We start from the raw sequence: 55,564 nt of genomic DNA on the forward strand, positions 1-55,564 counted from the left end.
GCCCCCAACGCCCGCCGCCGGACCCAGGGGCGGCCCCCCCCCCCCTACCCGCGGCGGCCCCCCTCCCGTGTCGCGGAGGCCTCGGGTCAGGCGCTCTTCTCCCGGCGCTCGCGCTTGATCATGTCGCGCGGCACCAGGGTGGGGATGGCGTGCTTGGAGACCACGTCGCCGGTGACCACCACGCGGGCGACGTCCTGGCGCGAGGGAACCTCGTACATCACGGACATCAGCACCTCCTCCATGATGGCCCGCAGCCCGCGCGCGCCGGTGCCGCGCAGGATCGCCTGGTCGGCGATCGCCTCCAGCGCGTCCCGGGAGAACTCCAGCTCCACGCCGTCCAGTTCGAACAGCTTGCGGTACTGCTTGACCAGCGCGTTGCGCGGCTCGGTGAGGATCTGGAGCAGCGCCTCGCGGTCCAGGTTGTGCACGCTGGTGATCACCGGGAGACGGCCGATGAACTCGGGGATCATGCCGAACTTCACCAGGTCCTCGGGCATCACCTGGCGGAAGTGGTCGCTGGCGTCCGACTCCCGCTTGGAGCGGATGTTGGCGCCGAAGCCGATGCCCTTGGCACCCGCGCGGCCCTCGATGATCCGCTCCAGGCCGGCGAACGCGCCGCCGACGATGAACAGCACGTTGGTGGTGTCGATCTGGATGAACTCCTGGTGCGGGTGCTTGCGCCCGCCCTGCGGCGGCACCGAGGCCGTGGTGCCCTCCAGGATCTTCAGCAGGGCCTGCTGCACGCCCTCGCCGGAGACGTCCCGGGTGATCGACGGGTTCTCGCTCTTGCGCGCGACCTTGTCGATCTCGTCGATGTAGATGATCCCGGTCTCGGCCTTCTTGACGTCGTAGTCGGCCGCCTGGATCAGCTTGAGCAGGATGTTCTCGACGTCCTCGCCGACGTAGCCGGCCTCGGTCAGCGCGGTGGCGTCCGCGATGGCGAACGGCACGTTGAGCATCCGGGCCAGGGTCTGCGCCAGCAGCGTCTTGCCGGAGCCGGTGGGGCCCAGCAGCAGGATGTTGGACTTGGCCAGCTCGATGGCGTCCTCGCGGCCGTTGCCGCCGCTGCGGCCCGCCTCACCGGCCTGGACCCGCTTGTAGTGGTTGTAGACGGCGACCGACAGCGCCTTCTTGGCGAGGTCCTGGCCGACCACGTACTGGTCCAGGAACTCGTAGATCTCGCGCGGCTTCGGGAGCTCCTCGAAGCGCACCTCGGAGGTCTCGGCGAGTTCCTCCTCGATGATCTCGTTGCACAGGTCGATGCACTCGTCGCAGATGTACACGCCTGGGCCGGCGATCAGCTTCTTCACCTGCTTCTGCGACTTGCCGCAGAACGAGCACTTGAGCAGGTCGCCACCGTCTCCGATGCGTGCCACGAGGTGCTTCCCCTTCGCCAGGGGCCCCGCAGGGTTCCGGGGCCTGGTGCTGTGGACCGTCAACGCCGACGGCGCTCGGTCTCGCTATCCGACGGTACTCTGCCGGGCCCGTGATTCCGGCCTCTTCGCCAGGTCTGCCCTACGCCCTGGGCGAATTGATACCGAACAGATGCCGTCGCGCGGGCCCGCCGATGGGCCGGGGCGGGGTGCGCACCCGGGTGCTCACCCCGCCCCGACGGCCCTCCGACCCGGGGGCGGGCCGGGAGGGAGCCGACCTCAGGAGGTCAGCGAGGTCTTGCGGGTGGAGATGATCTGGTCGATCAGGCCGTACTCGGCGGCCTCCTCGGCGGTCAGGATCTTGTCGCGCTCGATGTCGTCGCGCACCTGCTCCGCCGTCCGGTTGGAGTGCTTGGAGAGCATCTCCTCCAGCTGCTCGCGCATCCGGAAGATCTCCTTGGCCTGGATCTCCAGGTCGGACACCTGGCCGCGGCCGGTCTCGGTGTACGGCTGGTGGATCAGGATGCGGGCGTTCGGCAGCGCCATCCGCTTGCCGGGGGTGCCGGCGGCGAGCAGCACGGCCGCGGCGGAGGCCGCCTGGCCCATGCAGACCGTGGTGATGTCCGGCTTCACGTACTGCATGGTGTCGTAGATGGCCGTCAGGGCCGTGAACGAGCCGCCGGGCGAGTTGATGTACATCTGGATCTCGCGGTCCGGGTCCATCGACTCCAGGCACAGCAGCTGCGCCATGATGTCGTTCGCCGAGACGTCGTCGACCTGCGAGCCGAGGAAGATGATGCGCTCCTCGAACAGCTTGGCGTACGGGTCGTACTCGCGGATGCCCTGCGTGGTGCGCTCGACGAAGCGCGGGACGATGTAGCGGCCCTCGGCGCGCATGTCCTCGACGCGGGCCTGGGCGGCCGACAGGCTGGGGATGTTCATGGGGTCCTTGTCCTCCGGGGCGTTGGGGCTGTGGTCTCGCGGGCCGGGCCGAGGCTCAGGCAGCGCCCGTGCCGCCGCCGCCGGGGACGTCCGCGGCGCTGTGCATGATCGCGTCGATGAGGCCGTACTCCAGGGCCTCCTCCGGGGTGAACCAGCGGTCGCGGTCGGAGTCGGCGGTGATCTGCTCGAAGGACTGGCCGCTGTGGTGGGCGATCAGCTCGGACATCCGCTTCTTGGTGCGGAGCAGCTGCTCGGCCTGGATGCGGATGTCGGTGGCGGAACCGCCGAGGCCCGCGGAGGGCTGGTGCATCAGGATGGTCGAGTTCGGCAGCGAGAAGCGCTTGCCCGGGGCACCCGCGGTGAGCAGGAACTGGCCCATCGAGGCCGCCATGCCCATCGCGATGGTGACGACGTCGTTCTTGATGTACTGCATGGTGTCGTAGATCGCCATGCCGGCCGAGATCGAGCCGCCCGGGGAGTTGATGTAGAGGAAGATGTCCTTGTCCGGGTCCGCGGCCAGCAGCAGCAGCTGCGCGGTGATCTTGTTGGCGATGTCGTCGTCGACCGCCTGGCCGAGGAAGATGATCCGCTCGTTGAGCAGCCGGTTGTAGACCTGGTCGCCAAGGCCGCCGAGCACGTCACCAGCGGCGGCGTGCGGCGCCATCGGGCCAGGCATCTGCATCTGCGGGAACGTCACTTAGCCACCTGCTCAGTCGGTTTGGACGGTCGCTCCACGGCCGTCACGATGTCGCACAGCTTCCGGGTATCACGTCGTGATTGGTGCTGTCCAAGGACCCTAACGCGCAGGCCGGGCCGCAGAATCCCTCACGCAGAACTGTTCGCTGTGAGCGCAGGGTCGCGGTGGTCGCGGGCGGGGACGACAGCGGGCCCGGACACCGTACGGCGTCCGGGCCCGCTGCAGCCTGGAGGGGCTACCGGGGCGCTCAGGCCTCGGTCTTCTCCTCGGCGGAGGTCTCCTCGGCGGCGGCCTCGACGGTCTCGGCCGTCTCGTCCTCGTCGTCGAAGTCGATCTCGTTGCCCTCGGTGTCGACGACCTTGGCGGCCTCGACCACGGTGGCCAGCGCCTTGCCGCGGGCGACCTCGCCGACCAGCAGCGGAACCTGGCCGCCCTGGACGACCTGCTGGGCGAACTGGTCCGGGGTGAGGCCGGAGCCGGCGGCGCGGCGGATGAGGTGCTCGGTCAGCTCCTCCTGGTTAACACCCAGCTCCTCGTCGGCGACGATCTGGTCCAGGACGAACTGGGTCTTGATGCCCTTCTTCGCCTGCTCCTCGATCTCCGCGTCCCACTCCTCGGCGGTCTTGCCCTGGGTCTCCAGGTAGGCGTCGAGGGTGAGGCCCATCGGCTGGAGCTGGTGGTGCTCCACGTTGTGCTTGCGGGTCTCGACCTCGTCCTTGAGGAGCTTCTCGGGGTACTCGATCTCAACCAGGGCGAGCAGCGCGTCCAGGACCTTCTCCTGGGCCTGGGTGGCCTGGTCGTACTCCTTCATGCGCTCCAGGCGCTTGCGGGAGTCGGCGCGCAGGTCCTCCAGGGTGTCGAACTCGCTGGCCAGCTGGGCGAACTCGTCGTCCAGCTCGGGCAGCTCCTTCTCCTGGACGGCGGTGACGGTGACGGTGACCTCGGAGGTCTTGCCCGCCTGGGTGCCACCCTTGAGCTCGGTCTCGAAGGTCTTCTCCTCGCCGGCCGACAGGCCGACGACGGCCTCGTCGATGCCGTCGATGAGGCGGCCCGAGCCGATCTCGTAGCTGACGCCGTTGGCGGTGCCGTCGTCCGGCACCTCGCCGTCGACCTTGGCGACCAGGTCCACGACCACGATGTCGCCCTCGGCGGCGGCGCGCTCGACGTCCTTGACCGAGGAGAAGCGCTCGCGCAGCTGCTCCAGCGACTTCTCGATGTCCTCGTCGGAGACGACGATCGGGTCGACGGTCACCTCGATGGACGAGAACTCCGGCAGGGTGACCTCCGGACGGACGTCGACCTCGGCGGTGAACTTCAGGTCGCCGCCATCGGCGATCTTCTCGACACCCTCGATGTTGGTGATGTCGGGCTGTCCGAGGACCTCGATCTTGCCCTCGTCGACGGCCTGCGTGTAGAAGCGCGGCAGGGCGTCGTTGACGGCCTCTTCCAGCACGGCACCACGGCCGAAGCGCTGGTCGATGACCCGGTTCGGGATCTTGCCCTTGCGGAAGCCCGGGACCGAGACCTGCTGGTTGATCTTCTTGTACGCCGCGTCGAGGCTGGGCTTGAGCTCCTCGAAGGGCACCTCGACGGTGAGTCGAACCCGGGTCGGGTTCAGAGTCTCGACGGCGCTCTTCACGGTTAGGTCTCCTAGGGGCTTGCGGTCAGGTTGTCTCCGCCCGTCCCCATCACCCGGCCGGAGCCGGAAAGGGGGTCGGACGAGACGGGCGATGGGCGGTTGGAGCTGCATCTCCCGTGGGGTGGACGGTGAGCTTGACTCCTCGCCCTCGTGCGGTTGACCTGGGTGGACGCCACAGGGACTACCGCCAGCGCCCCATCCTACCGGTACCACGAAAGGCGGACGCCAGGCGCCACCGTACCGCCGCCGGAGAGCTCCCACACAGAACAGGGCCCCGCCCCCGTCGGGCGAGACCCTGCCGCACTGTCGGGGTGACCGGATTCGAACCGACGGCCTTCCGCTCCCAAAGCGGACGCGCTACCAAACTGCGCCACACCCCGTGGTGCCGAGAGGAAGCGTACACGCCGGGCCTGCACGGCTCGCCGGGTTGTTCCGCGCGGGCGCGACCGCGACATATACCGCGCGGGCGCGAGGGGGTGCGCGCAGGGCGCCGGGCGAGGGGGCGTGCGCTCGGGCGGCCGGACCAGGTACGCTGTCCCCCGGACTTCCGGCCGGTGACGGCTGGGAGCGTCGTGCGGGCGTAGCTCAATGGTAGAGCCCTAGTCTTCCAAACTAGTCACGCGAGTTCGATTCTCGTCGCCCGCTCTCCGGTCCGGCCCCGGTGTGCCCAGCGCACCGGGGCCGTCGGCATTCCCGGGGCCGTCGCGGCCCCTTCCGCCTCAGAGTCCGAGCCGTGCGGCCCGGGCGGCGGCCCGGTCCAGCAGCTGGTGGACGTCGCCCTCCCGGGTGGTCGGGCGGTCGTTGTACTCGTCCGGGGAGCGCGCGGGGCGGCCGGTGGCGTGCAGCACCTCCATCAGCTGGACCCGGGCGGTGCGCACGGTGTCCGGGGTGCCGTAGCCGTGCGCCAGGACGGCGGCCTGCGCGCCGAGCAGGCAGACCCGGCCGGCCGCGTCCCACATCGCGCCCTGGAGCCAGCCGTGCGCCCCGATGTAGCGGGAGGCGAGCCGGAGGTGGTCGGCCGCGCCGACCGGCACGGGGCGGGCGGGCCGGCCCAGCGCCCGGTCGAGCAGGGTGGCCCGGGGCTCGGGGTGGCCGGCCTGCCAGGGCCGCAGGACGCTGCCGTGGGGGCAGACGTACGGCACCGGGGTACGCGCGGGGGCGGGCAGCGAGGCGAGGTAGGCCTCGATCTCGGCGACCAGCCCCGGGCCGGCCGGGCCGAACGGCGGCGACCCGGGGGCGAGGAGGACGGGCGGGGGCGGGGCGGTGGTGCGGGGCATGCGGGTCCTCCGGGCGGACGGCCTTCAGGTTCCGCTGCCCAAAGTGGGGCATCCAGGACATTTCCGCGACCGGAGGACCGCGGGATCCGCATGGTTTCCCGGCGGGCTGTCGGGCCGATAGCCTCGGCGGCGTTCGAGCGCAGTTCGAGCGCGAGCTCAGCCGCCGCGCTCCCGAGGTGGAGGAGTCCCGGTGCATCCGCAGGAGCGACTGGCCGTCATTCAGCGCTGTGTGGTCCGGGAGATGGCGCGACTGGGCCAGGTGTTCCGCCCGGACGGCGAGGTGGTCCGCGGCCCCGGCACCACCGCGGTGGCGGTGCGCGAGCACCCCGGGGACGACGGCGCCGGGCACGTGGACCTCGGCTTCGCGCTCCACCTGGGCCGGGCGGACGCCCCGGTGGTGTGGGACTGCGCGGCAGGCCTCGGCAAGACCGAGGAGGAGAAGCTCGCCAACGCGGTGAAGATGTGGGCGACCACCACCGCCCCGGTGCTGGTCGAGGTCGCGGGGGGCCGCGGGATCCGCGCCGACCGCCCGGCCCTGCCCGGACTCCCGGGCTGGCACGCGGTGCAGGGGCCGGCCGCGGTGTTCGGCTTCGGCAACGAGCACCTGGCGGGCTGGCTCGCCGAGCACCGGGTGCTGCCGGCGCTGACGCCCGCGCTGCGCGCCGGGTTGACCGGGCCCGGGCCGGTGGGCGTCAAGCTCTTCCTGGGCGGGAAGGCGGGGGACGACGTCGCCGAGGTCCGGGTGGGCGGCGAGGTGTCGGAGGCGGCGTCGGCGGCGCTGCGCGCGCTGGACTGGCCGCGGGGCGAACGGCTGTGCTGGGCACGGCTGTTCGTGCTGCTGACGGCCGAACCGACGGCATCGGGGCAGCACACGCCGGCGGGTGCGGTGGCACCCGCGCCGATGCGTGCCCCGGCCCCGGCGGCGCGCCCCCGGGGACTGTTCGCTCGCTGGCGGGAGGCCAGACGGGCCGACCGGTGACCCCTGGGCGAGGGTGCGGACGGCCCGGCCGGGTCAGCCGCCGGTGATGCCGGAGATGCTGTGCGCGAGGTTGGCCAGCAGGGAGTTGATGGAGCCGGCGACCGTGGTCTCGTGGAGCATGAAGCCGAACAGGGCGGCGACGATCGCGTGCGGGATCTTCATCTGCTTGTTGCGGATGAAGATGATGCACAGGATCGCGAACAGGACCAGTGCGGAGACGGAGAGTGCCACCCGGACTCACTTCCTCGTTTTCATAGCGGGGTGCCGCCGCCCGGCGGCACCTGCGAAAGCCGGACCCCGGCCTGTCCGACGGTCCCGAGGCGGAATCGCGGACCGTCCGGCGCAGCGCCGGCGAGGGAGCCCACAGTCGACCGCTGTCTGTCGTGCCGCACGTGACGCCCCCAATCCCCCGAATCCTGAACAGTCCCGCCCGGACTCAGTGTGGTCGACCGTGCCGATTGCGTAAAGGTCTGAAAGTCAGCCCAACGCCGATATCCTGCGATGCGAGACGAGTTTCCGCCGACCGGGACGATAGCGGAGCCGTCCTGACGAATCGTCGGCGGGGCCGTGCTGAGCGGCCGGAAAACGGCCGGGGGCGGGGAACGGAAGCCGCTGGTCCGCTCCGTCGACGGGGCCTGCGAATTGGCCGAAGATCAGCTGCCGGGCTTGACAGCGGCGGCTGCCCTTGGCATGTGCCCCGACGGCACCGTCAGTCTCGCCAGAGCAGCAGCACGGCGCGGTCGTCGTTGATGTCCCGGGCGACCGTCTCGATCAGCGCGGCCGCGGTGCCCGTGCCCGTCCCGGGTCCGCCGCCGGGCACCAGCCGGTCCGCCTCCCCCATCAGCCGGTCCATGCCCTCCCCGAGGTCCCGGCCCGGGGCCTCGACCATGCCGTCGGTGCACAGCATCAGCACGTCGCCCCGGTTCAGCCGGCCGCGCACGCCCTCGAACTTGGCGCCGTCGTAGATCCCGAGCAGCGGACCCTCGGCCTGCTTGACCTCCCAGCGCCCCTCCCCGGCCAGCCGCTGCATGCCCGGCAGGTGCCCGGCCGAGAGCAGCTCGTACTCCCCGGTGTCCAGGTCCAGCACCAGGTGGACGGCGGTGGCGAAGCCCTCCTCCCAGGACTGGCGCAGCAGGTAGCCGTTGGCGGCGGGCAGGAAGTCGTGCGCGGGCAGCGAGCCGACCAGGCCGCCGAAGGCGCCGGAGAGCAGCAGCGCGCGGGAGCCGGCGTCCATGCCCTTGCCGGAGACGTCCGCGAGGACCACCTCCAGCAGCCGCTGGCCGGGGCCGGTGCGGGCGGCGACCACGAAGTCCCCGGAGAAGGACTGGCCGCCGGCCGGGCGCAGCGCCATGTCCGCGTGCCAGCCCTCCGGCAGCTCGGGCACCCGGCTCTGCACCCGCAGCCGCTCGCGCAGGTCGAACAGCATGGTGGAGCCGCCCCACCAGGGCACGCCGACCCGGGCCCGGAACTGGGCGAGCAGCAGGCCGCCCACCCCGGCGGCGCCGACCACCAGGGCCGCGCCCGGGGTCACGCCGTAGATGTACGCCTCGGGGTTGTCGCTGGCGACCCGCTGGCCGGTGTGGATCACGGACTCGGAGGAGAGGCCGAGCGCGGCCAGCGCGTAGAGCACCACCAGGCTGCCGGGGCGCAGCAGCAGGGCGCCGGCCAGGATCGGCAGGACCAGGGAGGTGGGCGGGGCCCAGTCGGGCATCCAGATGTTGAGCAGGATCAGCAGCGGGACGAGCAGGGCGAGCGCGCAGAGCACCGGCCAGTCGGCGGCGCCGCCGCGGAAGTAGTCCACACCGGCTGTGCGCAGCCTTCGGCGGACCCGGCGGACCCTCTTGCGCAACCGGGCCGTCACGGACTCGGACGCCGTGGCGGCGCCGGGCCTCGTCGCAGTCGTCTGGGGCGGTGTGCCCGGCGCTCTGCCAGCCATGGGGTCCGACCCTATCCACGGGCACGGCCCGGCGTCGACGGGCCGGGGGCGGGCGCGGGTGCCGGAACGCGGGGCGCCCGGCGGGTTTCGGCCGATCGGCGGGGTTGCGGGCGTGCCGTCAGGAGGCGTACGCCGGTTGGGCGTACGGAGCCGTGCGGGCGGCGTGCGCGCCCCGCGTACGGGGGTGTCCGAGCGCCGGGGCCTGTGGCCGATCCCACAGGCGGAGCGGGCCGCCGCGGGCCCGTCGGGCGAGGTCCGGGGGCGTCCAGGGCCGTCCGGGGTGTCCGGACACGGCGGCGGCCGGTCGCACGGGAGCGTGCGGCCGGCCGTCGGGGAGGGTGGGTGGCGGGATCAGCCCTGCGGGTGGTGGGCCGGGATCGGCGGGAGCTCGCCGGTGGTCTCGTACTCGCTCAGCATCTCGATCCGGCGGGTGTGCCGGGGCTCGCCGCTGTACGGGGTCTTGAGGAAGACCTCGACGAACTCGGTGGCCTCCTCCTGGGTGTGCATGCGGCCGCCGATGGAGATCACGTTGGCGTTGTTGTGCTGACGGCCGAGCTCGGCGGTCTGCACGCTCCAGGCCAGCGCGGCCCGGACGCCCTTGACCTTGTTGGCGGCGATCGCCTCGCCGTTGCCCGAGCCGCCGATCACGATGCCCAGGGCGTCCTCGTCGGCGGCGGTGCGCTCGGCGGCACGCAGGCAGAACGGCGGGTAGTCGTCCTCGGCGTCGTAGATGTGCGGCCCGCAGTCGACCGGCTCGTGGCCGGCCCCCTTGAGCCACTCCACGAGGTGGTTCTTCAGTTCGTATCCGGCATGGTCTGAGCCCAGGTACACGCGCATGCCATGAGTGTGGCATGCGCGTGCGCCCGGGCCCGACAACGGGGGCGCCGACCGGGTGGGACGGCGGCGCGGGGCGGCCGGGCGACGCGGGCCGGCCGGGCGGATCAGCGCCGGCCGAGCAGCTTCCAGGCCAGCGGCAGGGCGCCGGCGGCGAAGGCGGCCTTGACGGCGTCGCCGACCAGGTACGGGTAGAGGCCGAGCTCGGCGGCGCGGGCGAGCGACACATGCAGCGACAGGGCGAGGTACGGGACGCCGACCGCGTAGATGGCGAGGCTGCCGAGGACCATGGTGACGGCGGTGTTGACCGGGGTGCGGTCGGCGCCGCGGCGGGCCAGCGCACCGGTCACGGCGGCGGCGAGGACGAAGCCGATCACGTAGCCGAAGGAGGCCGTCGCCCAGCCCGAGGTGCCCTCGGCGAACCAGGGCAGGCCCGCCATGCCGGCCAGCAGGTAGAGCACCATCGAGGCGACGCCCCGGCGGGCGCCGAGCGCGGTGCCGACCAGCAGGGCGGCGAAGGTCTGGCCGGTGACGGGCACCGGCGAGCCGGGGACGTTCACCGACAGCTGGGCGGCCAGGCCGGTCAGCGCGGCGCCGCCGGCCACCAGGGCCAGGTCGCGGGCCTGGGCGCCGAGGCGGGTGGAGGCGGCGGGCAGCAGGTCGGCGAGGACGGTGCGGCGCGGTATCGGGGTGGTGGCAGTGGCCATCGGGGCTCCTCCGTGAGAGTCCAGGTGAGTGAACACCTGTGAACCTACGCGGTGATCCACTGGGCGAACGGCACGGTTTCGGACAAACCCCCGCCCTCGGGCATTGTCGGAACCGGACCGGAACAACTCCTGGTCACAGCATGATCACAGTAGGTTTCGGCAGGGTCCGCATGGTGGGCCCGAATCGAACATTCTTGGCATGGACAGGGGTGCCGCCGGATATTGGACAGCTCATGTCGCATACCGCACAGTCTGGAACCACCCCTATGGCCCCCACTTCCGCCCCGACGGCGACCGGGACCCCCAACGGCACCCAGCCGGCCGCAGGCCCGGCGTCGGGTGGTCAGCAGCTCTCGCACGGCCTGAAGCAGCGCCACCTGTCCATGATCGCCCTCGGCGGCGTGATCGGCGCCGGCCTCTTCGTCGGCTCCGGCGCCGGCATCGCGGCCGCCGGCCCGGCGATCATCCTGGCGTTCGTGCTCTCCGGCCTCCTGGTCATGCTGATCATGAGAATGCTCGGCGAGATGTCCGCCGCCCGCCCCGCCTCCGGCTCGTTCTCGGTGCACGCCGAGAAGGAGATCGGCCCCTGGGCCGGGATCACGGCCGGCTGGATGTACTGGGTGATGCTCTGCTGCGGCGTCGCCGCCGAGGCCACCGCCGCCGGGAAGATCGTCAACGGCTGGATCCCCGGCGTCTCCGCCTGGGTCTGGGTCGGCCTGTTCATGGCCTTCTTCTGCGCCAGCAACCTCACCGCGGTGAAGAACTTCGGCGAGTTCGAGTTCTGGTTCGCCGCGATCAAGGTCGCCGCGATCATCGCCTTCCTGGTCCTCGGCGGGCTCGGCATCGCCGGAGTGATCGGCCCTGGCGCCCCCGGCACGGCGAACCTCACCGGCCAGGGCGGTTTCCTGCCCAACGGCGTCGACGGACTGATCATCGGCCTGCTCGCCTCGGTCTTCGCGTACGGCGGCCTGGAGACCGTCACCATCGCCGCCGCCGAGTCCGACGACCCCAAGAAGAACGTCGCCAACGCCGTGCGCACCGCGGTGTGGCGGATCGCGATCTTCTACATCGGCTCGATGGCCCTGGTGGTCACCCTGGTCTCCTGGAAGGACCCGAAGGTCGTCGCCGACGGCCCGTACGTCACCGTGCTGAGCCACCTCGGGGTGCCCGCCGCCGGAACGATCATGCAGGTGGTGGTGCTGGTCGCGCTGCTGTCCGCGATGAACGCCAACATCTACGGCGCCTCCCGGATGGCGTACTCGCTGGTCGGCCGCGGCCAGGGCCCCAAGGCGCTGGCCAAGGTCAGCGGCGGGGTGCCGCGCAGAGCCGTGCTGATCTCCTGCCTGTTCGGCTTCGGCGCCGTGCTGGCGGCCAAGTTCTGGCCGGACACCGTGTTCACCTGGCTGATGAACACCACCGGCGTGGCGATCCTGGTGGTCTGGCTGTTCATCTGCGTCGTCCAGCTGCGGATGCGCCGCCGGCTGGAGCGCGAGGCGCCCGAGCTGCTCACCGTGAAGATGTGGGGCTACCCGTACCTCACCTGGGTCGCGATGGCCGCCGTGGCCGCCATCCTCGCCCTGATGACCACCACCGAGGGCAACCGCGACCAGCTGTACGCGGCCGGCGTGCTGGTCGCGCTGCTCACCGTCGCCGGGCTGCTCAAGCAGCGCCGGGACGCCGCCCTGCGCTGACCTTCCCGTCCACGCACGGCGAGGGCCCGGTACCGATCGGTACCGGGCCCTGCCGCGTCTGCGGGGAACTACGTACGGCTCACTCGAAGGACGGGCCGGCCGTGCGGGTGCGCTTGATCTCGTAGAAGCCCGGGGTGGAGGCCACCAGCAGGGTGCCGTCCCACAGCCGGGCCGCGGCCTCGCCCTTCGGGGCGGGGGTGACCACCGGGCCGAAGAAGGCCACCCGCTCGCCGTCCGCGCCCTCGACCGCGATCACCGGGGTGCCGACGTCCTCGCCGACCAGGGTGATGCCCTCCTTGTGCGAGGCGCGCAGGGCGTCGTCGTAGGCGTCCGTGCCGCCCGCGTCGGCCAGCTCCGCCGGCAGGCCCGCGGCCACCAGGGCGGCCTCGATGGTCTCCCGGTTCTGCGGCAGGCCCTGGTTGTGGAAGCGCACGCCCAGCTCGGTGTAGAGCCGGCCGAGCACCTGCGGCCCGTGCTGCTCCGCGGCGGCGATGCAGACCCGCACCGCGCTCCAGGCGTTGTCCAGCAGCTCCCGGTAGCTCTCCGGGAGGTCCCGGTGCTCGTTGAGCACCGACAGGCTCATCACGTGCCAGCGCACGTCGACCGGACGCAGCCGCTCGACCTCGACCATCCAGCGGGACGTCATCCACGCCCACGGGCAGGCCGGGTCGAACCAGAAGTCGGCGGTCTTGCGCTCAGTGGCAGTCGTCACTGGTGGTGTCCTTCGTGAGGCGATCCTGGGCAGGGAGGAGTTCCACCCCCGGAACGCCAACACCCGCCCGGGGCCGCTGATTCCGGCGCGAACGCGGCGGCCTGTGCAATGGTACTGACGGCGAGCGGCGTGAAAGGATGACCCCGCGCGCGGGGCACACCCCGCGCGAGACCGCACCACCCACAGGCGCACCACCGTGCGAGCCGGACAAAGGAGTACCGCCGTGCCGGGCAAGAACCTCAGCCGCGACGAGGCGCAGCAGCGGGCCAGCATCCTGACCGTGGACGGCTACCGGGTCCGGCTGGACGTGACCTCGGCCCCTGACCGGGCGGCCGGCACCTTCCGCTCCACCACCACCGTCACCTTCCGCTGCTCCCAGCCCGGTGCCGGCACCTTCCTCGACCTTCTCGCCCCCGCCGTCCGCTCGGTCACCCTGAACGGCCGAGCCCTCGACCCGGCCACCGCCTACGACGGCGCCCGGGTGCACGTCGACGGCCTGGCCGCCGAGAACGTGCTGACCGTCGAGGCGGACTGCGCCTACAGCCGCACCGGCGAGGGCCTGCACCGCTTCGTCGACCCGGTGGACGGCGAGACCTACCTCTACACCCACTACGAGCCGGCCGACGCCCGCCGGGTTTTCGCGAACTTCGAGCAGCCCGACCTGAAGGCCCCGTTCACCTTCACCGTGACCGCCCCGGCCGGCTGGAACGTGTGGTCCAACGCCCCCCACGAGAAGGTCACCGAGCAGGACGGCACCGGGCAGGACGCCGCCGAGCAGGACGGCGGCCGCACCTGGGAGTTCGCGCCGACCAAGCCGATCTCCACCTACCTCACCGCCGTCGTCGCCGGCCCGTACCACGTCGCCCGCGACCACTACCGCCGCGAGCTGGCCGACGGCACCGCGCTGGAGATCCCGCTCTCCGCGATGTGCCGCCAGTCGCTGGCCCCGTACTTCGACGCGGACGAGATCCTCGGCGTCACCAAGCTCGGACTCGACTTCTTCCACGAGGAGTTCGACTACCCGTACCCGTTCGGCAAGTACGACCAGGCCTTCGTTCCCGAGTACAACATCGGCGCGATGGAGAACCCCGGCTGCGTCACCTTCCGCGAGGAGTTCGTCTTCCGCTCGAAGGTCACCGACGCCGCGTACGAGGGCCGGGCCAACGTCATCCTGCACGAGATGGCGCACATGTGGTTCGGCGACCTGGTCACCATGCGCTGGTGGGACGACCTGTGGCTGAAGGAGTCCTTCGCCGACTTCATGGGCTCCTACGGCCTGATCGGCGCCCGCACCCGCTACTCCTCCGCCTGGGTCACCTTCGCCAACCAGCGCAAGGCCTGGGCCTACCGGCAGGACCAGTTCCCCACCACCCACCCGATCACCGCGGACATCCGGGACCTGGAGGACGCCAAGCTCAACTTCGACGGCATCACCTACGCCAAGGGCGCCTCCGTCCTCAAGCAGCTGGTGGCGTACGTCGGGTCCGAGGCCTTCTTCGAGGGCGCCCGCCGCTACTTCAAGCGCCACGCCTTCGGCAACACCGAGCTGGGCGACCTGCTGGAGGTACTGGAGGAGACCAGCGGCCGCGACCTCAAGGCCTGGGCCGCCGCCTGGCTCCAGACCTCCGGGGTCAACTCGCTCACCCCGCAGGTCACCACCGACGCCGAGGGCCGGATCACCGAGCTGGCGGTGCTCCAGGACGGCGAGGTGCTGCGCCCCCACCGGATCGCGGTCGGCCTGTACGACCGGGACGCCGACGGCGCCCTGGTCCGCACCGGGCGGATCGAACTGGACGTCACCGGCGCCCGGACCGTCGTCGCCGAGGCCGCCGGCCTGCCCCGCCCGGCGCTGGTGCTGCTCAACGACGACGACCTGACCTACTGCAAGATCCGCTTCGACGAGGAGTCGCTGGAGAACCTGCGCGCCGGCCTCGGCGACATCCGCGACGAGCTGGCCCGGGCGCTGACCTGGTCCGCGGTCTGGAACCTCACCCGGGACGGCCTGATGCCCGCCCGCGACTACGTCGCCCTGGTGCTGCGGTTCGCCGGCCAGGAGGGCAACATCGGCGTGCTCCAGTCGCTGCACGCCCAGGCCAAGACCGCCGTCGACCTGTACGCGGACCCGGCCTGGCGCGGCGAGGGCGGCCGGCTGCTCGCCGACGGCGCCCTGCGCGAGTTGCGCGAAGCCGTCCCCGGCAGCGACCACCAGCTGGCCTGGGCCCGCTTCCTCGCCCAGACCGCGGGCGGCGCCGAGCACCTCGGCCTGGTCCGCGGCCTGCTGTCCGGCAGCGCCCGGATCGACGGACTGGAGGTCGACCAGGACCTGCGCTGGTCGCTGTGGCTGGCGCTGGCCGCCTCCGGCCAGGCCGCCGACGAGGAGCTGGCCGCCGAACTGGCCGCCGACAACACCGCGAGCGGCAAGCGGCACCACACCCAGTGCCTGGCCGCCCGGCCCACCGCGGAGGCCAAGGCCGCCGCCTGGTCGGCCGTGATCGACTCGGACGAGCTGCCGAGCGCCCTGGTCGAGGCCAACACCGCGGGCTTCTCGATCCCCTCCCAGCGCGACCTGAGCGCCCTCTACGCGGCGCCGTACTTCAAGCTGCTGGAGCGGATCTGGGCCGACCGGACCATCGAGATCGCGATGCGGATCGTCGGCGGCTTCTTCCCGATCGCCCAGACCGACGAGCAGACCCTGGCCGAGGCCGACGCCTGGCTGGCCGGGCACCCGCAGGCCGCGCCGGCGCTGCGCCGTCTGGTACTGGAGCGCCGCGACGACCTGGCCCGCGCGCTGCGGGCGCAGGCCTGCGACCGGGCCTGACGGACCGCCCCCGGGCCTGACCGGCCGTACGCCGCAACGGCCGTACGCCGAAAGGGCCTTCACCGCCACGGCCGGCTCGCCGGGACGGTACACGTCCGCGCGCGCAGCCGACGGCGTAGCGGGGGCCCGCCGCGGGTGCGTCCGCGGCGGGCCCTGGATGCGGGGCGGTCAGTCGCGGCGCAGACCGCGGTCCAGCGCGGCGATCGCGCTGCCCTGGGCGTCGTCGCCGTCCAGCGACCAGACCATCACCCCGGCCAGGTCGTTCCAGCGCGTGTACCGCGCCTTCTGGGTGAGCACCTCGGCGGTGTCGTAGCTGTAGAAGGTGGTGCCGTCGTACTTCCAGGACGCGCCGTGGTCACGGTCCAGGTAGACCTTGCCCGGCAGCGCGTTGATCTCCTGGTACGAGTGGTCGGGCGCGGCCGCGGTGGCGCTCTGGAAGAGGCCGCCGCGCTTGCCGGGGGCGACGCCGGTCCAGCCGTGGCCGTACAGCGGGGCGCCGAGGACGAGCTGCTCGGAGGGCATCCCACGCTCCTGGTAGTGCGTCACGGCGGTGTCGGCGCTGCGCCGGCGCGGGTCCGGGTCGGTCGGGTCGGAGTACAGGTTGGCCTGGTGGTTGGCCGGGCCCTTGCCCTCCCACGGACCGTGCAGGTCGTAGGTCATCACGTTCAGCCAGTCCATCGACTCGCTGAGCCGGGGCAGTTCGAGCCGGTCGGCGACGGTCTCGTTGGCGGCCACGGCGGCGGTCAGCAGGTAGTGCTTGCCCTTCCTGCCGCTCAGGGCGTCCAGCTGGTCGCGGAACTCCTGCATCAGCAGGGTGAAGTTGCGGCCGTCCTCGGGCCGGACCACGTTGCCCGCGTCCCCGCCGCCGCCCGGGTACTCCCAGTCGACGTCGATGCCGTCGAAGACGCCCGCGGCCGCGCCCTTGCCGCCCTCCGGGGAGCCGGCCAGGACCGGCACGTCGCCCTTGAGGTAGAGGTCGATGCAGGAGGAGACGAACTTCTTGCGGGCCTCGGGGGTGGCGGCCGCGTCGGAGAAGTACTTGGACCAGCTCCAGCCGCCCAGCGAGACGACCGTGCGCAGCTGGGGGTTCTTCGCCTTGAGCTTGCGCAGCTGGTTGAAGTGGCCCTTCAGCTTCTGGCCCGGGGCGTCGGCCACGCCGTCCACCGACTCGGCCGCGGAGAAGGAGCGCTGGTAGTCGTTGTGGGCGTCACCCTGGCCGGCCTCGTTGCTCTCGAAGCAGGTGCCCTCGGCGGAGACGTTGCCGAAGGCGTAGTTGATGACGGTGAGCCTGGCCGCCTGGCCGGACTCCTGGACCCGCTTGGCGGAGCTGTCGGCGCCCCACTGGGTGAAGTAGCCGACCCGCTGGCCCTTCAGCTTCGGGCCGTGCCGTCCGTCGGCGGCGTTGGCGGTGGCGGGGGCGGCGAGCAGCGCGGCGACGGTGGCGGCGGCGAGCAGGGCTGAGGCGCGAGTGGGCATACCGGACCTGTTCTCTGAAGCGACGTCAAATGGTCTGGACCAGATGAGAGAGAGGTTTAGTCCATCTGCCGTTCACCGCACAAGGGGGCGGGCCCGGTCGGTGCAGCATGCAAAAGAGGGGCCGGACCGCGATGTGCGGTCCGGCCCCTCCTCGGGCCCGTGCGGGACTCGGCCGCCGTGCCCGGTCAGCCGATGAGCCCGGTCAGCCGATGAGCGAGCGCAGCACGTACTGCAGGATGCCGCCGTTGCGGTAGTAGTCCGCCTCACCGGGGGTGTCGATGCGCACGACCGCGTCGAACTCGACGTCACCGGCCTTGACCTTGACGGTCTTCGGGGTGCGGCCCTCGTTGAGCTCGGTCACGCCGGTGAAGGAGAAGGTCTCCTCGCCGGTCAGGCCGAGGGACTCGGCGTTCTCGCCCTCCGGGAACTGCAGCGGCAGGACGCCCATGCCGATCAGGTTCGAGCGGTGGATGCGCTCGTACGACTCGGCGATGACGGCCTTGACGCCCAGCAGCGCGGTGCCCTTGGCGGCCCAGTCGCGGGACGAACCGGAGCCGTACTCCTTGCCGGCCAGGACGACCAGCGGGATGCCGGCGGCCTGGTAGTTCTGCGAGGCGTCGTAGATGAACGACACCGGCGCGTCGGCCTGGGTGAAGTCGCGGGTGTAGCCGCCCTCGGTGCCCGGCGCGATCTGGTTGCGCAGGCGGATGTTGGCGAAGGTGCCGCGGATCATCACCTCGTGGTTGCCACGACGGGAACCGTAGGAGTTGAAGTCGCGCTTCTCGACACCGTTGGCGGTCAGGTACTGCGCCGCCGGGGTGCCCGGCTTGATGTTGCCGGCCGGGGAGATGTGGTCGGTGGTGACCGAGTCGCCCAGCTTGGCCAGGACGCGGGCGCCGGCGATGTCGGTCACCGGGCTCGGGGTCTTGGCCATGCCCTCGAAGTACGGGGGCTTGCGGACGTAGGTGGACTCGGCGTCCCACTCGAAGGTGTTGCCGGTCGGGACCGGGAGCGACTGCCAGCGGTGGTCACCGGCGAAGACGTCCTGGTAGCCCTTGTCGAACATGGCCTCGTCGATGGAGCCGGCGACGGTGTCGGCGACCTCCTGCTCGGACGGCCAGATGTCGGCGAGGAACACGTCGTTGCCGTCGGCGTCCTGGCCCAGGGCGTCCTTGGTGATGTCGATGTTCATGTTGCCGGCGAGGGCGTAGGCGACCACCAGCGGCGGGGAGGCCAGGTAGTTCATCTTGACGTCCGGGTTGATCCGGCCCTCGAAGTTGCGGTTGCCGGAGAGCACCGAGACGACCGCGAGGTCGGCCTCGTTGACGGCGGCCGAGACCTCCTCGGGCAGCGGGCCCGAGTTGCCGATGCAGGTGACGCAGCCGTAGCCGACCAGGTTGAAGCCCAGCTTCTCCATGTACGGGAGCAGGCCGGCCTTCTCGTAGTAGTCCATGACGACCTTGGAGCCGGGCGCCAGGGTGGTCTTGACCCAGGGCTTGACGCGCAGGCCCTTCTCCACGGCCTTCTTCGCCAGCAGGGCGGCGCCCAGCATGACGGAGGGGTTGGAGGTGTTGGTGCAGGAGGTGATCGAGGCGATCACGACCGCGCCGTTGTCGATCTCGTAGGACGAGCCGTCGGGGGCGGTGACGGCGGTCGGCTTCGAGGCCTCGGCGGAGTAGGTCGGCAGCGCCTCGGCGAACCGCTCGGCGGCCTCGGCCAGGATCACGCGGTCCTGCGGGCGCTTCGGGCCGGAGATCGACGGGACGACGGTCGAGACGTCCAGCTCCAGGTACTCGGAGTAGACCGGCTCGTGCGACGGGTTGTGCCAGAGACCCTGCTCCTTGGCGTACGCCTCGACCAGGGCGAGCTGCTGCTCGTCGCGGCCGGTGAGCTTCAGGTAGTTGATGGTCTCGGCGTCGATCGGGAAGATCGCGCAGGTCGAGCCGAACTCCGGCGACATGTTGCCGATGGTGGCGCGGTTGGCCAGCGGGATGGAGCCGATGCCGTCGCCGTAGAACTCGACGAACTTGCCGACCACACCGTGCTTGCGCAGCATCTCGGTGATGGTGAGCACCAGGTCGGTGGCGGTGGTGCCGGCCGGCAGCTCGCCGGTCAGCTTGAAGCCGACGACGCGCGGGATCAGCATGGAGACCGGCTGGCCGAGCATGGCGGCCTCGGCCTCGATGCCGCCGACGCCCCAGCCCAGCACGCCCAGGCCGTTGACCATGGTGGTGTGCGAGTCGGTGCCGACACAGGTGTCCGGGTAGGCCTGGCCGCCGCGGACCATGACGGTGCGGGCCAGGTGCTCGATGTTCACCTGGTGGACGATGCCGGTGCCCGGCGGGACGACCTTGAACTCGTCGAAGGCGGTCTGGCCCCAGCGCAGGAACTGGTAGCGCTCCTTGTTGCGGCCGTACTCGATCTCGACGTTCTGGGTGAACGCGTCCTTGGTGCCGAACTTGTCGGCGATGACCGAGTGGTCGATGACCAGCTCGGCCGGGGCCAGCGGGTTGATCTTGGCCGGGTCGCCGCCCAGCTCCTTGACGGCCTCGCGCATGGTGGCGAGGTCGACCACGCACGGCACGCCGGTGAAGTCCTGCATGATCACGCGGGCCGGCGTGAACTGGATCTCCTGGCTCGGCTGGGCGTTCTCGTCCCAGGCGCCGAGGGCGCGGATGTGGTCGGCGGTGATGTTCGCGCCGTCCTCCGTGCGGAGCAGGTTCTCCAGCAGCACCTTGAGGCTGTACGGCAGCCGCTCGGAACCCTCGACGGCGGAGAGCTTGAAGATCTCGTACGACTCGTCGCCCACCTGCAGCGAGCTGCGGGCGTCGAAGCTGTTCGCGGACACGACTGACTCCTTCTGGGTGCTTCGTGCGATATCCGGCCGTCACGCGGTGGTAAGGTCACCCTTACTTAGGCTGACCTTGCCCGCATCGCCGGCGAGCGCCTCTCGGCAAGTATCTTGATGTCGAGATATATCGTAAGGGGCAGTTATCTCGATGTCGAGATAAACCATAGTGCATGCCGTGGCTCACCGGTCGTCCGGGCCGCGCCGCTTGCGCTCCAGCCTGATCAGCCACACCGCACCCGCCACGACAGCCGCCGCCACCAGCAGCACCACCACAAGCTCACCACCGGAACCGCCGGTCGGCGAGGGGGCGATGTCGGCCAGCCGGATCGTCGTCACTCTTCCTCCTCCGTTCGCGCCCGGTTCGCTCCCGGGCCCAGAACCAGCATCAGCAGCACCGGGAACTCCAGATAGGCGTGGTAGCTCGCCAACGCGGCGTACACCGACCGGCCCCGGGCGTAATCCACCGCGAACAACAGGGCCAGCAGCAGCCCCAGGACCGCGCCCAGCCCCCAGGCCCGCACCCCGCGCAGCCCCGGCACCCGGGCGTCGAAGCGCTCCGCCGCCTCCGGCGCGTACCGCGGCAGGAACCACACCCAGACCACGTAGTGCATCGACTGGAGGAAGGCGAACACCGCCAGGAAGCGCAGCCCCGCCTGCGGCGTCAGCAGGGCCGGCGGGGTGTACGCCGCCGCCAGCCGGTCCGTCCAGCCACCGGGGCGCTCGGACAGCAGCCCGTCCAGCAGACCGCTCAACAACAGGGCCGGCACCAGCAGCACCCAGGCCGACTGCAACGCCAGGAACGCCGCACGGCCCCGCGCCAGCCGGCGCGACCACTCGGCCAGGAACAGCAGCGGCACCACGTTGTGCAGATGGGCCAGCACCACGAAGTGGTACGCGGGAAACGCCAGCGAGGCCGCGCCGGCCACCCCCAGCAGCACCACGCCCGCGAGCAGCAGCCGGGGACGGCCGCGCAGCCCGTACCGGCAGGCCGCCGCCAGCAGGCCGTACGCGAGCAGGACCTCCGCCGACTGGGCGGCCCGCGAGGGCGGCAGCAGGCGGCACAGCACGATGCCGGTCACCAGCGCCAGCAGCAGCCGCAGCAGCGGGCCGGTCAGCACGGCGGCGAAGCGGCCGGCCACGTAACGCAGCTCCAGCACGTTGTGCAGCAGGCCGAAGACGGCCAGGCCCAGCACCGCCAGGCCGGTCGGCGCCCGCAGCGCCAGTGCCAGGGCGAGGACGGCCGACAGGGCGAAGCCCGCGAACGGCGCGACGCCGGGCCGGGCGGCCGGGCCGGGCGCGGGCCAGGCGGTTCCCTCGGCGCCTGCGGCGCCGGGGGCGCTGGTGGCGCCGGGGGTGCCGGGGGTGCCGGTGGTCGCGCCCGCGCTCGTGGTCGCCATGCTCCCCCTCTCCGTGGCACGATCCCCGCCGTGCGCTATCCGGTGGCCCTCGCCCTCACCCTGCTGACCGAGACGCCCGTCTACACCGCCGCCCTCGTCCGCGTGGGGCGGGTCCGACCCGGGCGGGCGGCCGCGGCCGCCGTCCTGGTCAACCTGGTGACGCACCCGCTGCTCTGGTGGACCCTCCGGCACTGGACCGACGGGCCGGCGGCAGCGTACTGGACGAGCTTCACGCTCGGCGAGGCCGCGGTCTGCGCCGTCGAGGCGCTGCTGCTGGGCCCGCTCGCCGGGCTCCGCCCGCGCGACCCGCTGCCCTGGCTCGCCGCCGGCACCGCCAACGCCGCCTCGCTGCTGGCCGGACTGCTGATCCTGCCCTGACCGCCGCCCCGCCCCCGCCCCGCCCCGCCCCGCCCGTGACGCGGCTTCCGGGCCCCGGCGTCCGGCCGTGCGGGGCGGGCGCGGCAGGCACGGCAGGCACGGCAGGCGGGGCGCCCACCTCGTCACGGGGCGCGAGGGGGCGGCAGGGATCCGCGGGACGCGCCCCCGGGCCGCCCCGGTACCGTGGCCGGTGACTCGACGTGCGGAAACGGGCAGGGGCCGACAGATGATCGTGGTGGACGCATCCGCGCTGGTACTGGCGCTAGCCGACCAGGGCCCGCGCGGGATCCGGGCCCGCGCGGAACTCGCCTCCGGCGGCGAATGGGTGGCGCCCGAGCACATCGTCATCGAGGTGATGCAGTCGCTGCGCGGGCTCTACCTGGCCAAGGAACTGACCGCCGAGCGGGTCGCCGAACTCACCGGAGAACTCGCGGCGGTGACGATCCGCAAGGTCGAGGTGGCGCCGCTGCTCGGCCGGATCTGGGAGCTCAAGGACAACCTCACCCCGGACGACGCCGCGTACGTCGCGGTCGCCGAGCGGTACGGGGTGCCGCTGGTCACCGCCGACCTGCGGCTGATGCGGGCCAGCGGGCCGCGCTGCGAGATCCGGGGGATCCGGCGCGACTGAGCCGCCACGGGCCGGGTGTCCTCGGAGCCCCGGCCGCGTTAGCAGGGCGACCCCCGCCCCGCCCGTGGAAGGCCCCGTCCCGATGACCGCTCCGCTCGCCGCCGCCCTGCTGCCACTGGCCCTGCTCGTCCCCGCCACCTCGCCGGTCTCCGTCGTCGAGGCCGACTTCGACCCGGCCACCGCCTTCGTCCCGCCGGCCGCCATCAGCTACGCGAGCGACCTGGTGCCGTACGGCTCGCACGTTCGGATCGTCACCGACCGCTCGATGCCCGGACGCACGGTGCTCACCCTGACGGCCTCCGGGCTCGCCCCCGACCACGAGTTCCCGGTGCACCTGCACACCGGCGGCTGCGGGGCCGACCCGGCCTCCTCCGGGCCGCACTACCAGGACGAGGTCGACCCGGTGCAGCCGTCCAGCGACCCGGTGTACGCCAACGAGCGCAACGAACTGCGGTTGGTGCTGCGCACCGACGGGCGGGGCGGGGGCAGTGCCACCACCGCGGTGGCCTGGCAGCCACGGCCGGGCGAGGCCCGCTCGCTGGTGCTGCACGCGGGCACCCCGGCCGGCCCGCACGCGGCGGGCGACCGGGTGGCCTGCGTCAAGCTGGACGACTGAGGCCGGGCGCCGAGCCGGCCCCGGCCCGGCGGCTTCCGCGACCTCCGCGGCCTCCGGGCCGGTCAGGGCCGGGTCGGGGCCGGGTCGGGGCCGGTCAGGAGCCGAGAGTGGCGACCAGCACCGCCTTGATGGTGTGCAGCCGGTTCTCGGCCTGGTCGAACACGATGGAGTGCGCCGACTCGAACAGCTCGTCGGTGCACTCCAGCTCGGTCATGCCGGTCGCCTCGTGCATCTGCCGCCCGACGACCGTGCCGAGGTCGTGGAAGGCGGGCAGGCAGTGCAGGAACTTCACGTCCGGGTTGCCGGTGGCCCGGACGGTGTCCATGGAGACCTGGTACGGCTTGAGCAGCTCGATCCGCTCGGCCCAGACCTCCTTGGGCTCGCCCATCGAGACCCAGACGTCGGTGTAGAGGAAGTCGGCGCCGGCCACGCCCTCGGCCACGTCCTCGGTCAGGGTGATCCGGGCGCCGGTCGTCCCGGCCAGGGCCTGTGCCGACTCCTGCACCTCCTCGGTGGGCCAGAGCGCGCGCGGGGCGACGATCCGGATGTCCATGCCGAGCAGGGCGCCGGTGACCAGCAGCGAGTTGCCCATGTTGGAGCGGGCGTCGCCGAGGTAGGCGAGGGCGACCTCGGACAGCGGCTTGGCGGTGTGCTCGGTGACGGTGAGCACGTCGGCCAGCATCTGGGTGGGGTGCCACTCGTCGGTCAGACCGTTCCAGACCGGGACGCCGGCGTACTCGGCCAGCTCCTCGACGACCTCCTGGCCGTGGCCGCGGTACTCGATGCCGTCGAACATCCGGCCGAGCACCCGCGCGGTGTCCTTGATGGACTCCTTGTGGCCGATCTGCGAGCCCGCGGGGTCCAGGTAGGTGGTGGTGGCGCCCTGGTCGTGGGCGGCGACCTCGAAGGCGCAGCGGGTACGGGTGGAGGTCTTCTCGAAGATCAGCGCGATGTTCTTGCCGCGCAGCCGGGGCTGCTCGGTGCCCGCGCACTTCGCCGCCTTGAGCGTGGCGGCGAGGTCCACCAGGAAGCGGAACTCCTGGGGCGTGAAGTCGAGCTCCTTGAGGAAGTGCCTGTTCCGGAGGTTGAAGGCCATGCCGGGCTCCTGGGGTGACGGGGCTACGGGAAAGCAGCAAGTCTATACGATGCTCGGAATTTCTATACAGAGGCGGGCCGGAGAAGGGGAGCCCACGGGGGCTCCCCTCTCCGGCACCGCCCTCACAGCCGCGGGTCGACCGGCTCCGACTCCAGCGCGAGCACCGCGAAGACCGGCTCGTGCACCCGCCACAGCGGCTCCCCCGCCGCCAGCCGGTCCAGCGCCTCCAGGCCCAGCGCGTACTCGCGCAGCGCCAGCGAGCGCTTGTGGCCCAGCGCGCGCAGGCGCAGCCGGTCGAGGTGCTCGGTGTAGTCCGGACCGTAGATGATCCGCAGGTACTCCCGGCCGCGCACCTTCACGCCGGGCTGCACCAGGCCGCCCGGCCGGCCCTCGCCGCGCGCGGTGCGCACCAGCGAGGCCAGCGGCTTGACCACCATGCCCTCACCACCCGCCGCGGTCAGCTCCTCCCACCAGGCGGTGGCGGCGGCCGTCGAGGCCTCGTCCTCGGTGTCCACCAGGATCCGGCGGGTGCGGTGCAGCACCGGCTCCTTCCGGGGCTCCGGGCGCTCCGGGCGCTCCTGGTGCTCCTGGTGCTCCTGGTGCTCCGTGCCGTCGACGGAGTCGGGCGCGCCAGGCCCGTCGGACGCGTCGGCGGCCACCAGGCGGTCGATCCACGCCAGGTGCTCGTCGTGCGGGCGCACCGCGAGGTTCGCCCCCTCGGCCGCGAGCAGCTGGAACGGCGCGAGCCGGATGCCCGACAGGCCCTCGGTCGGCCAGCAGTAGCGCCGGTACGCCTCGGTGAACGCCCGCGCGTCGGCCGCGCGCTGCCGCTGGCGGGCGGTCAGACCGGCCAGGTCCAGGCCGCGCCCGGCCGCCCGCTCCAGCGCGGACAGCACCTCCGGCAGGGCCGCGCCCGCCGCCGCGCCGACCGCCGCGTACTGGCGGCGCAACAGCTCCACCGCCTTCAGCGACCAGGGCATCAGCTCGGCGTCCAGCAGCAGCCAGTCGGTGGCCAGCTCCTCGAACAGCCCGGAACGCTCGGCGGCCGCCCGGACCCGGTCGAGCACGGCGCCGGTCAACTCCTCGTCGGCGAGGAAGGCACGGCCGGTCCGGGTCCAGATCGCGCCGGGGCCGGCCACGCCGAAGCGGCGCTCCAGCGCGGCCCCGTCCCGGGCGACCAGCAGCACCGCGCGCGAGCCCATGTGCTTCTCCTCGCAGACCAGGTGCCGCACGCCGTCCGCCCGGTAGCCGAGGAACGCCTCCTCCGGGTGCTCCAGGTAGCCCTCCCGGCGGGAGGTGGCGCTCGGCGCCATCGTCGGCGGCAGGTAGGCGAGCAGCCGCGGGTCCAGCGCGAAGCGGCTCATCACCTCCAGCGCGGCGGCCGCGTTCTCCTCCCGGACGGCCACCCGCCCGTGCAGCCCGGTCTCGACGGTCCGGCGCCCGGCCACGTCGGCGAGGTCCAGCGGACGGCCCTCGCGGGCGCCCGGCGCGTCGGTGATCAGCGGGCGGACCGGGGCGTACCACTCACGCTCGGCCTCGACACTCACCAGCTCGCGTTCCGGGTAGCGCAGCGCGGTCAGACTGCCGCCGAAGACGCAGCCGGTGTCCAGGCAGACGGTGTTGTTGACGAAGCTCGCCGACGGCACCGGGGTGTGGCCGTAGACCACCAGCGCCCGGCCCCGGTACTCCTCCGCCCACGGGTAGCGCACCGGCAGGCCGTACTCGTCGGTCTCGCCGGTGGTCTCCCCGTACAGCGCGTGCGAGCGGACCCGGCCGGAGTTGCGGCCGTGGTACCTCTCCGGCAGGCCGGCGTGGCAGACCACCAGGGCGCCGCCGTCCAGCAGGTAGTGACTGACCAGGCCGCGCATGAACGCGCGGGCCTCGGCCCGGAACTCCTCGCTCTCCCCGGCCAACTGGTCCAGCGACTCCTGGAGGCCGTAGGCGACGTTGACCTTCTTGCCGTCCAGCGCCCGGCCGAGCTTGTTCTCGTGGTTGCCCGGCACGCAGAGCGCGTGGCCGGCCGCCACCATGCCCATCACCAGGCGCAGCACGCCCGGGGTGTCCGGGCCACGGTCGACCAGGTCGCCGACGAAGACGGCGGTGCGGCCCGCGGGGTGCGCGGCGTCCACCGGGCGGCCCTCGGCGTCCCGGGTGAGGGTGTAGCCGAGCCTGGTCAGCAGGGTCTCCAGCTCGGAGCGGCAGCCGTGGATGTCGCCGACGATGTCGAACGGGCCGGTGAGGTGGCGCAGGTCGTTGTAGCGCTTCTCCAGCTCGACCCCGGCCGCCGCCACCTCGGCCTCGCCACGCAGGACGTGCACCTTTCGGAAGCCCTCGCGCTCCAGGCCCCGGAGGGAACGGCGCAGCTCGCGGTGCTGGCGGGGGATCACGTGGGCCGGCAGCCGACGGTCCGGGCGGGAGCGGTTGCGCTCGGCGCACACCCCCGGCGGGACGTCCAGGACGATCGCGATCGGCAGCACGTCGTGCTCGCGGGCGATCGCGACCAGCTGACGGCGGGCCTCGGGCTGGACGTTCGTGGCGTCCACGACGGTCAGCCGGCCGGCCGCCAGTCGCTTGCCGACGATGTAGTGCAGGACGTCGAAGGCCTCGGCGGAGGCGGACTGGTCGTTCTCGTCGTCGGCGACCAGGCCCCGGCAGAAGTCGGAGGAGATCACCTGGGTGGGCAGGAAGTGGCGACGGGCGAAGGTGGACTTGCCCGCGCCGCTGGTGCCGATCAGGACGACGAGGGAGACGTCGGTGACGGGGAGGCGGCGGGGGGTGGTGCTCTCCGCGTGGTCCTGGCCCTGGTCGTCGCCAGGGGTGTCGGTCGTGTCATCGGTCATCGGGGCTCGCCTCCTTCGGGCGTCGTGGTCGTGGTGAACAGGGCCAGCTGGGTCGGGGCGCCGACCTGCTCGTCCTCCGGACCGACCGGGCGCAGCTCCACGGTGTAGCCGTACGCGGCGGCGACCTTCCCGGCCCAGGCGCGGAACTCGGCCCGGGACCACTCGAAGCGGTGGTCGGCGTGCCGGACGGCGCCCGCCGGCAGGCTCTCCCAGCGGACGTTGTACTCGGCGTTCGGCGTGGTGACCACGACCGTCCTCGGCCTGGCGGCGCCGAACACCGCGTACTCCAGCGCGGGCAGCCGCGGCAGGTCCAGGTGCTCGATCACCTCGCACAGCACCGCCGCGTCGAAGCCCTTGAGCCGGGCGTCGGTGTAGGTGAGCGCTCCCTGTGCCAGCGCCACCCGGGCCGCCTGACGCTCCGACAACCGCTCCAGGCCCAGCTTACGACTCGCCGCCCGCACTGCCCGGACGGAGACGTCCACGCCGAGGATCCCGGTGAACCGGGGGTCCTTGAGCAGCTCGCCGATCAACTCGCCCTGGCCGCAACCGAGATCGGCGACACGGGCGGCACCGCTCTCACGCAGCGCGGTGAGGATCGCGGCGCGGCGCCGCTCGGCGAGGGAGGGCTGCCGGGGCTCCGGCTGCTCGCCGACCTCCTCCCCGGGCCCGACCTCCTCCCCGGGCCCGACCTCCTCCCCGGGCCCGACCTCCTCCTCGGGCCGGTCGTCGACCGCGTTGTCGATCTCCTCGACCTCGCGGTCGTCGGCCTCCGCCAGCCGGGCCAGCTCCAGGCGCTCCATCGCGGCCCGGGTCAGCGACCAGCGCCGGGCCAGGTAGCGGCGGGTGATCAGGGCGCGCTCCGGGTGGGCCGCCAGCCAGCCCTGACCGGCGGCGAGCAGCTTGTCCACCTCGTCCGGGGCGACCCAGTAGTGCTTGGCACCGTCCAGTACCGGCAGCAGCACGTACAGCTGCTGGAGCGCGTCGGCGAGCCGTACCGTTCCGGAGGAGAGCGCGACCCGCACGTAGCGGGACTCGCCCCACTCGGGGAACGACTCGTCCAGCGGGATCGCCGTCGCCTCGACCTGCCAGCCCAGCGGTTCGAACAGCCGGACCACCAGGGCCGGGCCGCCGCCCTCACCCGCGCCGTTGGCGGGCACGGCGGGCAGGTCGATGCGCAGCGGACGGGCCCGCCCGGGCAGTTCGGGCCGGGCCGGGCAGGCGCCCTTCATCGCGGACCGGAACACCGTCCGCAGCGCCACCGCGAGCAGCGAGGACGCCGCGTACGGGCGGTCGTTGACGTACTGGGAGAGCGCGAAGTCGGGCGAGCCGCCGCGCCCTCTGCCGTCGCCCCGGCCCTTGCGGACCAGTGCGATCGGGTCGATGTCCAGCAGCAGCGCCGCGGTGCAGACCTCGTCCCCCGCCTCGGGGTAGAAGACGTGGGCCTCGCCGTGCGACGTGGTGAACCGCTGGACCTTGTCGGGGTGCTTGTGCAGCAGGAACCCGAGGTCCGCGGCCGGGTCCTCGGCGCTGCCGGTGGTGGAGATCGACATGAACACCCGCTGAAGTATTGCCCAGCGCCGGCGCGGCGAGCACCGGGTTTTCCCGCCCCGCGGACCGCCGACCAGCAGGTCCGACGGGCGTGTCCGCCCGGCGGGCGTGTTCGGCACCGGGGCCCCGCATTGGTTAACGTGCACGGTGTGACTGCTGAATCCACCTCGCTCGAATCCACCTCCCCGGCGAACGGCGCCGTGGCCGCCGGTCTGGCCACCATCGCCGCCGACGGCACCGTCCTCGACACCTGGTTCCCCGCCCCCGTGCTGGCCGCCGAGCCCGGCCCGGCCGGCACCGTCCGCCTGACCGCCGAGCAGGCCGAGGCCGAGCTCGGCGCCGGCGCGGCCGAGGCGCTGCGCGCCGACGCGCGCCGTGGCGTCGAGGTGGTCGCCGTGCGCACCACCATCGCCTCGCTGGACGAGAAGCCGCTCGACACCCACGACGTCTACCTGCGGCTGCACCTGCTCAGCCACCGTCTGGTCAAGCCGCACGGCCAGAACCTGGACGGCGTCTTCGGCCTGCTGGCCAACGTCGCGTGGACCAGCATCGGCCCCGTCCCGGTGGACAAGGTCGAGCAGGCCCGCCTGGCCGTGCGCGCCCAGGGCGGCCAGCTGGCCGTGTACGGGATCGACAAGTTCCCGCGGATGACCGACTACGTCGCCCCGACCGGTGTGCGCATCGCCCACGCCGACCGCGTCCGGCTCGGCGCGCACCTGGCCGTCGGCACCACCGTGATGCACGAGGGCTTCGTCAACTTCAACGCCGGCACCCTGGGCACCTCCATGGTCGAGGGCCGGATCAGCGCGGGCGTCGTCGTCGGCGACCACAGCGACATCGGCGGCGGCGCCTCGATCATGGGCACCCTGTCCGGCGGCGGCAAGCAGGTCGTCTCGGTCGGCGAGCGCTGCCTGCTCGGCGCCAACGCGGGCATCGGCATCTCGCTCGGCAGCGACTGCGTGGTCGAGGCCGGCCTGTACGTGACCGCCGGCACCCGGGTCACCACCCCGAACGGCACGGTGGCCAAGGCCGTCGAGCTGTCCGGCCAGGACAACCTGCTGTTCCGCCGCAACTCGCAGAGCGGCGCGGTCGAGGTCATCGCCCGCTCCGGCTCCTGGGGCGGCCTGAACGCCGACCTGCACGCCCACAACTGACCTGCGGGCAGCGACTGTCGGGGTCCGGCGCCGGGCGGCGCCGGGCCCCGCTCGCGTCCCCGGGCCGCTCGCGCCTCGGGGTCCACTCCCATCCCGGCGTCCGGGCGCGAGTGGGATCCGGGCGCGGGTGGGATCCGGGCGCGGGTGGAGCGGCCCACCCGTGCGGACCTCAGGGCTTGCGGTGGCGCCCCGGCGCCTTCCTCGGCCGCCGCACCGAGCGCCCGGGCCGCGGTGCGCCGCCGCCCTCGATGCCGTGGAGGATCCGCTGAGCGGCGGCATAGTCCTCGGCCCCCGTCTCCGGCAGCCACTGGTAGCCGTCCCAGCGCACGATCAGCCTCGGTTCGCCCGGCGCCACATGGGCGCCCCGCGGCCGCCCGTCCATCAGCCGTAGGACCCGCAACTGCCCGACCGGCCGCAGCTGTTGCTCCCGCCTGGCCGCCCACGACGCCAGCGGTTCCTCCTCGTCCATCGCCCCAGTCTGGCCCCCCTCAGCCGTCGCCCGACACTCGCGTCACCCGACCGGGCGATGCGCTTTTCGGCCCGTCCGCTCCCTCCTTCCGCAACCCGCTCCCTTCGCCGCCGCCGGCTCACGCACTCCTGAGGACCACCAGCCGCTGGGTCGCCCTGGTCATCGCGACATAGCGGTCGACCGCGCCCTCGACCCCACCGCCGAACGCCTCCGGATCGACCAGGACGACCAGGTCGAACTCAAGTCCCTTGGACAGCTCCGGGGTCAGCGACCGGACCCGCGGCCGCGCCTCGAACCCGGGGGCGCCGATCACACAGGCGATCCCCTCGGCATGCTCGGCGAGCCAGCCGTCCAGGACGGCGTCCAGCTCCGCCACCGACCCGTGCACGACGGGGATGCCGCTGCTGCGGACGGAGGTCGGCACGTTGGCGTCCGGCAGCGCGGCCCGGATCGCGGGCTCGGCCTCGGCCATGACCTCCTCCGGTGTCCGGTAGTTGATGCTCAGCGAGGCCACCGTGGTCCGGTCGAGCCCGATCCGCTCCAATCGCTCCTGCCAGGACTCCGTGAAACCGTGCCTGGCCTGCGCCCGGTCCCCGACGATGGTGAAGCTCCGGGACGGGCAGCGCAGCAGCAGCATCTGCCACTCGGCGTCGGTCAGCTCCTGGGCCTCGTCCACCACGATGTGCGCGAACGGCCCGGCGAGCGGTTCCGGGTCGGCGACGGGCAGGGCCGTCTCGTCGACCAGGGTGTCCTGGAGGTCGCGGCCGCGCAGCATCGTCACCGCGCCCTCGCCGTCGTCGTCGGCCCGCAGCAGGTCGCCGATGACGTCGGCCATCCGCGCGCGCTCGGCGGCGGCCGCGGCCTCCCGCCGACGCCGACGCCGGTCCGCCTCCGGATCGCCCAGCCGCTGCCGGGCCGCGTCCAGGAGCGGCAGGTCGGACACCGTCCAGGCCTGGGGCGCGTCCTTGCGCTGGAGCCTGCGGACGTCCTCGGGTGCGAGCCAGGGCGCGCACATCCGCAGGTAGGCGGGCACCGACCAGAGGTCGCCGACCAGCTCGGCCGCGTCGAGCAGCGGCCAGGCCCGGTTGAGCGTCTCGACCAGCTCCCGGTCCTGCCGCAGCGACCGGCGGAACAGCTCGGGCGAGACCCCCTCGTCCTCGTCCAGCTTGTGCATCAGGATCGTGGCCAGCTCCTCCCAGATCTGCTCGCGGGCCTCGTTGTGCGGGGTGCCCGGGTCCGGCGCGTCGAACGCGTCGGACCAGTCCTCGGCGCTCAGCCAGAGGTCGGCCCAGTGGGTGGTGACCTCCAGCCCCTCGGTGGGCGGCTCCTCGTAGAACCGGACGGCCTTCTCGATCGCCCTCACCATGTCGGCCGAGGACTTCAGCCGGGCCGCCTCCGGGTCGGTCTCGGCCCCGGCCTTCGCCCCTTCGGCGACGAGGTCCCGCACGGTGCAGGTGCGCACCCCCTCCTCGCCGAGGCTCGGCAGGACGTCGGCGACGTAGGCCAGGTAGGGCTGGTGCGGGCCGACGAACAGCACCCCGCCCCGCCGGTGGCCGAGCCGGGGGTCGGAGTAGAGCAGGTACGCGGAGCGGTGCAGGGCGACGACCGTCTTGCCGGTGCCCGGGCCGCCGTCCACCACCAGGGCGCCCCGGGAGCCGGCCCGGATGATGGCGTCCTGGTCGGCCTGGATGGTGGCCAGCACGTCCCGCATCCGGGCCGACCGGCCGCCGCCCAGGCCGGCGATGAAGGCGGACTGGTCGTCCAGCGCGGCGTGCCCCTCCAGGGCCTCGGCGGTGAACACCTCGTCCCAGTAGTCGGCGATCCGGCCACCGGTCCAGCGGTACCGGCGCCGGCTCACCAGGCCCATCGGATCGGCGTGGGTGGCCCCGAAGAACGGCTCGGCCGCGGGCGAGCGCCAGTCGACCAGCAGCCGTCGGCCCGCGCTGTCGGTGAGGCCGAGCCGCCCGATGTACACCGGCTCCGGGTCGTCGGCGAGGACGACCCGGCCGAGGCACAGGTCCAGGCCGAAGCGGCGCAGGGCGCGCAACCGACCGGTCAGCCTGTGCACCTCGATGTCCCGGTCCATCGCCTCCCGGCCGAGGCCGCCCGGCGCCCGGCGCAGCGCGTCGAGGCGGTCGGACAGGCCAGTGATCGCCTCTTCCAGGCTCTCCGCGACGGCCGCGAAGTGCCGCTCGTCCTCGCCGATCAGTGCCGGGTCGGCCTTGGCGGCGAGGCGGGCGGGAAGGTCGAACGCACTGGTGGTCCGGCTGTTCATGGCATCAGCTCCGATCTGAGGCCTGCGATTGTGCGCCAGCACGGGGGCCTTGCCGCAAGACCCCCCGTGCGCTATACGTTGAGAGTGGCAAGGGGTGGGTTCTCCCCCGGGTCGTCCCGGTTCATCCCCGGCTCCTTTCCGGGCATGTCGACCACGCCGCGCTCCGCATCACCGATCGCATCCCCGCTCCGCGACGCCCGGGGCCCGCTCCGCAACGCGCCCGGGGCCGTTCCGCGCCTAGCCGAGGCGGCACCGCGACGGCAACCCCGGCTCACCCGGGAGGCTTACCCCGCAGCGGAGTTGGACCGCATCGGGTGGTGTCCGGGTGACGGCGTCCGGAGCGGTTCGTTGGGTGCTACGGCGGGGGTGGGTGCCCCGGTGGCGGGCGACTGCCGCCTCCCGCCGTGCGGTCCGAGCCACCGTCGGCCGCTCCACACCGCACCACCGATGCGAAGAGGTCCCGTCATGTCCGAACCATCTGCCACGCCGCAGTTCCCGAGCAGCCCGACGGGCTCGGCCGACGGCACCTCGGCCGGACCCGCCAGCCCCAAGAGCCTGCTGGAGCAGATGCAGGAACTGCTCGCCTCCGTCTCCGCGGACCTCGCCGAACTCCAGGGCTCCGTCCCCGGGAACGCCGACTCCACCGCCTATCCGACCGGCACGGACACCTCCGGGACCTCGGACACGCAGGGCACCCGGTAGCCCCCCACCGGTTCCTCCTCGGCCGGCCCGCCCTCACCGGGCGGGCCGCCGCCGGAGGGCGAGCCACTGCGGCTCGCGGCACCGCCACCTCCACCTCCACCGCCCGACGGACCGGTGTCGCCCGGCGGGCCGAGCCGGACCACCAGTAACGGCGCCCCGCCGCCGACCTGCTCCCGCTCCCGCTCGGCCCCACCGAGCGCCGCGGGCTGCGCCTCCCCGGCCCGGACCGCCGCCTCACGCAGCCGTACGGTGAGGTCCTTGCACTCCGACACCGCGTCCACACCGTCGATGCACGTCCAGTAGAGGCTCTCGGTGTCCGCCCCGCAGGCGAGCACCACCAGCGTCTCGCCGACGTCCCGGAGCAATCCGTCCAGCGCCCCCAGGGCCGGCGCCAAGTCCCCCAGCTCGGTGAGCCGCGCCGCCCGGCCTCCGCTCACCAGGGCGGCCCGGACGACGGAGCGGTCCAGGCAGACCGCCGCGTGCGCCCCGGCCTCGGACAGTTGCTGCCCCAGCCCGGTCAGCTCCTCGTCCTCCGACTCCGCCAGCCTGGCGCCCACCGCCTCGGTGAGCAGCGCGGCCTGCCGCGCCTCGGCCAGCACGTCCGGTACGTGCCTGGCCTCGGCCAGGGCGTGCCGGGCCGTCTTGATCAGTCGCAGCGCCTCCATGGCCACCGCTCCCCTCGCTCGCTGTCGCCGTCGACCCGGGCCGCCGGGAGGGGCGGTCCGAGGGGCGACGGCTGGTCACGGCGAAAGCGTGCGAGGAAGAGCGCGGACGCGCATCCACGGTGTCAGAAGCTGTGGAAAAGTCGGGGGCTGTGGATGAATTCCTTCCCTCACAAGGGTTGGTCGCCCACGTCTGAGTTGACGCCGAGCACATTTTCACCGGCGCCGACCGCGTTTACACCGTCGGCGACCGCGTGTTCACCGCTGTCGACCGCGTCCTCCGGCGCCGGGAAGCGGAGTTCGTTCCGCTCGATCTTGGCCGCCAGGGCCTCCAGCGGATCCACCCCGACCGCGGTGCAGAACTGCAGCAGGTACGCCAGCACGTCCGCGACCTCGTCGTGCACCCGGTGCGCGCGGTCCGGGTCGGACATCACCGCGCCGGCCTGCTCGGGCGTCAGCCACTGGAAGATCTCCAGCAGCTCCCCCGCCTCCACGCTCAGCGCCGCCGCCAGGTTCTTCGGGGTGTGGAAGGGCTCCCACCGCCGGGCCGCCGCGAAGTCCACCAGCCGCTGCCGCAAGGCCTCGACGGTGGGCTCCGCCGGCCCCGTCACTCGTTCGCTCACCCCTCCAGGTCTACCGCATCAAGACCCGCCGCCCCACCGTCCACCGGAAACGCCCCGCTGCCGGCCGGAGCTCCCGCGAGCCCGGCCGGCCCCTCCTGCCCCGCCGACGCCCCCGCCGACGCCCCCGCCGGTGCCCCTGCCGATGACCTCGCCGACGGCTCCGCCGGCCCCTCCGTCAACCCCGCCGCCGACCGGCCCGCGCCCGCCGCGGCCCCCTCGTCGGCCCCACCCCCGGCCTCCCCGGCCGCCTCCCCGCGCCCGCCCTGGACCGGCACCCGCACCGTCTCCGTCCGCAGCACCGTGAACCCCGAGTCGGGATCCCGCCGGCACTCCACCAGCACCATCCCGCCCCCGGGCGTGCCGCCCAGCACCTCCCGCGCCGCCGCCGGCTCCTGCAGGGCCGCGACCACGCGCAGCTGGCGGCGCTCCGCCATGTCCCGGGCCAGCCGCAGCAGCGTGGCGGCCTGCTCCGCGGAGAGCCCCGCGCCCAGGTCCTCGGCCAGCACGGTGAGCTGCCGGTGCGCCCAGGGCACCTCGGCGGCCACGTCGAGGTCGAGCACCCCGGCCCCGGTCAGCAGCACCGCGGCGAAGGCGAGGTGGCGCAGCATGCCGTCGGAGGCCTGGTCGGCCCCGGTGCGCCCGAGGACGCCCTCGTCGAAGACGGCGAGGACCTTCCGCACGCCCGCGCTCTCCCGCTCGGCCAGGGTGAGCCCGAGCAGCGGGTGCGGCGCGGCGGACTGCACCGCGCGCAGCAGCTGCCCGTACCGGCGCGGGCACTCGTTGCTCAGCCGGGCCACGACGGCGGAGATGTTGGCGGCGTTGCCGCGCAGCCGGGCCTGCGGGTCGGCCCGGGCCCAGCCGCGCATCAGTGCGGGGACGGGGTGCAGCGGGAAGACCTCGCGCAGCGCCGTGAGCAGGTCCTCGGTGGCGGCGAGGACGAGGCACTCGCCGGCCGACGAGCCCGCGACCCGCAGCGGCAGCTGCGCGGTGATCATCGTCCCGCTGGGGAACGGCGCCCGGATGTCGCCCTGGCGGGTGTCGTTGTGCCAGCAGACGTTGACCCGCCGGTTGCGGACGTCCTGCTCCCCGGTGTCCATCAGGGTCCGGCCGTCGAGGGTGAGCGACTCCCGGGCGATCCGGACCGGGCCGTCGGTGCGGATCACCACGTCGAGCCGGATCAGGCCGTGCGGCGAGCGGACGGTGCAGCCGAGGATGATCGCGTCCCGCCCGTGCGGCACACACCCGTCCAGGCCTCCGCGGACGGGCTCGGCGAGCGGACCGGTGCGGTCGGGCAGCCCGTCCAGCGAGTCGGCGATCTCCTCGCCGAGGGCGAGCCGGGAGAGCACGGCCAGCGCGTCGAGGGCGTTGGACTTGCCGACCCCGGCGGGCCCGTGCAGCACGGTGAGGGGCGCGAGCGGCAGCACCGCGCGCCGGTAGGACTTGAACGAGGTGAGCCGGAGCTCCTCGACGGTGGGGCGCGGCACGGGCGGCCGGTCGGGCCGTGGGGCGCCCGTTCGGAGGTGGGACGGCCCTGCGGGCCTGGTGGCGTCGCGGTTCACCTGTCGGACGTTAGCCGCAGGCCGAACGGAAGAAACGTGCCTGCGCGGCAGATTCATCCCAACGTGGCGCTCAGCGCCGGTACGCGGCCACCGTCACCGAGGCCGTCACCTCGACCGGCTCCGGCAGCTCCGCGAGCGCGGCACCGAGCCGCTCCGGATCGGTGTGCCAGGCGCTCGGCCCCATGCCGACGACGGTGCGCACGTCCTGCGGGCCGAGCCGCAGGGTGAACTCGACCTCCCGCCGCCCGGCGGGCTCCAGGTACGGTCCGAGCTTCTCGTCGATCCGCCGCTGCTTCTCCTCGTCCACCGACAACAGGCCCAGTGCGTCGACGAGTTCGCGCAGGTGGCGGGCGGTCGGCGAGACCAGCAGCAAGGTGCCGCCGGGGCGCAGCACCCGGCGGATCTCGGGCCCGTTGCGCGGGGCGAACACGTTGAGCATCAGCTCGGCCGAGGCGTCCCGCAGCGGCAGCGGGCGCCAGGCGTCGCACACCACGGCGCCGATCCGGGGGTGCGCCTTGGCGGCGCGGCGCAGCGCGAACTTGGAGATGTCCAGGGCCGCGCCGACCGTGCCGGGCAGGGCGTCCAGGACGTGCGCCAGGTAGTGACCGGTACCGGCGCCGAGGTCGGCGACCAGCCCGCCGGGCTCACCGGCGACGACGGCGGAGGCCGCCCGCGCCAGCGCCTCGGCGATCGGCCGGTAGTGCCCGGCGGCGAGGAAGTCCGCGCGGGCCGCGACCATCTCGGCGGTGTCCCCGGTGCCGGTGTGGGCGTCGCCGGCGAGGAGGCTGACGTAGCCCTGCTTGGCGAGGTCGAAGCTGTGCCCGGCCGGGCAGCGCAGGCTGCGGTCGTGCCGGGTGAGGGCCTGCGCGCAGTGCGGGCAGGCCAGGTAGCGCTCGATGTCCTGGAGCAAGGTTCCGTCTTCTCTCGCCGTACGCCCCGGCCGGTCGGGGCGCCAGCCAGCCTAACGACCCCGACGGACCCGCGCCCCGGGCCGCCACCCCGGCCCAGCGCCGACGGACCCGCGCCCCGGGCCGCCACCCCGGCCCAGCGCCGACGGGCCCACGCCCCGGCCACGCCTGCCGGCCCTACCCCACGCCCCTCCCGAGTCCTGCGAGCGCCCGCCCCGCGGGGCCCCGCCGCGCGCGGTCCCGCCCCGCGAGCACCGGCCCCCGCTGCGCCCCGACCCGCAGCGCCAGCGCCACCAGCGCCTCCGGCGCGCCGGGGCGGCCGCGCACCCCGGGAAAGGCGTTGACGTCCACGATGACCGGCTCGGCGGGCCCGTCGAGCAGGTCGACCCCGTACACGTCGAGCCCGAACACCTCGCCGACGCGCAGCGCGAGCGCGGCCCGCCGGGCGGACGGCTCCCAGTCCTCCGCCCGCCCCGACTTCCCCGTGCCGGTGGCGAGCTCGGACTGCCGCCGGGCCGCGAACACCTGACCGTCGACCACCCACAGCTTCTGGTCCCAACCCGTCCCCGGGACGAACGGCTGCGTGACGACCGGCTCCTCGGGCCAGCGCTCGGCGAGTTCGCGCAACCGGGCCGGGCCGTCCACCCGGGCGACCAGGTCGTGCCGCCTGCTGTGCCGGCTCTTGACCACGAACGGGTAGGCCGGATCGGCGAGGTCGCCCAAGCGTCCGGCCGCGTCCGTGGCCGCGAAGGGCAGCCCGGCGGCGCGGGCGAGGTCGGCCATCCGCACCCGGTCCTGGCACAGCCCGGTGGCCGCCGCCGAGTTGACCACCGGCACGCCCCGCCGCTCCAGCTCCCCGGCCAGCGCCAGCGCCTGAGGCGTGCGGGCCTTGAGCAGGCAGACGTCGGCGAGCCCGGTCACGGGCCCGGCGGGCGGGACGACCGCCACCTCGTGCCCCCGGCGCACCAGCAGTTCGGCCGCCGAGGCCAGCACCGGATGCCCCGGGTCGCCGGTGATCAGTCCGATCTTCACAGCAACTCCCCCTCACCGAAGCCGAGTTGACCGTAGGCGTCGCCGCCCGCGGACACCAGCTCGACCGGCCCGCCGGGCACCGACACGGCCGTCCCGCTGCGCGCGAGCCGCAGCACCGCCCGGGAGACCCGGGCCACCGCGTCCGGCACCTGCCGGAAACTCGGGAAGTCGTTGACGTCCACCACCACCGGCCCGTCCGGCCCCAGCAGCACGTCGACCCCGTACAGGTCCAGCCCGAACACCTCGCCGACCTGCGCCACGATCCGCGCGACGCTCCCCGGCAGCGGCACCTGCCGTTCGCGCACGCCCTGCCCCGGGTGCAGCGGGGAGGAACGTTCCGTCGCGAAGAGCTCGCCGTCGACGCAGTACACCTTGAGGTCGGTCCCGGAGTTGGGCACGTACGGCTGGGCGATCAGCAGCCCCTCCCCCGCCAGCTCCGGCCCGACCTCCAGCAGCTGGTCGGGGCTGCGCACCAGCCGGACGGCACGCCCGGAGCTGCCGTCGGCGGGCTTGACCACGAGCGGGTACTCGGCGGCCGGGATCTCCGCCAGCCGTTCCCAGCGCGCGGCCGCGTACGTCACCGGGACGGGCAGCCCGCGGGTGCGGCCGATGACCGCGGCGAGCGCCTTGTCCCGGACCCCGCGGATCGAGCGCACGTCGTTCACCGTGGTGAGGCCGACGGCGGCGGCCGACTCCAGCAGGGTCAGCCCGGGCCCGCCGGACACGGTCTTGAGCACCCAGGCGTCGTGGCTGCCGGCCCGGACCTCCTCGGAGATCGCCAGCAGCGAGTCCCCGGGGCGCAGCACGTCCACCCGGTGTCCCCACGCCGTGAGTTGGCGTGCCACGTCGAGCGGCATGCCGTCGTGCCGGTAGTGTTCCTCCACCAGAAAGCAGAGCCTCATGGGCCTGTCTTCCCCCTTGCCTCGCCTAGTGCAGACGTCCGCCGTCCCCCTCGGCAGAGCTGTAAAGCCTTCAGCATGCACGCTGTGTTCGCACAAGATCGCTGCGAGCGGGTAAGCGTTCGGCAACAATCGGCCCCCGGGGAGACGCCGAGGGGCATCGGGGAGGCGGCGAGGGCCCCCGGGACGTGCCCCGGAAATCCGGTGGCACCGCGCCACAGCCCCTGCTTGGATGCACGCCGTGACCCCTGTTGATCATGTTCCCGACCGCCCCCTGCTCGACGAGATCGAGCGCTACTACGACGCCGTGCCGCGCAGCGCCGCCCGCACCGAGGACTTCGGACCGCTGACCCTGTTCGTCCGGGACGGGGGCGGCTGGCCGTACTACGCCCGCCCGGCCCTCGGCCACCGCGGCTCGGCCGCCACCGCCGAGGACGTCCGCCGGGTGCTGGAGCGGCAGCGGGAGCTGGGCGTCCCGGAGGCCTTCGAGTGGGTGGCCGAGCAGACCCCGGAGCTTCGCGCGGCGGTCGAGGCGGCGGGCCTGACGGTGCACGAGCACCCGCTGCTGGTACTGGGCCCGCAGGACGAAGCGGCCCCGGCGCCCGAGCTGCCGGAGCCGGTGGAGGTCCGGGTGCTGGCCCCGGACGGGCCGGAACTGGCGGCCGCGCTCGCCGTCCCGCACCTGGCCTTCGGCGATCCGGGCACGGCGGTCGGCCCGACCGGTGCGGCCGAGCTGGCCACGGCCGCGGCGCGGCTGACGGCCGACGGCACGGCGGAGCAGGTCGCCCGGCGGATCGCCGCCGGCACCACCGTGCTGGCCGCGGCCCTGGAGGACGGCACGGCCCTGTGCGCCGGCCAGCACAACCCGGTGGGCCCGGTCACCGAGGTGGCCGGGGTGGGCACGCTCCCGTCCGCGCGCCGCCGCGGACTGGGCCTGGCGGTCACCGCGGCGCTGGTCGCGCACGCCCGGGCGAACGGGGTTCGGACGGTGTTCCTGTCCGCCGCCGACGAGGACGTCGCCCGGATCTACCGCCGGGCCGGCTTCCGCACCTTCGCGACGGCCCTGATCGCGGAACCCTCCGCCCAGCAGGAGCCCGCCCGGCAGCAGCCCACCGCCCAGTAGCAGCCCTGCGGCCCCGCCGCCCGGCGCCCCGGGGCCGGCCGAGGACGGCGCCGATCAGTCGTCGTCCTCGTCCTCCTCGTCCGCCCCGGTGACCTCCTCCCCTTCCGCCTCGTCCACCATCCAGGCCGCCAGCCGCTCGGCGACGCCCGACACCCCGAGCCGCCCCTCGCGGATGGCCCGGGAGAGGCTGCGCACCTCGCGGGCGGTGGTGGCAATGGTGCAGCCGCTGGCGACCAGGTAGGCGTAGGCGACGGCGGTCGCGAAGAGTTCGTTGGTCTTCTCCAGGGCGGGCACCCGGATCAGCTGGTGCATCAGCGCGGCGGCGCGGTCCTGTGGTTCGGGGTAGACCGCGATGTCGAATATCTCGGCCTGGTGGCGGGTGACGGCCGCGAGCAGCGAGCCGTAGTCGGTGACCTGCGGGTCACCGGGGGTGTACTGCTCGGCGGTCATGAGCAGCCACGAGAGGTCGACCTCCAGCTTCAACGGCGCACGTCCTGGAGGTCGCCGGGCTCCCCGAACTCGGCGAGGAAGGCCGACTCGTACTCCTTCATGAACTGCGCGGCCGCGTCCACGAAGGCCCGCCCGGACTCGCCCATGTCCTGTTGGACCAGGCGCTCGATGTACTGGTTCATGGAGATCCCCTGCTGCTCCGCCCGTTCCCGGGCCATCTCGGCGGTCGTGGCGTCGACCCGCACGTTCAGCTGCTTCTTACCCATGCCGTTCAAGCTAGCGCTCAAGTGCTAGCACAACAAGGGCGCGTGCACACCGCCCGCACACCTGCCGCACGCCCCCGCGCAACCTCGCCGTCACCGGGACGTCGAACGGCCGGGCCCGCGGCGGCTGCCACGGACCCGGCCCGCGCCGGAAGGGAGGCGGATCAGAACTGGGTGCTGACGGTCACCCCGCTGAAGTCGGTGTTCGCGTAGAGGCTCACGTAGCGGTAGCCCGCCGTCGGGTTGGTCACCGTGATGCTCTGGGTGGTGCCCGGGTTGGTGGACGAGGCGGTGTACGCGCTCGGCGAGGCCCAGGTGCTCTCGTTGTAGTACAGGGAGGCGGTGCCGGTGCCCCCGGAGGTGGTGATCCTCAGGGTGCTGGTGCCGGCCGGCAGGTAGACGTACAGGTAGTCCAGGTTGCCGGCGGTCGCCGCCAGATCGGCCCGCGAGCAGTTCTTGCCGAGCGCGTCGGCGCGGGGGTCGGTGCAGGCCGGCGGGGTGGTGGGGCCGCCGCCTCCGCCGGTGGTCACGGTGACGGAGGTCGGGGTGCTGGCGGTCCTGCCGGTGTCGTCGGTGACGGTCAGCGCGACGGTGTAGGTGCCGGCGGCCGCGTAGGTGTGGCTCGGGTTCTGCTGGTCGGACGAGCCGCCGTCGCCGAAGGTCCAGTGCCAGGCGGTGATCCGGCCGGGGCCGGTCTGGACGGACTTGTCGGTCAGGGTGACGGTCGGGCCGTTCACGGTCTGGCCGAACAGCGCGGTCGGGCCGGCCGCGTAGCAGGCGCCACCGGCGCAGGCGTCGAGCCAGGCGTCGAAGTCGGCGTCGTAGCCGGTGCCGATGCCGTTGTAGACCGCGTAGCCGCCCTGGTAGTCGCCGGTGCGGAAGTGCGCGAGCACGGAGTCGATGTCGGCCGGGTGCTTCTCGAACATGTACCGGACCGCCAGGTAGCCCCACGGGTAGGTGCGCACGGTGTCCGAATTGCCGTACGTGTTCTGGAAGATCGTGCTCAGCTTGTACGTGTGCCTGGCGGCCTCGGCCATCGCCTGGGTGTCGGTGGTGCCGCGGTAGGCGTAGGACTCGTACTCGGCGACGCCCTCGATCCACCAGATGTCCGGGACGGAGATCTCGGTGGAGAAGTTGCCCTTGAGGTCGTAGATGTTGTCCAGGTAGTGGGTGTACTCGTGGTTGAGGTTCCACACGTTGGCGGTGAAGCCGTCGTTCCAGGACTTCTGGTACATCACGCACACGGCCCGGTTGTTCGGGTCGGTCGGGTCCATGACGGTCTGTCCGCCGTTGTCGGTGGAGTTGTTGAAGATCGCCCAGGAGTAGGTCAGGTAGTCGGCCTGGTTGGCGAAGACCGCGAGGGTCAGCTCCTTGTCGTACTGGCCGGGGATCGGCCCGTTGTCCTTCACCAGCTTGTGGAAGAAGGTGTCCTCGCCGCGCAGGCTGGCGCAGACCGCGGACAGGTCGGCGGGCGGGAGCGCCTCGGTCAGGATGGTGCGGTTGTCGCAGACCAGCTGGTTCGGCAGCACCGCGGCGGTCAGCTTGGCCGGCAGGTCGCAGGTGCCGTAGTACGAGCACTGGCCGGGGTCGAAGCTGTTGGCCTGGTACGCGGTGTGGACGTACAGCGGGCCGGTGGCGCCGGTGATCCGGGCGCCGTCGAGGACGGCCTTGACCTTGCCCTTGACCGCGGCCTCGACCGCCGGGCCGTCGCCGGCCATCCGGCCGAGGTCGTTGCCCGCGTTGACGTCCAGGTAGGCGTTGGCGGTGCCGAGCAGGTCCTTGTGGTTCAGGGCGAAGTCGCCCAGGGTGGCGCCGATGCTCGGGTCCGCGCCGACCGCGCTGACGAAGTCGGGGTTCCAGTTGCCCCGCCACAGCGGAGCGGAGAGCACCGCGTTGACCGCCTTGAGCATCTTCGGGAAGGCGTTGTACGCGTTGTCGTACGACGTCAGCACCTGCTTGTAGACGCCCAGGTAGCTGCCCTGGAGGTTGGCGCTGTCGGTGAGCACCAGGACCTCGTTGAGCACGGTGCCGTTGCCGTCGCTCACGTCGGTGCGGTGCGGCGCGGCGAAGAACGCGTCCAGGGCGGCCTTGGAGGCACCGGTCAGGGCCGCGTCGTACGGGCCGACCGCCCCCGCGTTGTTCGACTGCACGTACCAGCCGGCCCGCTGGAAGAGCACGAGTTGCAGGATGCCGGTCGAGTTGTCGCCGGTGTAGCCGCCCGCCGCGTTCTGGAAGGCGTTGGCGACGGTGAGCATCTTCGCTTCCTTGAAGACGGCGCCCGCGTCCGTGCCGGTGACGTTGAACAACGTGTTGACGCAGTCCGGGGTCGAGGCCTCCAGGAAGGAGACCAGGTCGGCCCCGCTGCGGCTGCCGAAGTCTGCCGGGGTGCAGCTCTGCGCGGTGGCGGCCGCGGCGGCGGCACCGCGGGCGGCGAGGGGCTGCTTGACCGGGGACGTCTTCGGCCCGGCCGGGCGCTGCGTGGTCTGCACGGCGGTGCCGGCCGGCTGGCCCATCACGAGCTGCCCGAGCAGCGCCGGGGGCAGCGGCTTGGCGACGGGGGCGGGTTCCTCGGCCGCACGGGACTGCTCGGCCGGGTCGACCGTGAGGAAGGCGCCGAGCGGCTTCGGCAGGGCGGAGCCCGGGTCGGCCGCCGGGGCGCCGGCCGCGGGCCGGGCGCTCGACCCGGAGGCGGCCGCGGCGGCGGAAGCAGCCGGGGCGGCGAAGGCGGCCGTGGCGGGCAGCAGCGTGGCGGCGGCACAACAGCCGGCGACGAGGCCGGCCAGCAGGGTGGGGAGTGGTATCCGTGGGCGCACTGGTGGGTCCTTCTCCTGTGGGGGGAGGCGCTGGGAGGACTGCCGAGGCGTTGGGGGAACGCGTCATGATCCTGCCAGCGACGGAGGGTCGGAACAATGTCACAGGTCATATGACATAGCCCTGTCCAGCCATAACACCGCCCGCCGCGGCCGCTAAGGCCGCTAAGGCCGGTACGTCCGTGCGGCCCACGCCTGGAAGCTCGGCGCCGCCGCGATCAGGTCCCGATACGCCGCGGCGGCCGCCCCGAGCAGCGTCTCCACCACCTCCCCGCCCACCCCGGCCGGCCTCCAGAGCAGCAGTTGCCGGACCCAGATCGGCGTCCCCGCGAGCGGTTTGACGACCACCTCGGCGAGCGGCCGGGTGGTGGCCTGGACGACGGAGATGCCGAGCCCGGCGGCGATCATCTCCTGGAGCTCCAGCCGGCCGCCGAGGAACTCGTGGACGGTCGCCGGGGCGAACCCCGCCGCGGCGCAGGCCCCGTGGAACACGCCGTGCCAGCCGGCCCCGTCGTCGGGGGCCAGGAACCACTCCTCCTCCGCCAGTTCCGCCAGCGCCACCTCGGTGCGGTGCCGCAGCCGGTGGCCGGCCGGCAGCGCGACGAAGACGGGCTCGGTGACGATGCCGCGGTGCGCGACGGACGGCGCGTGGCGCAGTTCCCGGCCCGGGTAGTCCACGGCCACCGCGGCGTCGGCCTCGTCCCGCTCCAGCAGCTCGACGATGCCGGAGGAGCGGTGGACCGACGTCAGGGTGAGGCGCTGTCCGGGCCGTTGGTGCCGCGCCCTGGTGACCAGTCCGGGCAGCAGCGGCGAGTTGGTCGCCGCCAGCCGCAGCTCGCGCGGGACGGGCCCGGCCGGGGCCTCCGGGCGGCGGCCCAGGCCGTCGGCGCGGGTGAGCAGCTCCCGGGCCGCGGCCACCACCTCCGCCCCGAAGCCGGTCGGCGCGACGCCGACGGTGGTGCGTTCGAACAGCGGGGCGCCCAGGTGGCGCTCGATCCGGCGCAGCTGGGTGCTGGTCGCCGGCTGCGAGGCGCCAAGCAGGACGGCGGCCCGGCCGACGCTCCCGGTGTCGGCGATCGCGCACAGCACGCGAAGGTGCCGCAGCTCCAGCTCCATGACGCTCCCCCTCGCGCACCCGGCCGGCCCCGGCCGACGGCGTGGGGCGGCTGCCGTCACGGGCGGTGCGACGGCGCACCGGCAGGCCGGTACAACGGCACACATCACATGTCAGCGGCTCACCTTCGCCCCGGGGAATGACCTCGTCAAGCCCTCTCCCGGGGCCCGACGGCCTTGCGCGCACCATCTTTTACCAGCGCATTGCCGGCACCTGACCTTCCGCCCGGTCCGGGCCGCCCGCGCCCGCTCCGCCCCACCCCGCCCCGCCGGGAGGGGCGGGACTTGAAGACCGACCCGCCGTCCGGGAGGCTGAAGGCCCCCCTGCGTTCCCCCGAGCGGGCGCCGACCGGTGCGGAGGCCTACCGATGACAGCCATGTTCGACCAGGAGCTGCGCGAGCAGCTCGCCCAGGCCCGCCGGGACCTCGCGGCGGCCCGGGCCGAGGAGGACGCCGACGGCGTCCAGGCGTACGAGGGCCGGGTCGCCTCGCTCCTGCGGCTCGCCGCCCAGCACGGCATCGACCTGCCGCACAGCGTCGACGAGGAGGAGCACAACGAGTAGCCGGCCCCGGACGCGGCAGGAGGCGGCCACCCCGAACGGGTGACCGCCTCCTGCCGTGACTCCCGACGCCCGGGATCAGCCCGGGATCAGCCCGGAATCAGCCCGGAATCACTGCCCGACCGGCTCCAGGATCGCCACGCACTCGAAGTGGTGGGTCATCGGGAACAGGTCGAAGGCCCGCAGCGACACCGGACGGTAGCCGCCCTCGCGGAAGAACTTCAGGTCCCGCGCGAGCGCCGCCGGGTCGCAGGCCACGTACGCGATCCGGCGCGCCTCCAGGCCGACCAGGTGGGCGACGGTCTCGCGGCCGGCGCCCGAGCGCGGCGGGTCCAGCACGACCAGGTCGGTGGCGGTGATACCGGTGCGCGGCAGCAGCGTCTCGACCCGGTCGCACTCGATCTGCACGTTGTCCAGCGCGGCCAGGTTGTGCCGGGCGTCGACCACGGCCTGCTTGGCGGACTCGATGCCGAGCACCGCACCGTCCTCGCCGACCCGGTCGGCCAGCGCGCCCGCGAACAGGCCGACGCCGCAGTACAGGTCGAGCGCGTTCTCGCCCCACTGCGGGTCCAGCCCGTCCAGCACGGCGTCGACCAGGGTGTCCGGCGCCTCCGGGTGGATCTGCCAGAAGCCGCCGTTGCTGATCCGCCAGGTCCGCCCGGCGGCCCGCTCGCGCACGAAGCCGCGCCCGTGCACCTTGTGCACGTCGCCCTGCTCGTCCACCCGGGCGATCGACACCGGCTTGTCCAGCTCGACCAGCGGCAGCTGGGCGCCCGGCCGCGGGGTGAGCACCACCTGGCGGTCCGAGGAGCCGGTCGCGGCGATCACCTCGACGCTCGCCACCCCCGGCCAGTCGCGGGCCTCGATGCCCAGCTCGGTGACGCCCTCGGCGGCGATCAGGCAGCGGTCCACCGGCTGCACCTCGTGCGAGCGGTGCTTGCGCAGGCCGACCTTCCCGGTCCCGGCGTCGACCGCGTACTGCACCCGGGTGCGCCAGGCCGGCACCTGCCCGGCCGGAAGCTTGCCGCCGACCGGCTCGACGCTGCCGTCCCAGCCCGCCTCGGCCGGGGTGAGCCCGGCGAGCTTGGCCAGCTGCTCGGTCAGCACCGCCGCCTTGAGCTTGCGCTGCCCGCCCGGGGTGACGTGCTGCCAGTCGCAGCCGCCGCACTTGCCCGGACCGGCGAACGGGCAGGGCGCCTCGATCCGGTCCTTGGACGGCTCCAGCACCTCCACCGCGTCGGCCCGCAGGAACCGCGAGGTGGTGGTCCCGTCGGTCACCAGTGCGACGACCTTCTCACCGGGCAGCGCGTGCCGCACGAACAGCACCCGGCCCTCGTGCCGGGCCACGCAGTGCCCGCCGCCGTGCGCGACCGGGCCGACCTCGACCTCGTAGCGCTGCCCGGCCAGCGGCTCCCCGGACGGCGTCTCGGGCCGCGACGGCCGCGCGGCACCGGCGCGCAGCGCCTTGGGCGGCCGCACCGCCTGCTTGCGCGGCGCCTTCCGGCCGGCCCCGGCAGCGCCCTTCGGCGCGTCCTGGGCGGCACCCTTGCCGGCGCCCTTCGGCGCGCTCTTGCCGGAGGCCTTGCCGGCGGACGCCTTGCCCGCGGACGTCTTGCCCGCGGCGCCCTTGCCGGCGGCCGGCCCGGCGGGCTCCCGGTCCTCCCGCTCGCCCGGGACGATCGGCGCGGTGCGCGCGGTGAGGCCGTCGCGGTCGGTGGCCTCCGGACGGGCCGGCCGGCCCCAGCGCGGCCGGGAGACCTGCCCGGGCTGGGAGCCGCCCCGGCGGGCGCCCTTGCCGGAGGAGCCCGAGGAACGGGGCGGAGTGTTGCGGGTCACTGGGAGGAGTCCTTGCTGCGGTCGGAGGTGTCCCCGGCGTTCGAACCGGTGGAGACGGAATCCTTCGACTTTACGGCCTTCGGCGCGCGTGGCTCGCCACGCCGGACGGCACCCGGCGCCGACCAGGCCTTCTGCGGCTTGCGCCGCTCCGAGGACTCCAGCTGCCACGGTACCGAAGTGACCATCACACCGGGCTTGAACAGCAGCCGCCCCTTGAGCCGCAGCGCGCTCTGGTTGTGCAGCAGGTGCTCGTACCAGTGGCCGACCACGTACTCCGGGATGTAGACCGAGACCACGTCCCGCGGGCTGCTGCGCCGCAGGTTCTTCACGTAGTCCAGGACCGGCCCGGTGATCTCGCGGTACGGCGAGTCCAGCACCTTGAGCGGCACCTCGATGCCGCGCTCGTCCCACTCCCGCCGCAGCGCCGCGGTGTCCGCCGGGTCGACGTTGACCGTGACGGCCTCCAGCGTGTGGGCCCGGGCCAGCCTGGCGTACGCCAGGGCGCGCAGCGCCGGCTTGTGCAGCTTGGAGACCAGCACGATGGCGTGCACCCGGGTGGGCAGCACCACGTCGTCCGGCTCCTCGGCGGCGATGAGCTCGTCGGAGACCCGGTCGTAGTGCCGCCGGATGCCCTTCATCATCACGAACAGCACGGCCATCGCGGCGATCGCGATCCAGGCGTGGCTGATCTTGGTGACCAGGACGACGATCAGCACGGCCATGGTCATCACCAGGCCGAAGGCGTTGATCGCCCGGCTGCGCTGCATGTGGCGGCGCTTGGCCGGGTCGGTCTCGGTGCGCAGCAGCCGGGTCCAGTGCCGGATCATGCCGGACTGGCTCATGTTGAAGGCGACGAAGACGCCGACGATGTAGAGCTGGATCAGCCGGGTCGGGTCGGCGTCGAAGGCGAGGATCAGCAGGATCGCGGCGATCGCCAGCAGGATGATGCCGTTGGAGAAGGCCAGCCGGTCGCCGCGGGTGTGCAGCTGGCGCGGCAGGTAGCGGTCCTGGGCGAGGATCGAGCCGAGCACCGGGAAGCCGTTGAAGGCGGTGTTGGCGGCGAGCACCAGGATCAGCCCGGTGACGGCCGCGACGAAGTAGAAGCCGGGCGTGAAGTTGTTGAACACGGCCTCGCTGATCTGCGCCAGCGCGGTCTTCTGGTGGTAGTCCGGCGAGGTGCCGACGAGCTGTTCGGCCGGGTTCTCGGCCATCTGGACACCGGTCAGCCGGGCCAGCCAGATGATGCCCATGAACATCACGACGGCGATGCTCGCCATCATCAGCAGCGTGGTGGCCGCGTTCTTGCTCTTGGGCTTGCGGAAGGCCGGCACGCCGTTGGAGATCGCCTCGACACCGGTGAGCGCGGCACAGCCCGAGGAGAACGCCTTCAGCAGCAGGAACACCATCGCGAAGCCGGCCAGCGAGTCGTTGCCGGGAGTGGCGGCGAGGTGGAACCCGGCGCTCTCGGCGGGCATGTCCTGGCCGAGCACGAAGTGCCGGAACACCCCGTAGCCGACCATCCCGATCACGCCGACCATGAAGGCGTAGGTGGGAACGGCGAAGGCGCTCCCGGACTCGCGCACGCCTCGCAGGTTCATGCCCATCAGCAGCACGACCACGATCACCGACAGGACCGGTTCGTGGCCGCGCAGCGCGGGCACCGCGGAGACGACGTTGGCGACGCCCGAGGTGGTCGACACGGCCACGGTGAGCACGTAGTCGACCATCAGGGCGCTGGCGACCACCAGACCGGCGGCCGGACCGTGGTTGACGGTCGCGACCTCGTAGTCACCGCCACCACTGGGGTAGGCGTGCACGTTCTGCCGGTACGAGGCGACCACGGCGAGCATCACGATCGCCACGACGACGCCGATCTGCCAGGAGAAATGGATCGCCGAGGCGCCCGCGATGGAGAGGGTGAGCAGGATCTCCTCGGGGGCGTACGCGACCGAGGAGAGCGCGTCCGAGGCGAACACGGGCAGCGCGAGCCGCTTGGGCAGAAGCGTCTCGCCCAGCTTGTCGCTGCGTAGGGCGCGCCCGATCAGGATGCGTTTCGGAAGGTCAGTCGGCATAGGCACGTTAAGGAATCGTAGGGGCTCCCCGGTCAAGGCTCCGCCGTTTGTCCCCCCCTTCGTCGCGACTGCGTTCGGTGGACCGGCTAGCGTGTCGGATACGAGTCGGCGGGCAACACTCTGGTTGTCGAGCGTTGCCGGGTCGGCGCCCCCACGAGGAACCTCGTCCCGGACGACCGGGCGGGAAACGGAGCTGAACGGTGTTTGCGCAGGTCAAGGCCCCTTCGGGACGGGTGAGGTAAGCGCCGGTGCACATCGTGATCATGGGCTGCGGCCGCGTGGGCTCCGCCCTCGCCAGAGCCCTGGAGAAACAGGGCCACTCGGTGGCCGTGGTCGACCAGGACCCGACCGCGTTCCGCCGGCTGGGCGCCGGGTTCAACGGCCGCCGGGTCACCGGCGTCGGCTTCGACCAGGACACCCTGCGCGAGGCGGGCATCGAGGAGGCCGGCGCCTTCGCCGCGGTCTCCAGCGGCGACAACTCCAACATCATCGCCGCACGGGTGGCCCGGGAGAACTTCGGCGTCGAGAACGTCGCCGCCCGGATCTACGACCCCCGCCGCGCCGAGGTGTACCAGCGCCTGGGCATCCCCACCGTCGCGACGGTCCGCTGGACCGCCGACCAGATGCTGCGCCGACTGCTGCCGAGCGGCGCCGAGCCTCTGTGGCAGGACCCGAGCGGTGGCGTGCAGCTCGCCGAGGTCGCGTACGACCCGCGCTGGATCGGCCACCGGATCAGCAGGCTGGAGGAGGCCTCCGGCACCCGGGTGGCGTTCGTCACCCGGCTCGGCGAGGGAATGCTCCCCTCGCCGCAGATGGTGGTGCAGGAGGGCGACCTGGTGCACGTGATGCTGCGCCGGGCCGACCTGACGGCCGTCGAGGCCGCGTTCGCGCAGGGACCGAAGGAGGAGGGTCACTGATGCGGGTCGCCATTGCCGGGGCCGGTGCCGTGGGCCGCTCGATCGCGGGCGAGCTGCTGGAGAACGGCCACGAGGTCCTGCTGATAGACAAGAACCCCAACTCCATCTCGGTGGAGCGGGTTCCGATGGCGGAGTGGCTGCTGGCCGACGCCTGCGAGATCACCTCGCTGGACGAGGCCGCGCTCCAGCGCTGCCACGTGGTGATCGCCGCGACCGGTGACGACAAGGTCAACCTGGTCGTCTCGCTGCTCGCCAAGACCGAGTACGCGGTGCCGCGGGTGGTCGCCCGCGTGAACAACCCCAAGAACGAGTGGCTCTTCAACGAGTCCTGGGGCGTGGACGTCGCCGTCTCCACCCCGCGGCTGATGTCCGCGCTGGTCGAGGAGGCGGTCAGCGTCGGCGACCTGGTCCGCCTGATGCGCTTCAGCCAGGGCAACGCCAACCTGGTCGAACTGACCCTGGCCTCCGACACCGAGCTCGTCGGCATCCGGGTCGGCGACGTGGCCTGGCCGCAGGACACCGCGCTGGTGACCATCATCCGCGAGGGCCGGGTGCTGGTGCCGGGCAAGGACGACACCCTGGAGGGCGGCGACGAGCTGCTCTTCGTCGCCGCGCAGGAGCGCGAGGAGGAGCTGGAGCAGCTCCTCTCGGCGACCTCGGGCGCCCAGTAGCCCCGCGGGCACAGCGGAAGGGCCCGCACCCCTCGTCGGGGTGCGGGCCCTTCGCCGTCGTTCGGACCGGCCTCCCGGCCGACCGGGAGGCGGCTACTTCGCCGGCTCCTCCTCGTCCAGCTGCGCCTTGATCGGCGGCGGCGCCTTCAACAGGATCTGCCAGGTCACGTACATCGCCAGCAGCATCGGCGGGATGCCGAGGGCGACCTTCAGCCAGCCCAGCAGGTTGACGTTGTGGGTGAAGTACAGCGGGAAGAGGATCACCGGCTTCAGGCCCATGATCAGCACCCAGGCCCAGGTCGCCTTGGTGTAGGCGGCCAGGCGGCCCGGGTTCTCCTTGCGCCAGGTGAACATCTCGCCGGTGATCGGGCCGAGCATCACCCCGATCATCGGCCAGCGCGCCAGCGCGGAGGCCGCCAGGGCGATGCAGTAGCCGACGTTCCAGAGCAGGCCGGGCAGGTAGAAGTCCTCGGCCTTGCCGCTCTTCATCGAGATCCAGGCGCCGAGGGCGACACCGAACACCCCGCTGAAGGCGTGCTGGATGGTCTGCCGCTTCGCCAGCCGGGCCACCACGAACAGGGCGCTCAGGCCCAGCGCGGCCCAGGCCGAGGTGCTGACCTGGTGGGTCAGGTTGTAGGTGACGATGAAGACCAGGCCTGGCAGCGTCATGTCGATCATGCCGCGCACGCCGCCGAAGGCCTGGAGCACGGTGTCGGCGGCCTCCTTGGAGGCGGCCCTGCGGGCGGCCTCCGCGTCCGCGGGGTCGACGGCCAGGTCGAGCTGGGCGGCGGCCTCGCCGCCGGGCTGGTTGCTCACGCTCATTCGCTCCCGTGTCCGACCGGACGCAGCTCATAGCGGGGGTTGAACAGCACGCGGCGCCCGCGTGCGTGACCGATGCGGCCGCTGGCGACCAGCCGGCGGCCGGGCTCTATCCCTGCGATCGAACGGCGGCCGAGCCAGACCACGTCCAGCGCCTCGGTACCGTCGAAGAGTTCGGCCTCCAGGGCGGGCACACCCGCCCGGGGGCGCAGCGTCACCGTGCGCAGCGTGCCCGCGACGGTGACCAGATCACGGTCCCCGCAGCCGGCGATCGGCGTGCAGCCGGACTCCGCGGCGATCTCCTGACGCAGCTCCTCGGCGTCCAGCTCCTCGGCCGAGGAGGTCAGCCGGCTGAGCATGCGGCGGAACCGCCCCTGCGGCTGGCCGCTGCTGTTGTCACCACTCATGTCGGAAGGGTACCGGGTTCCGGCCCCCCGGCGGCAGGTCGCTCGACCGCCGGGGGCGGCCGGGGTCAGCTCTCGAACCGGTATCCCATGCCCGGCTCGGTGATGAAGTGGCGCGGGTGCGAGGGGTCGCGCTCCAGCTTGCGGCGCAGCTGGGCGAGGTAGACCCGCAGGTAGTTGGTCTCGGTGCGGTACGCCGGGCCCCACACCTCCTGCAGCAGCTGGGTCTGGCTGACCAGCCGCCCGGCGTTGCGGACCAGTACCTCCAGCAGGTGCCACTCGGTCGGGGTGAGGCGGACGTCGGCGCCGTCCCGGTTGACCTTCTTGGCCGCGAGGTCGACGGTGAAGGACTCGGTGACGACCAGCGAGTCGGCCTCCCCGGCCACCGGCTCGGCCCGCCGCACGGCGGCCCGCATCCGGGCGAGCAGCTCGTCCATGCCGAACGGCTTGGTGACGTAGTCGTCGGCGCCGGCGTCCAGGGCCTCGACCTTCTCGTCCGAGGCGTGCCGGGCCGACAGCACGATGATCGGCACCCGGGTCCAGCCGCGCAGGCCGCGGATCACCTCGACCCCGTCCATGTCGGGCAGGCCCAGGTCGAGGACGACCACGTCCGGATGGCGGGCCGCGGCCAGCTCCAGGGCGCTCGCGCCGTCATGGGCCGCGTCCACCTCGTACTTGCGGGCCTTGAGGTTGATCACCAGCGCGCGGACGATCTGCGGTTCGTCGTCCACGACGAGGACCCGGGTCATGTGCGGGCTCCGCCTTTCGGGGCTGTCTGACTTACGGACTGGGGACTGGCTCTACGACTTTCGCTGCGGCGCGCGGCCCCGGGAGGGGCGCCCGGCCCGGCCGGTGCGCCGCCGGTTCTCAGGTGATCAGCTCCGGGAGCGGACCGCCACCCTCGCCGCCCGGCTCCCCCGTTTCGGGCGGCCGGTCGACCACGGGCAGGCTGACGACCATGGTGAGGCCGCCGCCCGGGGTGTCCTCGGCGGTGACGGTACCGTCCATCGCCTCGACGAAACCGCGCGCCACCGCGAGTCCGAGGCCCACCCCGGCACCGCGCGGCGCGTCCCCGTACCGCTGGAACGGCGCGAAGATCTTCTCCTTCGCCTCTTCCGGCACCCCCGGGCCGCGGTCCACGATCCGCAGCTCGACCCGGGCCGGCCGCCCCGGCCGCCGCAGCTCGTCGGCCTTGACCAGCACCTTGACGCCGTCCGGGCTGTACTTGACGGCGTTCTCCACCAGGTTGGCCAGCGAGCGCTCCAGCAACCCGCCGTCGGCCCGGACCATCGGCAGCGTCTCCGGCACCTCCAGCCGGACGGACTCCAGCGGCACCCCGCCGAGCGCGAACGGCACCACCTCGTCCAGGTCGGTCTCCTGGATCAGCGGGGTGACGGTACCGGTCTGCAGGCGGCTCATGTCGAGCAGGTTGTTGATCAGGTGGTCCAGCCGGTCCGCCCCTGCCTCGATGCCGGCCAGCAGCTCGGCCTCGTCCTCCGGGTCCCAGTCGACGTCGGCCGAACGCAGCGAGCTCACCGAGGCCTTGATGCCCGCCAGCGGGGTGCGCAGGTCGTGCGAGACCGCCGCCAGCAGAGCCGTCCGGATCCGGTTGCCCTCGGCCTCCCGGCGGGCATCGGCGGCCTCCCGGGCCAGCCGGCGGCGCTCCAGCACCACGGCGGCCTGCGCGGCGAACGCCCCGAGCAGGCGCCGGTCCGCCCCGGGCAGCACCCGGCCGCGCAGCACCAGCGCCAGGCTGTCGCCGACCGGGACGTCCACGTCGGCCTCCTCCGGCCGCCCCGGCGGGCGCGGGCCGGCGGAGGCCACCGGCACCCAGGGCGCGAGCGGATCGGGCCGCTCCAGCAGCGCGGCGCTCTCCTGTCCGAAGGTCTCCCGCACCTGTTCCATCAGCGCGGTGAGCACCCCGTCGCCATTGGGCGCGCCGCGCAGCACCGTGCCGGCCAGCGCGCTGAGCGTCTGCGCCTCGGTCTGGCTACGGGCCGCCTGCTGGGTGCGCCGGGCCGCGAGGTCCACCACCGACGCCACCGAGATGCCGACGATGGTGAATATCGCCACCGCCATGATGTTCTGCGGCTCGTTGATGGTGAAGGTGTGCAGCGGCGGGGTGAAGTAGTAGTTCAGCACCGAGGAGGCGACCAGCGCCGAGCCGATGGCCGGCAGCAGCCCGCCGACCAGCGCCGCGCACACCGTCAGCGACAGGAAAAGCAACATGTCGGTGGAGAGCCCCAGCCCGCCGATCGCGGTCAGCACGATCGCCAGCACCGGGGGGCCGACCAGCCCGATCAGCCAGCCGGCGACCGTCCGGGTACGGCCCAGGTCGGTGATCCGGCGGACCGGTATCTTGCCGCGCCGCCCGTGCCCGGCGTGCTCGTGGGTGACCATGTGCACGTCGATGTCCCCGGCCTCCCGGGTCACCGTGGTGCCGACGCCCGGCCCGTACAGGTACTGCCAGGCGGGCCGCCGACTGGTGCCCAGCACGATCTGGGTGGCGTTCACGCCCCGGGCGAAGTCCAGCAGTCCGCCGGCCGGGTCGTCGCCGAGGACCGCGTGGAAGGAACCGCCGAGGCTCTCCACCAGCACGCGCTGCTCGATCAGCGTCTGCGGCGAGCCGGAGCCCACCAGCCCGTCCGAGCGGGAGATGTGCACGGCGAGCAGCTCACCGCCGGAGACCCGGGCGGCGATCCGGGCCGCCCGGCGGATCAGCGTCGCCCCCTCGGGCCCGCCGGTCAGGCCCACCACGATCCGCTCCCGGGCCTGCCAGGTGCCCTCGATGCCCTGCTCGGCCCGGTACTTCTGGAGGTACTCGTCCACCCGGTCCGCGGTCCACAGCAGCGCCAGCTCGCGCAGCGCGGTCAGGTTGCCCGGACGGAAGTAGTTCGCGAGGGCGGCGTCGATCTTCTCCGGCGCGTACACGTTGCCGTGCGCCAGTCGCCGCCGCAGCGCCTGCGGGGACATGTCCACCAGCTCGATCTGATCCGCCCGCCGGACCACCTCGTCCGGCACGGCCTCGCGCTGGCGCACCCCGGTGATGCCCTCGACCGCGTCGCCGAGCGACTCCAGGTGCTGGACGTTGACGGTGGAGATCACGTCGATCCCGGCCGCCAGCAGTTCCTCGACGTCCTGCCAGCGCTTCTCGTTGCGGCAGCCGGGGACGTTGGTGTGGGCCAGCTCGTCCACCAGGGCCACCTGCGGGCGGCGGGCGAGGACGGCGTCCAGGTCCATCTCGGAGAAGCGGGCGCCGCGGTGCACCACCTGCTGGCGCAGCACCACCTCCAGCCCGGCGACCATGTCCGCGGTCCGTCGGCGGCCGTGGTCCTCCACGAACGCGACCACGACGTCCGTGCCACGCTCCTGGCGCCGGTGCGCCTCGGCGAGCATGGCGTACGTCTTGCCGACCCCGGGGGCTGCCCCGAGGTAGATGCGCAGCCTGCCTCGTCCCATGAGCACCATTCTTGATCCGACCCGGCCCGGAGGACACCCCCGGACACCTGTTCCCCTTGCCTTCGAGACTACGGTGTGCGACGCGATTTTCCGCTGATCAGTGCGCTGATCAGGCGGTTTTAGCGGCATATTGACGGTGGACCAGCCACTCGGCGGGGGTCGTCCGGGAGGGTTCGGAGGCACCGGAGCCGGCCTGTCGGGCCCGTCCGGCCCAGAAATGCGAAAAGCCCCTGATCCGAATGGATCAGGGGCTTTTCTGAAGAATTGTTCGGCGGCGTCCTACTCTCCCACAGGGTCCCCCCTGCAGTACCATCGGCGCTGTAAGGCTTAGCTTCCGGGTTCGGAATGT

The 55,564-nt window shown here is 73.1% G+C and carries 47 protein-coding genes, 2 tRNA genes and 1 rRNA gene; 13 read left to right on the forward strand and 37 right to left on the reverse strand.

Features of this window, described 5'->3' with window-relative positions; translation table 11 throughout:
• Positions 1-86 precede the first annotated feature (86 nt).
• From clpX to ACWGKU_RS17285, 5 genes are all read right to left on the reverse strand, one after another.
• Complete coding sequence (gene clpX / locus ACWGKU_RS17265; protein WP_045696864.1) at positions 87-1,376, reverse strand: ATP-dependent Clp protease ATP-binding subunit ClpX; 1,290 nt, start codon at positions 1,374-1,376, stop codon at positions 87-89.
• Positions 1,377-1,652: 276 nt separating this feature from the next.
• A complete protein-coding gene (locus ACWGKU_RS17270) occupies positions 1,653-2,315 on the reverse strand; it encodes an ATP-dependent Clp protease proteolytic subunit (protein ID WP_380546627.1) in 663 nt (220 codons plus the stop codon).
• A 55-nt stretch (positions 2,316-2,370) separates the two neighbouring features.
• On the reverse strand, positions 2,371-2,991 hold the full coding sequence (locus ACWGKU_RS17275) for an ATP-dependent Clp protease proteolytic subunit (protein ID WP_380353544.1): 621 nt from the start codon (positions 2,989-2,991) through the stop codon (positions 2,371-2,373).
• A 268-nt stretch (positions 2,992-3,259) separates the two neighbouring features.
• Entirely contained in the window at positions 3,260-4,651 is a 1,392-nt protein-coding gene (tig, locus tag ACWGKU_RS17280; protein ID WP_401054011.1) for a trigger factor, read from the reverse strand.
• A gap of 306 nt (positions 4,652-4,957) precedes the next feature.
• A tRNA-Pro gene (locus ACWGKU_RS17285) sits at positions 4,958-5,031 on the reverse strand.
• Between the two features lie 194 nt (positions 5,032-5,225).
• Between ACWGKU_RS17285 and ACWGKU_RS17290 the strand changes: the two genes are divergently transcribed.
• Positions 5,226-5,296 (forward strand) — tRNA-Gly (locus ACWGKU_RS17290).
• A 74-nt stretch (positions 5,297-5,370) separates the two neighbouring features.
• Here the strand turns inward: ACWGKU_RS17290 and ACWGKU_RS17295 are convergent.
• Positions 5,371-5,928 (reverse strand): DUF6197 family protein, encoded by a 558-nt coding sequence (locus tag ACWGKU_RS17295; RefSeq protein WP_452179541.1) that lies wholly within the window; start codon positions 5,926-5,928, stop codon positions 5,371-5,373.
• A 190-nt stretch (positions 5,929-6,118) separates the two neighbouring features.
• Between ACWGKU_RS17295 and ACWGKU_RS17300 the strand changes: the two genes are divergently transcribed.
• A complete protein-coding gene (locus ACWGKU_RS17300) occupies positions 6,119-6,907 on the forward strand; it encodes a DUF6348 family protein (RefSeq protein ID WP_452179542.1) in 789 nt (262 codons plus the stop codon).
• 33 nt (positions 6,908-6,940) lie between these two features.
• Here the strand turns inward: ACWGKU_RS17300 and ACWGKU_RS17305 are convergent, their stop codons facing one another.
• The 4 genes from ACWGKU_RS17305 to ACWGKU_RS17320 form a co-directional block, all read right to left on the reverse strand.
• Positions 6,941-7,138, reverse strand: coding sequence for a hypothetical protein (locus tag ACWGKU_RS17305; RefSeq protein WP_359914825.1), 198 nt, complete (start codon positions 7,136-7,138; stop codon positions 6,941-6,943).
• 478 nt (positions 7,139-7,616) lie between these two features.
• Positions 7,617-8,843 carry a PP2C family protein-serine/threonine phosphatase gene (locus tag ACWGKU_RS17310; RefSeq protein ID WP_359914822.1) on the reverse strand — a complete coding sequence of 409 codons (1,227 nt, stop codon included), beginning with the start codon at positions 8,841-8,843 and terminating at the stop codon, positions 7,617-7,619.
• 351 nt (positions 8,844-9,194) lie between these two features.
• Positions 9,195-9,680: a ribose-5-phosphate isomerase gene (locus tag ACWGKU_RS17315; RefSeq protein ID WP_359914820.1), complete on the reverse strand. Its 486-nt coding sequence runs from the start codon at positions 9,678-9,680 to the stop codon at positions 9,195-9,197.
• Between the two features lie 104 nt (positions 9,681-9,784).
• Positions 9,785-10,384: a biotin transporter BioY gene (locus ACWGKU_RS17320; protein ID WP_380546621.1), complete on the reverse strand. Its 600-nt coding sequence runs from the start codon at positions 10,382-10,384 to the stop codon at positions 9,785-9,787.
• Between the two features lie 266 nt (positions 10,385-10,650).
• On the opposite strand from ACWGKU_RS17320, the gene ACWGKU_RS17325 reads away from it, so the two are divergent.
• Positions 10,651-12,075, forward strand: coding sequence for an amino acid permease (locus ACWGKU_RS17325; protein ID WP_380546619.1), 1,425 nt, complete (start codon positions 10,651-10,653; stop codon positions 12,073-12,075).
• A gap of 79 nt (positions 12,076-12,154) precedes the next feature.
• Here ACWGKU_RS17325 and ACWGKU_RS17330 read toward each other — a convergent pair whose 3' ends face one another.
• Positions 12,155-12,787: a mycothiol-dependent nitroreductase Rv2466c family protein gene (locus ACWGKU_RS17330; protein ID WP_380546617.1), complete on the reverse strand. Its 633-nt coding sequence runs from the start codon at positions 12,785-12,787 to the stop codon at positions 12,155-12,157.
• A gap of 223 nt (positions 12,788-13,010) precedes the next feature.
• Between ACWGKU_RS17330 and pepN the strand changes: the two genes are divergently transcribed.
• Positions 13,011-15,605, forward strand: a complete 2,595-nt coding sequence (pepN, locus tag ACWGKU_RS17335) for an aminopeptidase N (RefSeq protein WP_452179543.1) — start codon at positions 13,011-13,013, stop codon at positions 15,603-15,605.
• Positions 15,606-15,773: 168 nt separating this feature from the next.
• On the opposite strand, the gene ACWGKU_RS17340 is transcribed toward pepN, so the two are convergent.
• The 4 genes from ACWGKU_RS17340 to ACWGKU_RS17355 all read right to left on the reverse strand — a co-directional run bounded on the left by ACWGKU_RS17340 (position 15,774) and on the right by ACWGKU_RS17355 (position 21,329).
• Positions 15,774-17,081, reverse strand: coding sequence for a glycoside hydrolase family 18 protein (locus ACWGKU_RS17340; RefSeq protein ID WP_380546613.1), 1,308 nt, complete (start codon positions 17,079-17,081; stop codon positions 15,774-15,776).
• A gap of 202 nt (positions 17,082-17,283) precedes the next feature.
• On the reverse strand, positions 17,284-19,929 hold the full coding sequence (acnA, locus tag ACWGKU_RS17345) for an aconitate hydratase AcnA (RefSeq protein WP_380546611.1): 2,646 nt from the start codon (positions 19,927-19,929) through the stop codon (positions 17,284-17,286).
• 183 nt (positions 19,930-20,112) lie between these two features.
• Complete coding sequence (locus tag ACWGKU_RS17350; RefSeq protein WP_359909976.1) at positions 20,113-20,268, reverse strand: hypothetical protein; 156 nt, start codon at positions 20,266-20,268, stop codon at positions 20,113-20,115.
• On the reverse strand, positions 20,265-21,329 hold the full coding sequence (locus tag ACWGKU_RS17355; RefSeq protein ID WP_452179544.1) for a hypothetical protein: 1,065 nt from the start codon (positions 21,327-21,329) through the stop codon (positions 20,265-20,267). The genes ACWGKU_RS17350 and ACWGKU_RS17355 overlap by 4 nt, the downstream gene beginning before the upstream one ends.
• A 30-nt stretch (positions 21,330-21,359) precedes the next feature.
• Here ACWGKU_RS17355 and ACWGKU_RS17360 point away from each other — a divergent pair, with 30 nt between their 5' ends.
• The 3 genes from ACWGKU_RS17360 (at position 21,360) to ACWGKU_RS17370 (ending at position 22,951) form a co-directional block, all read left to right on the forward strand.
• Positions 21,360-21,707: a hypothetical protein gene (locus ACWGKU_RS17360; protein ID WP_452179545.1), complete on the forward strand. Its 348-nt coding sequence runs from the start codon at positions 21,360-21,362 to the stop codon at positions 21,705-21,707.
• Positions 21,708-21,933: 226 nt separating this feature from the next.
• The gene (locus ACWGKU_RS17365) at positions 21,934-22,335 is read left to right on the forward strand and encodes a type II toxin-antitoxin system VapC family toxin (RefSeq protein ID WP_380353518.1); all 402 of its coding nucleotides are present in this window, start codon (positions 21,934-21,936) and stop codon (positions 22,333-22,335) included.
• Positions 22,336-22,417: 82 nt separating this feature from the next.
• Positions 22,418-22,951: a superoxide dismutase family protein gene (locus tag ACWGKU_RS17370; RefSeq protein ID WP_452179546.1), complete on the forward strand. Its 534-nt coding sequence runs from the start codon at positions 22,418-22,420 to the stop codon at positions 22,949-22,951.
• Between the two features lie 94 nt (positions 22,952-23,045).
• On the opposite strand, the gene argF is transcribed toward ACWGKU_RS17370, so the two are convergent.
• From argF to ACWGKU_RS17385, 3 genes are all read right to left on the reverse strand, one after another.
• The gene (gene argF / locus ACWGKU_RS17375) at positions 23,046-24,047 is read right to left on the reverse strand and encodes an ornithine carbamoyltransferase (protein WP_452179547.1); all 1,002 of its coding nucleotides are present in this window, start codon (positions 24,045-24,047) and stop codon (positions 23,046-23,048) included.
• Between the two features lie 122 nt (positions 24,048-24,169).
• Positions 24,170-26,887, reverse strand: coding sequence for a polynucleotide kinase-phosphatase (locus ACWGKU_RS17380; RefSeq protein WP_452179548.1), 2,718 nt, complete (start codon positions 26,885-26,887; stop codon positions 24,170-24,172).
• Positions 26,884-28,443 carry a 3' terminal RNA ribose 2'-O-methyltransferase Hen1 gene (locus ACWGKU_RS17385; RefSeq protein ID WP_452179549.1) on the reverse strand — a complete coding sequence of 520 codons (1,560 nt, stop codon included), beginning with the start codon at positions 28,441-28,443 and terminating at the stop codon, positions 26,884-26,886. The genes ACWGKU_RS17380 and ACWGKU_RS17385 overlap by 4 nt, the downstream gene beginning before the upstream one ends.
• 141 nt (positions 28,444-28,584) lie before the next feature.
• Between ACWGKU_RS17385 and dapD the strand changes: the two genes are divergently transcribed.
• The gene (dapD, locus tag ACWGKU_RS17390; protein WP_401048978.1) at positions 28,585-29,589 is read left to right on the forward strand and encodes a 2,3,4,5-tetrahydropyridine-2,6-dicarboxylate N-succinyltransferase; all 1,005 of its coding nucleotides are present in this window, start codon (positions 28,585-28,587) and stop codon (positions 29,587-29,589) included.
• A 169-nt stretch (positions 29,590-29,758) separates the two neighbouring features.
• Here dapD and ACWGKU_RS17395 read toward each other — a convergent pair whose 3' ends face one another.
• The gene (locus ACWGKU_RS17395) at positions 29,759-30,058 is read right to left on the reverse strand and encodes a DUF6087 family protein (protein WP_452179550.1); all 300 of its coding nucleotides are present in this window, start codon (positions 30,056-30,058) and stop codon (positions 29,759-29,761) included.
• Between the two features lie 118 nt (positions 30,059-30,176).
• The gene (gene helR / locus ACWGKU_RS17400; RefSeq protein WP_401048974.1) at positions 30,177-32,333 is read right to left on the reverse strand and encodes an RNA polymerase recycling motor ATPase HelR; all 2,157 of its coding nucleotides are present in this window, start codon (positions 32,331-32,333) and stop codon (positions 30,177-30,179) included.
• 465 nt (positions 32,334-32,798) lie between these two features.
• On the opposite strand from helR, the gene ACWGKU_RS17405 reads away from it, so the two are divergent.
• Positions 32,799-33,035: a hypothetical protein gene (locus tag ACWGKU_RS17405; protein ID WP_380546594.1), complete on the forward strand. Its 237-nt coding sequence runs from the start codon at positions 32,799-32,801 to the stop codon at positions 33,033-33,035.
• On the opposite strand, the gene ACWGKU_RS17410 is transcribed toward ACWGKU_RS17405, so the two are convergent.
• The 6 genes from ACWGKU_RS17410 to ACWGKU_RS17435 all read right to left on the reverse strand — a co-directional run bounded on the left by ACWGKU_RS17410 (position 32,981) and on the right by ACWGKU_RS17435 (position 38,721).
• The gene (locus tag ACWGKU_RS17410) at positions 32,981-33,700 is read right to left on the reverse strand and encodes a DUF6099 family protein (RefSeq protein ID WP_452179551.1); all 720 of its coding nucleotides are present in this window, start codon (positions 33,698-33,700) and stop codon (positions 32,981-32,983) included. The two genes, ACWGKU_RS17405 and ACWGKU_RS17410, sit on opposite strands and share 55 nt — an antisense overlap.
• 167 nt (positions 33,701-33,867) lie before the next feature.
• The gene (locus tag ACWGKU_RS17415; protein WP_452179553.1) at positions 33,868-34,308 is read right to left on the reverse strand and encodes a nucleotide pyrophosphohydrolase; all 441 of its coding nucleotides are present in this window, start codon (positions 34,306-34,308) and stop codon (positions 33,868-33,870) included.
• Positions 34,309-34,316: 8 nt separating this feature from the next.
• Positions 34,317-35,804, reverse strand: coding sequence for an AAA family ATPase (locus tag ACWGKU_RS17420; protein ID WP_452179552.1), 1,488 nt, complete (start codon positions 35,802-35,804; stop codon positions 34,317-34,319).
• 145 nt (positions 35,805-35,949) lie between these two features.
• Positions 35,950-36,789: a putative RNA methyltransferase gene (locus ACWGKU_RS17425; protein ID WP_359909934.1), complete on the reverse strand. Its 840-nt coding sequence runs from the start codon at positions 36,787-36,789 to the stop codon at positions 35,950-35,952.
• Between the two features lie 175 nt (positions 36,790-36,964).
• Positions 36,965-37,819 (reverse strand): ATP-grasp domain-containing protein, encoded by an 855-nt coding sequence (locus ACWGKU_RS17430; RefSeq protein ID WP_452191473.1) that lies wholly within the window; start codon positions 37,817-37,819, stop codon positions 36,965-36,967.
• Positions 37,816-38,721 carry an ATP-grasp domain-containing protein gene (locus ACWGKU_RS17435; RefSeq protein WP_452180494.1) on the reverse strand — a complete coding sequence of 302 codons (906 nt, stop codon included), beginning with the start codon at positions 38,719-38,721 and terminating at the stop codon, positions 37,816-37,818. The genes ACWGKU_RS17430 and ACWGKU_RS17435 overlap by 4 nt, the downstream gene beginning before the upstream one ends.
• Before the next feature lie 238 nt (positions 38,722-38,959).
• Here ACWGKU_RS17435 and ACWGKU_RS17440 point away from each other — a divergent pair, with 238 nt between their 5' ends.
• Positions 38,960-39,841 (forward strand): GNAT family N-acetyltransferase, encoded by an 882-nt coding sequence (locus ACWGKU_RS17440; RefSeq protein ID WP_452180495.1) that lies wholly within the window; start codon positions 38,960-38,962, stop codon positions 39,839-39,841.
• A gap of 54 nt (positions 39,842-39,895) precedes the next feature.
• Here ACWGKU_RS17440 and ACWGKU_RS17445 read toward each other — a convergent pair whose 3' ends face one another.
• From ACWGKU_RS17445 to ACWGKU_RS17460, 4 genes are all read right to left on the reverse strand, one after another.
• Positions 39,896-40,324 (reverse strand): fic family toxin-antitoxin system, toxin component, encoded by a 429-nt coding sequence (locus ACWGKU_RS17445; RefSeq protein ID WP_359909922.1) that lies wholly within the window; start codon positions 40,322-40,324, stop codon positions 39,896-39,898.
• Complete coding sequence (locus ACWGKU_RS17450) at positions 40,321-40,557, reverse strand: toxin-antitoxin system HicB family antitoxin (RefSeq protein WP_049659744.1); 237 nt, start codon at positions 40,555-40,557, stop codon at positions 40,321-40,323. Before ACWGKU_RS17450 ends, ACWGKU_RS17445 begins: the two co-directional genes overlap by 4 nt.
• Before the next feature lie 161 nt (positions 40,558-40,718).
• Positions 40,719-43,367: a collagenase gene (locus ACWGKU_RS17455; RefSeq protein WP_452180496.1), complete on the reverse strand. Its 2,649-nt coding sequence runs from the start codon at positions 43,365-43,367 to the stop codon at positions 40,719-40,721.
• A gap of 162 nt (positions 43,368-43,529) precedes the next feature.
• A complete protein-coding gene (locus ACWGKU_RS17460) occupies positions 43,530-44,480 on the reverse strand; it encodes a LysR family transcriptional regulator (RefSeq protein WP_452180497.1) in 951 nt (316 codons plus the stop codon).
• Between the two features lie 365 nt (positions 44,481-44,845).
• On the opposite strand from ACWGKU_RS17460, the gene ACWGKU_RS17465 reads away from it, so the two are divergent.
• Entirely contained in the window at positions 44,846-45,040 is a 195-nt protein-coding gene (locus ACWGKU_RS17465; protein WP_452180498.1) for a hypothetical protein, read from the forward strand.
• 108 nt (positions 45,041-45,148) lie between these two features.
• Here ACWGKU_RS17465 and ACWGKU_RS17470 read toward each other — a convergent pair whose 3' ends face one another.
• Together ACWGKU_RS17470 and ACWGKU_RS17475 are read right to left on the reverse strand one after the other, a co-directional pair.
• Positions 45,149-46,498 carry a class I SAM-dependent RNA methyltransferase gene (locus tag ACWGKU_RS17470; protein WP_387695368.1) on the reverse strand — a complete coding sequence of 450 codons (1,350 nt, stop codon included), beginning with the start codon at positions 46,496-46,498 and terminating at the stop codon, positions 45,149-45,151.
• 371 nt (positions 46,499-46,869) lie between these two features.
• Complete coding sequence (locus ACWGKU_RS17475) at positions 46,870-48,945, reverse strand: APC family permease (protein WP_380546579.1); 2,076 nt, start codon at positions 48,943-48,945, stop codon at positions 46,870-46,872.
• Positions 48,946-49,193: 248 nt separating this feature from the next.
• Here ACWGKU_RS17475 and ACWGKU_RS17480 point away from each other — a divergent pair, with 248 nt between their 5' ends.
• Together ACWGKU_RS17480 and ACWGKU_RS17485 are read left to right on the forward strand one after the other, a co-directional pair.
• Positions 49,194-49,862, forward strand: coding sequence for a potassium channel family protein (locus ACWGKU_RS17480; protein ID WP_359909907.1), 669 nt, complete (start codon positions 49,194-49,196; stop codon positions 49,860-49,862).
• On the forward strand, positions 49,862-50,533 hold the full coding sequence (locus ACWGKU_RS17485) for a potassium channel family protein (protein WP_359909904.1): 672 nt from the start codon (positions 49,862-49,864) through the stop codon (positions 50,531-50,533). Before ACWGKU_RS17480 ends, ACWGKU_RS17485 begins: the two co-directional genes overlap by 1 nt.
• A 93-nt stretch (positions 50,534-50,626) precedes the next feature.
• Here the strand turns inward: ACWGKU_RS17485 and ACWGKU_RS17490 are convergent, their stop codons facing one another.
• The 5 genes from ACWGKU_RS17490 to rrf all read right to left on the reverse strand — a co-directional run.
• The gene (locus ACWGKU_RS17490; protein ID WP_359909901.1) at positions 50,627-51,349 is read right to left on the reverse strand and encodes a DUF3159 domain-containing protein; all 723 of its coding nucleotides are present in this window, start codon (positions 51,347-51,349) and stop codon (positions 50,627-50,629) included.
• Between the two features lie 2 nt (positions 51,350-51,351).
• On the reverse strand, positions 51,352-51,759 hold the full coding sequence (locus ACWGKU_RS17495; protein ID WP_359909898.1) for an OB-fold nucleic acid binding domain-containing protein: 408 nt from the start codon (positions 51,757-51,759) through the stop codon (positions 51,352-51,354).
• A 65-nt stretch (positions 51,760-51,824) separates the two neighbouring features.
• Complete coding sequence (locus ACWGKU_RS17500) at positions 51,825-52,505, reverse strand: response regulator (RefSeq protein WP_049657530.1); 681 nt, start codon at positions 52,503-52,505, stop codon at positions 51,825-51,827.
• A 118-nt stretch (positions 52,506-52,623) separates the two neighbouring features.
• Positions 52,624-55,215, reverse strand: coding sequence for an ATP-binding protein (locus ACWGKU_RS17505; protein ID WP_452180499.1), 2,592 nt, complete (start codon positions 55,213-55,215; stop codon positions 52,624-52,626).
• Between the two features lie 266 nt (positions 55,216-55,481).
• A 5S ribosomal RNA gene (rrf, locus tag ACWGKU_RS17510) occupies positions 55,482-55,564 on the reverse strand; the annotation flags it as partial.

It is taken from the genome of Kitasatospora sp. NPDC054768 (genome assembly GCF_053612025.1).

Bases quoted from the DNA above. Each gene is read 5' to 3' on its own strand.
- ACWGKU_RS17500 (WP_049657530.1), bottom strand. From the start codon at position 52,505: ATGACCCGGGTCCTCGTCGTGGACGACGAACCGCAGATCGTCCGCGCG.
- ACWGKU_RS17410 (WP_452179551.1), bottom strand. From the start codon at position 33,700: ATGGAGGCGCTGCGACTGATCAAGACGGCCCGGCACGCCCTGGCCGAG.
- ACWGKU_RS17310 (WP_359914822.1), bottom strand. From the start codon at position 8,843: ATGGCTGGCAGAGCGCCGGGCACACCGCCCCAGACGACTGCGACGAGG.
- ACWGKU_RS17270 (WP_380546627.1), bottom strand. From the start codon at position 2,315: ATGAACATCCCCAGCCTGTCGGCCGCCCAGGCCCGCGTCGAGGACATG.
- ACWGKU_RS17435 (WP_452180494.1), bottom strand. From the start codon at position 38,721: ATGAGGCTCTGCTTTCTGGTGGAGGAACACTACCGGCACGACGGCATG.
- ACWGKU_RS17275 (WP_380353544.1), bottom strand. From the start codon at position 2,991: ATGCCTGGCCCGATGGCGCCGCACGCCGCCGCTGGTGACGTGCTCGGC.
- ACWGKU_RS17370 (WP_452179546.1), top strand. From the start codon at position 22,418: ATGACCGCTCCGCTCGCCGCCGCCCTGCTGCCACTGGCCCTGCTCGTC.
- ACWGKU_RS17495 (WP_359909898.1), bottom strand. From the start codon at position 51,759: ATGAGTGGTGACAACAGCAGCGGCCAGCCGCAGGGGCGGTTCCGCCGC.
- ACWGKU_RS17325 (WP_380546619.1), top strand. From the start codon at position 10,651: ATGGCCCCCACTTCCGCCCCGACGGCGACCGGGACCCCCAACGGCACC.
- ACWGKU_RS17475 (WP_380546579.1), bottom strand. From the start codon at position 48,945: ATGCCGACTGACCTTCCGAAACGCATCCTGATCGGGCGCGCCCTACGC.
- helR (WP_401048974.1), bottom strand. From the start codon at position 32,333: ATGAACAGCCGGACCACCAGTGCGTTCGACCTTCCCGCCCGCCTCGCC.
- ACWGKU_RS17315 (WP_359914820.1), bottom strand. From the start codon at position 9,680: ATGCGCGTGTACCTGGGCTCAGACCATGCCGGATACGAACTGAAGAAC.
- ACWGKU_RS17380 (WP_452179548.1), bottom strand. From the start codon at position 26,887: ATGACCGATGACACGACCGACACCCCTGGCGACGACCAGGGCCAGGAC.
- ACWGKU_RS17395 (WP_452179550.1), bottom strand. From the start codon at position 30,058: ATGGACGAGGAGGAACCGCTGGCGTCGTGGGCGGCCAGGCGGGAGCAA.
- ACWGKU_RS17485 (WP_359909904.1), top strand. From the start codon at position 49,862: ATGCGGGTCGCCATTGCCGGGGCCGGTGCCGTGGGCCGCTCGATCGCG.
- ACWGKU_RS17295 (WP_452179541.1), bottom strand. From the start codon at position 5,928: ATGCCCCGCACCACCGCCCCGCCCCCGCCCGTCCTCCTCGCCCCCGGG.
- ACWGKU_RS17365 (WP_380353518.1), top strand. From the start codon at position 21,934: ATGATCGTGGTGGACGCATCCGCGCTGGTACTGGCGCTAGCCGACCAG.
- ACWGKU_RS17505 (WP_452180499.1), bottom strand. From the start codon at position 55,215: ATGGGACGAGGCAGGCTGCGCATCTACCTCGGGGCAGCCCCCGGGGTC.
- ACWGKU_RS17340 (WP_380546613.1), bottom strand. From the start codon at position 17,081: ATGCCCACTCGCGCCTCAGCCCTGCTCGCCGCCGCCACCGTCGCCGCG.
- ACWGKU_RS17320 (WP_380546621.1), bottom strand. From the start codon at position 10,384: ATGGCCACTGCCACCACCCCGATACCGCGCCGCACCGTCCTCGCCGAC.
- ACWGKU_RS17450 (WP_049659744.1), bottom strand. From the start codon at position 40,557: ATGGGTAAGAAGCAGCTGAACGTGCGGGTCGACGCCACGACCGCCGAG.
- ACWGKU_RS17355 (WP_452179544.1), bottom strand. From the start codon at position 21,329: ATGGCGACCACGAGCGCGGGCGCGACCACCGGCACCCCCGGCACCCCC.
- argF (WP_452179547.1), bottom strand. From the start codon at position 24,047: ATGGCCTTCAACCTCCGGAACAGGCACTTCCTCAAGGAGCTCGACTTC.
- ACWGKU_RS17465 (WP_452180498.1), top strand. From the start codon at position 44,846: ATGACAGCCATGTTCGACCAGGAGCTGCGCGAGCAGCTCGCCCAGGCC.
- ACWGKU_RS17460 (WP_452180497.1), bottom strand. From the start codon at position 44,480: ATGGAGCTGGAGCTGCGGCACCTTCGCGTGCTGTGCGCGATCGCCGAC.
- ACWGKU_RS17405 (WP_380546594.1), top strand. From the start codon at position 32,799: ATGTCCGAACCATCTGCCACGCCGCAGTTCCCGAGCAGCCCGACGGGC.